Here is a 57,671-nt window from a genome sequence, read left to right on the forward strand (position 1 = left end):
GACCTCCCCCCAAATTACTAACCCAAAAAACCATCGTCGATTTAATTGAAGAATCTTCGGAGCAAGTAGACTGGCGTGCTTACATGGAAAGTTTTAACCCAGAAAACAATCCCTGGCACCCCAATTTACAGCCCAAAGATGAGTACCCTTATTTAGAAAAACATAATCCTTTTTCATCATTTACCCGAATTGTTCAAAACAAACAACATTGGCAAAAAATTGGCAATGAAACCGATTTTTGGAAAGCCATTTGTCATGGCACCTTACCAGAATATGCCTGGTTTACGCCGAACATGTGGAGTGATGGTCACTATCTCTTGGGTACTAAAAAAGCTCCACATGAACGCGCACCTATTCTCGTTAATCAATTGGCAACCTGGTTAGAAAGTTTTTTTAGTGACTTACGTTTTCCTGGACCCAATAGTTTATTACCGAAAAAAACCCTGGTTGTTATCACCTTTGATGAAGCCGATTTTGAGGCAGATTATGACCAACACCAAAAGTATACTTACGATGGACCCAACCAAATCTATACGGTACTACTTGGTGATATGATTCAACCAGGTCAACAGCACGAAGGGTATAATCACTATAGTTTGTTAAAAACCATCGAAAAAAACTTTAATCTTAATCATCTGGGTAAAAATGATCAGTACGCAAACTGGTTTCAATTTTTATGGGGAAAACAATTTTCCTGGGGTAAAAAGCAAAAAACACCTTTAATCAATGTTAAAACATTTACCGCAACATCATTTGCAAGTCGACTATTTTGTGTTTCTGTTAAAAACTACAATGTGATGTGTCATATTTATGATGGCACCTGTTGGAGTGAAGGCGACTTGATTACAGAAGCCCAGGTTACTTCAGTGCATCTACTGGCAATGCATCATCAATTATGTCTATTTATAGAAACTACTGATCATCATTTATTACACTTTAATTATCAGCTAAACACTGGCTGGCAAGAAGCTAAAACCACAAATACTGATCCAACTTTTGTCCAAGATTTAACGAGTCTGACGCACTCTATTATCATTGATAGCCAAGAGTTTGCAGCCTTGGCTTTTAAAGATGAACAGCATCACGTTCAATGGCAGTTGTATCAAAATGGCCAGTGGCATCCACCTCAAGCAATAGGGCATCAAGTCGAAAATTCAATACAACTTGGTAATCTGGGGGCTAGCCTCTACCTATTATATCCAACGTCAAAAAGCCAAACCCAAGTCTGCACAACATGCAATTTAGCCCCCTGGAATGTTGTTACTGTAGCAGAGAGTAAATATGCAGGTCCCTGTGATGATGCTGTTCAGTTTCAGTGGTCAAAAAATGCTTTTCCATTGTGTCATTATGCCCATACACCCAACCCAGTTACCCCAGGAGAAAACGAACCCTCGGCAATACATATCAAGGGCAAAACACCTTTAGCCTGTGCCGAGCTTGATGGCGTTCTTCATCTTGTTCATCCTGGCATTTCACAACAGCAGTTAATGACTGAGACTTTTTCGTTAGCCGGTATATTAACGGCACAGTATAGAGTGTCCTATAACCCAGCTCAGCAACAAACTACGTCAAATGGCTATGGCACTCAACTGGAAGTAGGTTGGAGTAATTCATCATTAATCACTAATGCTCAGCTAGGCGAAAATGGCACGCTCAAGCTCACTCGTTTTAATCACCAGCTGTGCCTGCTATTTCAAAGTACTACCAGTGACACGGTTGAATTGATAAAAGGGCAATACCGTGACTTATTAGCAAGCTAAAAGGTGATTAATTTTTAGCACATTGGCTACATCTTATGTAATGCTATTATTAGTAATGTGCCTCTTTTTGCTTTGAAGTAGGATTAGTAGAGAAGGATGTAGCAATGGACCTTTTTAATAAAATTCGTGGCGAATTTATCGACATCATTGAATGGACTGATGATAGCCGCGATACCATGGTTTACCGCTTTGAACGATATAATAACGAAATCAAAATGGGCGCCAGGCTCATTGTCCGAGAGTCTCAGATCGCAGTATTTATCAATAAGGGCAAAATTGCTGATATATTTGAACCGGGAGACTACAGCTTAGAAACAGATAATTTACCTATCTTATCAACCTTACAAGGCTGGAAGCATGGCTTTCACAGCCCCTTTAAAGCTGAAATTTATTTCATCAATACCCGCCGTTTTACGGATTTAAAATGGGGAACCAAAAACCCAATTACCCTCCGTGATCCTGAGTTTGGCCCTATGCGAATTCGTGCCTTTGGTACATATGCTATTCGCATAACAAATGTCACAAGCTTTATTAAAGAAATTGTAGGCACTGATGGACACTTCACCACCAATGAAATTACCAGCCAATTAAGAAACCTTATTGTTTCCCGTTTTGCTGATATTCTTGGCGAGACAAAAATCCCTATATTGGATATGGCCGCTAATTATGATGAATTAGGCGAGTTTATCTGCCAAAAAATTCATGATGACTTTTTGGCCTATGGTATGGAAATCACCAAAATGCTGGTAGAGAACATATCATTACCCACTGCTGTCGAAGAAATACTGGATAAACGTACAAGTATGGGCATTATGGGCAACTTGCAACAGTACACCCAGTTCCAAACAGCAACCGCTATCGAAAAAGCCGCCGAAAATGAAGGAGGCTTGGCTGGTGGAGGAATGGGCATGGGCTTCGCGATGGCAAATCAGATGGGGCAAAACATGCAGCACAATCAACAGTCTCAAACACATAGCCAGACTTCAGCTGCAGTGCCACCACCATTACCACAAGAGAAACCCTTTTATGTCGCCATTAACGGTCAACAGCAGGGTCCTATGCCAATAAGTCAGCTACAGCTATTAGTCAATAATGGCTCAGTCACCAGGGAAAGTTTAGTTTGGTGTGAAGGGATGAGTAATTGGGAAAAAGCATCAGACGTTGAGACATTAAGTCAACTATTTACTGCTACGCCACCACCCTTACCACCACAATAATACTTTTCATCCAGCATGGACGCTGGTTTCGATTATCAACACAAGTAACAGTGAGTCGTACCTATGGCCAGCAGTCCTCCACCCATTCCTCCCAAACAAGAAAATACAGATACAAATCAATCTGCACCTCAGATCAGTAGTAACTTTAAGTGCCAACAGTGTGGAGCCAAATTAACATTTAAACCTGGAACTCAAGCATTAGTGTGTCAGTACTGTAATTTTAAAAATGACATCAAAACCAGCAAGGAAACAATTGAAGAGCTTGATTATTATGAATATTTAAATAAAGCAGAAGCGGGGGATGCGACAGAAGAAAAGCTTTACATTAAATGTAATGCTTGTGGTGCTGAGTCTACTTCTGAAGCCAATGTTACATCACAGGAATGTGCGTTTTGTGGCAGTGAAATAGTATCAACCGCACACTCAAAAAAACTCATCAAGCCTCGCTCTTTATTGCCTTTTAACGTCAAACGAAATACTGCTAAAAAAAGCTATAAAGAGTGGTTGAATAGCTTATGGTTTGCCCCTAATGCGTTAAAAAAGAAAGCACGACTCAATGCAGCATTAAATGGTATTTTTGTACCACATTGGACGTTTGATACAAAAGCATCCAGTGATTACACAGGAGAACGAGGTAAATATTATTATGTTACAGTAACCAAAACTCGCACTAATGCTGAAGGAAAGCAAGAAACCTATACCGAACGAGAGCGACGTACTCGTTGGTATTCAACAACGGGTAGCGTTTTTAATTTATTTAATGATGTATTGGTTTTAGCCAGTCGTACTTTACCTAGAAAATACACTGAGGCACTTGAACCCTGGGATTTAAAAAATTTAGTGCCTTATAAGGATGATTATCTGAGTGGTTTCAAAGCTGAAAGCTATCAAGTCAATTTAAGACAGGGATTTACATTGGCTAAAGACATTATGGATGATGAAATACGCGAAACAATAAAAAGGGATATTGGTGGAGATGATCAACGCATTCATTCCGTCAACACACACTACAAGGATATATCCTTTAAGCACATTTTATTGCCCGTATGGATCAGTGCGTATCGTTATCATGAAAAAGTCTACCGCTTTTTAGTCAATGCCCGCACTGGTGAAGTACAAGGTGAACGCCCTTACAGCTGGGTTAAAATAATATTAGCCGTGTTAGCGGTTATTGCGGTGGGTGTGGGCATTTTCCTTTGGCATCAGTCGTTGTAGTAAACTAAAAAAGTGACTGTAGGTGAGTTAATAAATCATATAAAAACCCGAGCAGGGTTACAGCTTTATCAAATAAACCTTTATATGATTTATTTTTTGCCTAATGACTCACTTTAAAAAAGTATTTACAATTTCATAAAGAATGTTTTAAAAAAACAGAGACATTGCCAAAAACAAAACAACTTAATCAGTATCTTAGAAATACGAAAGAATAAGTAAAACTTTACTTTATCAAGCAAAGGAAGGGTAAAATCATTGAAATAAAACAAGTGGTGCCCGGGGCCGGACTTGAACCGGCACGGAGTTAACCTCCGAGGGATTTTAAGTCCCTTGCGTCTACCAATTTCGCCACCCGGGCATTATACTTAGAAATAATCTACTGAAAGGACGATTTTGTCAATCTTGTTAATCAGCTATAGCAAACCAGTTAAACCAAACCATCATCATGAATCAATTCCACCTAAACGATTTTCCTGTTTAGGCATTGTTCAGCAGTGATGTTTGCTGCTTTGCTGGGCCGTTTCCCCTCAGCGACGAGGCGTATTATACATATAAGTATTATATTGGCAAGACTTATGTCATACACTTATACAAATGCTTGATAGTGGTGCTGCAGTTGAAAGAAATAGACTGCAAGAGCAGCACATCCCGCTGGACAAACAATAAGCATCCAAACAAACTGATCATGCAACATAGATAAGCACACAATCGAAAAGTGCTGTGTAGCAGCATCAGGATATTTTGCCTGTGTATTCGGCATTTAGATCAATCTTCAAAGGATACAACAAAATCGGTATATAAGGTCATACCGACAACGTATTAATAGAGCCGAGCAATAAAGGAGTCATTGCTACGGCGTACTACCAAACACTAACACCACTAAGGACAGTAACTAATGCCAGAAACGAAACATAGCCTTTCCCAACCCTCAGTTGAAACCGCTAACCATAAAAAAATATCTCCATCATCACGTTATGATGTGGTTATTATTGGTGGTGGGGCTGCGGGAACAGCCTGCGCTAGCAGCTTACTAAAAAGGACAAAACAGCTGCGTATTGTCATTGTTGAACCCAGTGAGCATCATTATTACCAGCCTGGGTGGACATTAGTTGGAGCAGGGGTGTTTACTCAAGCGCAAACCATCCATAAAACTGCAGATTCATTACCTAAACAAGTAACCTGGATTAAAGCAGAAGCCACAACCATTGATCCTTACCAGCGTCTTGTCAGCCTCAGTAATAAAGAGCAGTTAAACTATCAAACACTTGTCGTCTGTCCTGGACTCAGTCTGAACTGGCAAGCCATCAAAGGCTTACCAGAAGCACTTGGACAACAGGGGATTACCTCCAATTATCACTTAGATTTTGCACCTTATACCTGGCAACAAGTGAAAAGTTTGAGTAAAGGCAAAGCGATTTTTACTCAACCCACGATGCCTATCAAATGTGCAGGCGCACCACAGAAGGCGGTTTATTTGTCATGTGATTACTGGCGACAACAACAGCACTTAGCACAAATCGACGTTGAGTTTCATATAGCAGGAGCTGCCTTATTTGGCGTATCCACATTTGTACCAGCACTACAACGCTATATTGAGCGCTACGGAGTAAATCTGCTCTATAATTCCAATCTAATAGAAGTGGATGTAAATACTCAAACAGCTTATTTTTCTCAAACCTCAGCAGATGGCCAAATGGAAACCATTGGTAAACCATTTGATTTCCTCCACGCTGTACCTCCCCAACAGGCACCTGCATTTATTCGTAGCAGCCCACTAAGCAATGCAGCTGGCTGGGTCGATGTTGATCCTTACACACTAAGACATAACCAGTTTGATGATATCTTCAGCTTAGGAGACGTTGCTTCAACCAGTAACGCAAAAACAGCCGCCGCAATCCGCAAACAAGCACCTGTGGTTGCAGAAAATTTACTGGCATTTTTAAAAGGTCACTCACTCACAGCCTGCTATGATGGCTATGGTGCCTGTCCACTCACTGTTGAGCACGGAAAAGTGATTCTTGCAGAGTTCGGTTATGATGGAAAACTGCTACCTACGCTACCACTCAACCCAACGATTGCAAGACGTAGCTACTGGCAGTTGAAAACCCATGGATTGCCCTTTATGTATTGGAAAATGCTGTTAAAAGGCCATGAATGGCTGGCAAAGCCTAAACAGCGACCAGCAGAGGCTACTCCCAAACATCAAACGCAACCCTCTGCTCCAAGCCACTCAAACAAACAACAGTCCTAACATTAAAGCTTTAAAATGCGCATACCCAGCTCTTAAGCCTGTTGAGCTGGGTCATAAGCCTAGGTAAGTTTTTATGTATTCACTTAAAATGTCAGCATGATTTCTTAAAATATACGTCAGTTTTTGTTATTTTTGATCCTCATTAAGAATTATAAGATTCATCCACCAATAGTAATCATCATTAAAGTGTTGCTTTCAGACTAAAGAAAAATGCCAAAATCAGTGTTATTTAAAAAAGAACGCACAAATCACCCTGTATACTCGATTCCGAAGTTTTTAATGCTTGCAAAACTAAAAGCTCCAAGGATCAGTGTATACATAGTTAGTAAACACTTGTTGCCATATGGCAGCCTATTTCTATAACTTATTGATTTGTTTTAATAATCAAAAAGTCAAGAAGAAAAAACTTCGGAATCGAGTGTATACTAGCCTCAAATTTAATGAAACTATGATGATCAATTTTTATTCATCAGACAGACCTGCAAGCAACTACGAGTAAGGAATATTCATGCTGATTCCCGTAATTTTATCTGGCGGAACAGGATCAAGACTTTGGCCGTTATCTCGGGAGCTTTACCCTAAGCAACTTTTAAACTTGGTTAATCAGGATACCAGTCTCCTGCAGGACACTGTCCTAAGACTACCCAGTACACCAGACTTACAAGCCCCTATTGTCGTATGCAATGAAGCTCATCGCTTTATGGTTGCTGAACAGTTGCATACCATCAATAAGCCAGCCACCCGTATTCTATTGGAACCCGTTGGCCGCAATACCGCGCCAGCTATTGCTATTGCTGCTTGGCAAGCTATGGCCATTGATGCGGAAGCCATCCTGCTGGTGCTACCTGCAGATCACACCATTGCCAACTTAACCAACTTCCATCAAGTAATAGCTCAAGGCAACAAACAAGCTCAAGCGGGTAAGCTGGTTACATTTGGTATTGTCCCAGATTACCCTGAAACAGGTTATGGCTATATCGATGCAGATGAAGAACTTAGTGCTGGGGTTCGTCATATCTCCCAGTTCGTAGAAAAACCAAATGCTGAGACTGCCAAGCAATATACCCAATCAGGCCACCACTTCTGGAACAGTGGTATGTTCATGTTTAGAGCAGATCGCTATTTACAAGAGCTAAAACAATTTGCCCCCCAAATTCACCAGGCAACCCAACAAGCCTTTGAGCAGGCTGTCGTAGATCTAGACTTTGTCCGTTTAGACCAAGCAGCCTTTGCGGCTAGCCCAGCAGACTCTATTGATTACGCGGTGATGGAGCATACCCAGTCAAGTGTCGTTATTCCCGCAGACTTAGGTTGGAGTGATGTAGGTTCCTGGACAGCCCTGGCCGATCTCACCCCCCCAGATACTAATGGCAATGTTCAACGTGGTGACGTGCTTGTGGAAAGTACTCATGACTGTTACATTCGCGCTGAGCATCGACTTGTCACCACCGTTGGCGTATCTAATCTAGTCATTGTGGAAACCAAAGATGCCGTACTTGTTGCCAATAAAGATCAGGTTCAATCCGTAAAACAATTGGTAAATCAGCTCGCAGCTCAAGAGCGCACTGAATATCAACTTCATAAACAAGTTTACCGCCCTTGGGGATGCTATGAAGGCATTGATGAGGAAGATCGTTTTCAAGTGAAGCGGATAACTGTTAAGCCAGGTGCTAGTCTGTCTTTACAAAAGCACTTTCATCGTGCTGAACACTGGATCGTCGTCAAAGGCACCGCTAAGGTAACCTGTGGTGAAAAAACGTTTCTTGTTTCAGAAAATGAGTCAACTTATATTCCACTTGGCGACAAACATCGTCTTGAAAACCCAGGCAAAATACCGCTAGAACTTATAGAAGTGCAGTCAGGCAGTTATTTAGGAGAGGATGATATTGTCAGGTTTGATGATGTTTATGGCCGCAGTAATCAGTAAAAAAACATGCATGCGCATAAAGCAAAGTGTTTATTCGTTAACTAACTGACAAAGTTAAGGTATTTTTTACGAATGATTAAAAAATGTTTATTTCCCGCGGCTGGGTATGGAACTCGGTTTTTGCCTGCAACCAAGTCAATGCCTAAGGAAATGATGCCCATCGTCAATAAGCCCCTTATTGAATATGGTGTTGAAGAAGCACTTGAGGCTGGACTCAATGAAATATGTATTGTGACAGGGCGGGGCAAACGCGCGCTGGCCGATCACTTCGACATCAACTACGAGCTTGAGCATCAAATAAAGGGCACCAGTAAAGAAGAAACCCTCAAAGACATCCGCCACCTCATTGAAAGCTGCACCTTTTCCTACACACGTCAACGTGAAATGAAAGGGCTAGGGCATGCTATTTTGACTGGCCGAGCCATTATTGGTGATGAAGCCTTTGCAGTGGTACTGGCAGATGACCTATGCATCCACCCCGATGATGGTGTCTTATCCCAAATGGTTAGACTGTATAACCAATTCCGTTGCAGCATAGTGGCTATACAAGAAGTACCAAAGGATCAGACCCATAAGTATGGTGTCATTGCTGGTGATATTATTCGTGAAGATCTGTTTCGTATCACCAACATGGTTGAAAAGCCAAAACCTGAGAGTGCTCCGAGTAATTTAGCCATTATTGGCCGTTATATATTAACGCCCGATATTTTTGAGATTATCCGTAACACACCCCCAGGTAAAAATGGTGAGGTACAAATTACGGATGCACTATTATCTCAAGCCAAGAATGGATGTGTGCTAGGTTACAAATTTAAGGGAAGAAGATTTGATTGCGGTAGTGTAGAAGGATACATCGAAGCGACAAATTACTGCTATGATAATTTATACTTGAAAAAATAATGCAATAATCGCCTATGCCAGGTCGAGTAAATAGACCTGGCATGAAGCAGGTAAACATCACGAGGTGCATAATGGATCTTCATTATATCAACCGCTTACTCAAGCTGATTCATGACCAGCCCGCACCCTTTGTTGAGTATGACTTTCTACGTAGTGAAATTGCCAATTCCGACCATTACAGCCTGGAAGAAGGTGAACAATTAACCAAATACTTATTTCTACTCGAAGATGACAACTTGGTTGAGCTTGATATGACAGATGATCGCATCATTACCCATGTTCGTCTGACTGCAGATGGCTGGCGGCGCCTGGAAAAAGTACCTCAAGTTCAAACCACCTGATATCCTGTAGGCGTCTGATGATATACATCTCATTGCTCTAGCACTTACGCTATCCCCCCAGGGACCAGAAACATGCATAGCGAAGCTGAAGCTGGTGTTCTGATTTTAATATTTGTCAGTCTTGCGCTAATAATCGGTGCAGGTGTTAGAAGCCTTGTAAAAAGTATCCAACTGCCTTATACCGTTTGTTTATTGACCATTGGTTTATGCCTTGGTTATTTACAGCGTAGTGGCATTATTGAGCAATATACACCACTCCTCGATAATACGCTGGCCCTGGTAGCAGGTGTTGATCCCCATCTTGTCTTATTTTTATTTTTGCCCACACTGATATTTGAAAGTGCATTTTCATTAGAAGTCCACTTATTTCGCCGTATATTTGCCCAAATTGCACTATTAGCTGTACCTGGACTAATTATTGCCACTACCCTGACCGCCAGTTTGGCAAAGTGGATGTTTCCCTGGGACTGGAGCTGGGCACTCTGTTTGATGTTTGGCGCACTGATCAGTGCTACAGACCCCGTTGCCGTCGTTGCTCTGTTAAAAGAAGTCAGTTCCCGTAAACGACTGGAAACCTTACTGGAAGGTGAGTCACTGTTAAATGATGGCACAGCGATTGTGCTATTTACACTGTTTTATGGCTGGGTCATCAGTACTCAAACCAGCCAGCCAATCAGTTTATTAAACCTGACAACAAATTTTACCTGGGTCGTTGTGGCTGGATTACTGGTAGGTGTGGTAGCAGGTGGCTTAGTGATGATCTGGATTGGCAAAGTCTTTAATGATCCGCTTATTGAGATTACATTATCAATTGCCACAGCCTATTTAGTGTATTATATCGCCGAAAGCCTTCATGTCTCTGGCATTGTGGCTGTTGTTGCCCTAGCACTCATGTTTGCCGGAATAGGGCGCACACGAATATCACCAGAAGTAGGGGAGTTCTTACATAACTTCTGGGGGATGATGGCTCATATGGCCAACACCCTGATTTTTTTACTTGTCGGAGTGCTCATTGCCAGCCGGGTCCAATGGGATAACCCAGAATCATGGGTCACACTGGGTATTCTATATTTTGGTATTCAGGTTATTCGAACCTTCTCAGTATTTATCCTCACCCCCTTACTAAAACAGTTCAGTGGTGGTATCACACGCGAAAAAGCTATCGTACTAACCTGGGGAGGCTTACGCGGTGCTGTATCATTAGCGCTAGCACTGATCGTTGCGCAGGAAAATCTATTACCAAAAGAAGTAGGGGACCAGGTACTGTTTTTATGTGCAGGTATTGTCGTCCTAAGTATTGTTATTAATGGCTCTACCATGAGCTGGGTACTCGCTCGTTTGCATCTCAACCAACTTCCTGCAGCTAAACAAGCCACTGTAGAGAAAGCTAAACGATTAATCACTGAAGACTTACTACAGTTACTGCCAAAGCTGATGGGCAATAGTTTTTTAAAGGGTGCTGACTGGGATGAGGTCAAACATAATACGGGGCTGCTCAGACCAATAGAAGTAAAAGACAATGAACCAAGCCAAATATCCTCGCCAGAACTTACAATTGCTTTCCGCCGTCGCTTACTGGAGACCGAACGCCAACATTACTGGTTGCAGTTTGAGCAGGGAACATTAGGTAAACAGTCTACAAACAAGCTGGTGGAAGCTGTTGAACACGCCCTGGATGGTGAGCCTAAAATTGCCCCTCGGGAAACCTTATACCGATACTGGCAAACCCCACACTTGTTACACCTCTTACGTAATATAAGAGGTATCAAAAAAATCGCTGTATCATTAAGCTTTTCAAGGATAACCCTTGGCTACGAAATAGCACGTGGTTTTATTCAGGCTCAAGATCACTTAGAAAGCTACATACCCTCATTAGCACCCAATGAAGAAGAAGCCGTCGCCGTTAAACAACTCATCGTCCAAAACAAACAAAAAACTCAAGAGTATATTGAGCAACTACGTAATACCTTCCCAGATCTAGTACACACCCTCGAAACCCATTCAGCAATTCGGACATTGCTTAATCGTGAACGCACAGTGGTCAAGCAATTACTCAATCAGGCAGTCTTAGATAAGCCTGAAGCCAAGCGCTTAGTGCAATCTATCGAGCAACGTATGGCACGACTCCAGCGCGTTGCCACATTCGCCAAACCTGCTTCACCAGAAGAGTTACTTGGCCAGCTAAGCTGGTGTAAAAACTTATCAGAAGAAACACAGCAGCAGCTCATCAAAATCATTGAAAACACGCTTTTCAGCAGTGGGGAATGGGTTATTCATCAAGGCAAACCATTTTACGGCTTAGGAATCATCGCCAAAGGTTCAATTGAAGCTTACGAATATCATTTAGGTAAAAAATTCAGAAAAACCCTTGGGCCTGGTGAACTAATTGGATCCTTGTCTTTACTTAGTGGCGTCAGTCCAGGTGATTATCAAGCGATGAGTTTAGTGAATATGCTCTGGTTACCTGGTGAAAAACTAAAACAGTTGATGGCAAAAGATAGTGCACTCGCTGAAGCCATTGGTGAACTATTACAACCAGAATACATCGCATGACGTTCTTCAAGTGTTCTATTCTTAGATGTTGTTTCAAAGGATTTTTATTTTTAGTAGGGAGGCAAACATCGTGCAAGAACCAAACTACGCTGTGATTGTATCATTGAAGAATCAGGACTTAGCGCATTTTTCCTGGGATGAACTAGAGAGCGAGCTATTAATACTTTCCTTTAAGCCTATTAAAGTCCTTTCTGATTTTGCTCGTATTTATGGCTGCGCCGAAGCAGCACATGGCAGCCATGATTTTCTTATTAAACTGGTTGATAACGCTTTAGCAAAGTACGGTGTTAACCGCCATTTATTTGAGTTGGACACAGTTCATCCGAAAGGCGCTCATTACTTAGCGAACCTAAGGTAATACTAACTTGTATATACCTCACCCAACACCTAACTTCGCATAATGTATATTATGTTAAATTAGGTGTTATTTTGAGTTAACACACTTCTCGACAACTCTACTTCATTGTTTTAATTAGATTATTTGTTGAAAACTGTTTCGTTACGATGTTTATAGTGCTTATCATTAAAGCAATGTTGGGATGGTCTAACTTTTCTATTAAGAAAAAAGCGCTCATTTTGAGCGCTTTTCAATGTCTTCACTTCTATTTTTCAATTACTGGCGAACAACCGCATCACCTGGCGCAAAGTCTGCCACATTAATAGGTGAACGGCTTTCCAAATAGGCCTTCAATACCTCAGCATCCACAAAGCCTGTGTTTACATAGTTTGGATGCCCATCCATTTTTGGATAACCATCACCACCAGCGGCTATGTAGCTGTTAATCGCTAAACGATAGGTTTTGCTGGCATCAATGGTTTTTCCTTTAACTGTTGCAGAAATCAATTTACCTTTCTTGATTAGTAGCTTAACACCATCAAACTGAGCAAAAGCACCAGAGTCTACTGGTTTACTAGCAATAACTCGCAAGTAATCCAATAACTCTTTACCTGTTAAGTCTACATAAGCCACCATGTTGCCAAAGGGTTGTACAATTAGCACATCTTTATAAGTGACTGTACCTCCTTCAATACTGTCACGCACCCCCCCAGAGTTCATTACAGCCAAATCAGCTTGTGTTTTTTCTTTCTGAGAACGCGCAATCAGCACACCAAGGTTAGTTGGCTTAAACCGAACCACATGGCGATCACCTTCCAGCTTACCATTGGTTTGCGCAATAGCCTGGCCTAACTGAGCCTGACCTTTTTCCTGGTACGGTGTTAAAAATGCTTTTAATTGTTCATTTGGCTTAATTTCTTGCTCGATGAACACGCGCTTGCCTTGCTCATCTTTTTGTTTCAAATTAATGGGAATCAAACGATATTTGACGAGTTTTAACTGGCCGTTTTTAAATTCAAGGTCAGCACGGCCCACATATTTACCCCATTCATAAGCCTGTAAGATCGCTGTGCCATTTTGCACATCTGGCTCAAATAAAGGATCTTGAGAGTGACCACCGACAATGATATCAATACCATTGACTTTTCTTGCCAACGTGACGTCACCAGGTGCATTAATACTGTGCTTAGCATTGGGATAATGCCCCATGTGCGTTGCGGCAATAACAATATCCGCTTGTTTTCTTAATGTGGGGACTAATTTTCCTGCTACCTCTACAGGGTTTCTAAAGTCAAAAGCAGAAATATATTCTGGGTTACCCAACTTAGCCGTATCTTCCGTTGTCAGCCCCATTACTGCCACTTTAACGCCATTGAGGTTAAACATATGGTAGGCATCGAACAGGCGATTGCCCTGTTTGTCATAAATATTGGCAGATAGCAATGGGAAGTTAGCCCATTCTTCTTGCTTACGAAGTACTGTTAATGGGTTATCAAACTCATGATTACCCAGCGCCATGGCATCATAACCAATATGATTCATACCTTTAAAATCAGGCTCAGCATCCTGCAAATCAGACTCTGGCACGCCTGTATTAATATCACCACCGGATAACAGTAAGACATGCCCTCCGTCAGCTTTTACTTCCTGACGAATTTGATCAATCAATGTTTTTCGTGCAGCCATACCATATTCACCATGGTTATTTGGCCAAAAACGACCATGATGATCATTGGTATGTAATAAGGTTATTTTATAGGTTTTATCTAGTGTGTACTGACTATTACCGTTCCAAGAAGCACAACCTGAAAGCAGTATGCTTAATACACTTAAACAAAAGATGGTAGACCAAGCAGATGGACTTTTTATTTTCATAGCACTCTCTTCTACTTATTTACTAAGCCTTTTTATTAAATGCATATGACTATTTTCCAGCATCATCAGCTGTTATGTAATCACACTCAACATGTAACATGTGTTGTACGCGCTATAATACGCTACTGCAAAATACTAGGATTTTCACCAAATTGAAATGTTGTGCATCATTATTATTGCCGCTATGATCGCACCCTAGCAGCTGTAGCGTATAAACATATATTATCTGCCGTATTTTTTTGTTGTTCCCCACACAGGGATGATGTCACCAGCTATACTAAACTCAAAGTAAAGTGCCGCGAGAAAGGGATCAATCGGTATGGAATTTAAGCTTTATAAATGCCATGACAGTATTGTCATTGCGCTCAATCGTGACTTCGATGCTAAAACCGCTGCTAAAATCCGCCCTATCTTTGACAAATTAATTGATCGTGCTGAAGGAGATATGTTAGTCGACCTAAGTGCGGTACTCTTCTTAGATTCAACCGGTATAGGAACACTGGTCCACTTCTATAAAAAATCAAAGGAAAAAGGTAAAAAGCTCATTCTAATTGGTGCAGATGGACAACCTATGGGCCTCATGGCGATGTTACGCCTTAACCGTATTATCAAACATTTCCCTTCTATGGAAGATTATCTTGTTAGCACTGGCAAGAGCCATCAAGCTGACTTGGAGGAATTGCTGAAATAACTCTTGGATCACAAAAGAGGCAACAAGTGCTTGGCTTTTATTATTAGTTTCAAGCACTTGAGTGACTTATTTTAAGTATAATCTACACTATTTATTCTGCTCTAAAACACTTTTAATAGTAACTCTATTGCTGTATCGCAATTCGTCTACACTAGTACTGACGCTTTGCCAAATAAATACATCACATATTATAAAAAGTAACTAATCTTTACGATTCCGTAAATTTATTGTTCTTATTGTTACTAAGAAGTAGCTCATACTCACACGGTTTTCTGTTATATTCCTACTCGCTTCCCCAATTTAATCCAAAACGATAATAATGATCGGCTTTCTGGCTTAACTGCTATCAATAAGAGGTGTTTTTAGCAGTGGATAATGCAAATAATATCGCGAAGCGAAAACAGGGTCGGCCCCCAAAGTCCCCTGAAGAGCAGGCTGCTATACGTAATCGGATTATTGATGTAGCAAAGGAATTGTTTTTGAACGACGGATTCGAGCAAGTCTCTGTCAGAAAAATTGCAGCTAAAGTGGGATGCACACCAAGAACGCTTTATTACTACTTTGAAAATAAGCGCTCTCTTCTTCACTTTATTTGGATAGATATTTTCGCACAGCTTGCAGATTATGCTGACGAACATATCCCATCCAACCTGTCTCCTAAGGAGATAATTAAGGCTTCCCTTCAAGCGTATGTCAGCTATTGGCTGGAGCACCCAGACCGTTTTCGGGTGATCTTTTCAATTGAAGACTTGAACTCCACACCTGACCAGGACCAAGATGCCAGTAGGATTGTCTTGGAATCACGGTTCTTTCAGCGACTGTTTAAAGCAGTAGAAGCTTGCTGTCAGCAAAATATGTTCACTGAAGATAACCATGAGTTGGTTGGACACATGTTAATGTGTAGTGTGCAAGGTATCGTCAATAATGTGCTGACGATCAAGCAAATCCCCTGGTCGCCGGTAGATCAACTGCTCAACTTGCAGTTGGAAGGATTACTTTCCGGTCTCGCCCAACATTAACTCAACCCCCTAACCAAACAGCCTACAGTTGACGTTAACTCACTGTCAGGCTGTTTTATGTGAGGAAATCGGTCGAAAAAACACATTTTCAATTATGTCACCAACATGAACAGAGCCAAGGCTCTGATAACCTATCCTTTCAAAAAATGCTATATACCTAGGGTTTCCAGTATCTAGCACAACACCCACAGAGTTTTTATCCTTAGCACAGTAGCTATGAATACTATTCATAAACTCCAAGCCATAACCTTGATGCTGTTGCTGTGGGTGTATCGCAATAAAGGCTAATCGATGCAATGGCTGTTTAGGGAGTATTGCTTCAACTTGCTGGCGATAGTCCAAAAAGCGCTCTGTGGCCGAAAAACCTGCGGTTAAGATCATTCGCCAACGCCACCGGAAATGGTTGTAAAGATCTGCCGTCATTGATGGTGTTAAGATAAAAGCAAAACCTATCACTCTATTCGCCTTATACAGTGCTAATACAGGCTGCTGTTCAGCAAAATGAAGATTGACCGTTTCGCGGATAACTGCCCTCACCCGCTGTTCATAGCCAGTTTTTTCTGCATTAAGTAAATACTGGTAAGCTGGTTCCTGACTATATGAATGAAATAATAAAGAACGAGCTTCACGCTCTGTCTCTGCTCCAACCTCTAAAATTACTAACTCATCAGCGTGTTGACTTGCTGTTAACATACTCACCTCACCAAACCCTACTTCCCTGATTATTATTGTTTACCAGCACGCTAATTATGAGCCTTCCTCTGTACTCACGAGGTATATAAGTGCTGGTGGTATTGTTGTTATTTATCTATTTAGTATAGGTTGAGGGTTAGACACTAACTTATTATCATTTCGCTAAAAAGCTACAACTGCATGATCAGCGTGTAGGATATATGCCTTATTCCCTACAAATCCTGCCTTTTAATAAAACAGCTGTCGATCTATTATATTATCCAACCAATGTTAGGATGGTCTAAAAGTGCGAATTATCTCATTTAACTGTAATGGCATACGTGCCCGACTGCATCAGATAAACTCACTGCTCGCCACTTATCAGCCAGATGTGCTTGCATTACAAGAAATTAAGGTGGCTGATGAATTATTTCCGGTTAGCGAAATTGAAGCGCAAGGTTATCAGGTCGTTTATTTTGGTCAAAAAGGCCATTATGGTGTTGCACTGATCAGCAAGTTAACTGCCCAAGATGTACAGTATGGCTTTAATGAGTCCCTGCTAACAAGCATGTCTAGTGATACACCTAATGATGAGCGACGACTTATTTCTGCCAGTTTCAACACCCCCGCAGGCCACTCTTTACGCTTAATTAACGGCTACTTTCCACAGGGGGAAAGTCGGGAACACCCCAGCAAATTCCCTAATAAGCGCGCCTTTTACCAAGCTTTACAGCATATGCTCCAGCAACAGCACCAACCTCAAGATTTTCTTGTAGTAGTGGGTGATATGAATGTAGCGCCACTGGATCTGGATATTGGAATTGGTGCAGATAACGCCAAACGATGGCTGCGCACTGGCAAGTGCTGCTTTCTTCCTGAAGAGCGTGAATGGTTACAACAGGTAATAAGCTGGGGACTCAATGATTGCTATCGCCATCTTCACCCTAACACAGACGATCGATTTAGCTGGTTTGATTATCGTAGCAAAGGCTTTGAGCGAGAACCTAAGCGAGGATTACGCATTGATTTAATATTGGCAACCTCACCATTGCTCTCACAACTCACTCAATGCCAGATTGACTATGATACACGGGCTATGTCAAAGCCTTCAGACCACTGCCCTGTTATCGCTGATTTTAACATTTAAACTTTTGACGTTTAAACAACAGCTGTTTTCATTTTTAATAAGTGATTACAGTTGTAGTATGTACACTTAATAAACAATATTTATAGACCCTTTATACAAGGAACATCATACGAAAGTTGGCAAAAATACCGCAACCATCTACTTTTTGTATAAGGAATGTTGCGGTTAGATGACGTCGTTTGTCTTACAGCATCGGGCTTGCACAGAAGTAAAGCAGTTGTTATGCAAGAGGCCGGTCATGAATTTAAGTAAAATCGATCTCAACCTATTTGTTGTCTTTGATGCGATATACACAGAAGCAAACCTAACCCGCGCTGGGCATATTATTGGTATCACTCAACCAGCCGTCAGTAATGCACTATCTCGGTTACGAGAAATTTTCAATGACCAGCTTTTCATTAGAACAGCGCATGGCATGGTTCCCACGCCTGTTGCTCAAAATGTTATAGGTGCTGTACGTCAGGCGCTTCAGCTTATCCGCCGCAGTGTACAGCAGACCGATCAATTTGTGGCTTTAGATTCAGAGCGTCAATACCGTGTCAGCATGGGCGATTTAGTTGAAGCAGTCATTCTTCCCCGCCTATTTGGCAAGCTAGATGATATGGCACCTCGTGTTAATATCACCAGCATGCCTGTACAACGTCGTGAAGCCACCAAAGAGCTTGCTTCTGGACGCCTCGACTTTGTTATTGATGCTCCTCTTAATACAGACCCTCAAGTTAAACATGTATCTTTATTTGAAGATAACTATGTCTGTGTAATGCGCCATGATCACCCCCTGGCTAAAGCCTCTATCACCAATGAAGAATATCTTTCTTTAAAACATGTACAAATATCCAGTCGTTTTGACAGCCGCGTAGATGAGGTTGATATCGCGCTGGGTCGTCAGGGTATTAACCGTCAAATTGCCTTAAGCGCCCAGCATTATTTAATGGCCCCCTTGGTAGTCAGACGAAGTAACTTAGCGATGACCGTGCCTGAGCGATTTGCCCGAGCTTATCCTGATCTACACTGCGTCAACTTACCCTTTAGTGATATTCCTACCATGGAAGCCCACCTTTATTGGCATGAAAGCACTGAACTCGATGCTGCGAGCCATTGGATGCGTGACTGTATCATTAAGATTTGTAAAGAACTCAGTGCTAATAACACAATGCTGTAGCCCTTATTCAACCTTTCTTACTACCCCTCACTCACTTAGCTGTCACAGATAGTTGACACTTTATGTTCTTGTCATAAATCCTGCTGAACTTGCCAATGCTCATATCTAAGGTTTACGTTTACGTAAAGGTTATACGTAGTTACCGAAGGTTTCGATTCTCGCTCAATCAGCGTCAACTGAACAAACTGTTGCAAACGCCCATAAATCACAACCATAAAAACAATGAATCATTTAGAGTCAGAGACTTACAGTATTTCTGAGTTAGCCAAGGCGTACTGTGTTACCCCACGGACCATTCGATTTTATGAAGATAAAGGGCTACTTAACCCTCAGCGAGATGGAAATCGACGCATTTACAGCAATAAGGATAGAGTCACGTTAAAGCTTATCCTTCGAGGTAAGCGATTAGGATTCTCCCTCGATGAATGCTTGGAGCTCATCAATATGTATGACCCAGCAACAGACAACCGTAAACAGCTTCAGCATTTTCTAGTGGCAATCGACCAACGTCAGATACAACTCGCCCACCAGCTTGACGATATCAAAGTCATGCAGGAGGAGCTCTCTGCAGCTAAAGCACGTTGTCTGGCAGCTCTAGCCAAACAGCAAGGCATCATCACCCCTTCATCTACGCATCATAATAAATAAGATAAAGGACCTTACTATGCATACCTGTTATCCCACCCTGAACTTTGCACTTGGTGAAACGATGGATCTGCTTCGCTCTCAGGTGTATCAATTTACCCAAAAAGAAATCACCCCCTTAGCGGATAGTATTGACCGCGACAATGCCTTTCCTAAAGGGTTATGGACCAAGTTAGGTGATCTCGGTTTACTGGGTATTACTGTTGAGGAAAGTTTAGGGGGAAGCGGTATGGGCTATCTGGCCCATGCTATTGCGATGGAGGAAATTAGCCGTGGCTCAGCATCAGTAGGCTTAAGTTATGGTGCACACTCCAATCTTTGTGTTAACCAAATTCGTCGTAACGGCACACCAGAGCAGCGACAGCGCTACCTCCCCAAACTGATCAGTGGTGATTATGTCGGGGCTCTAGCTATGAGCGAACCGAATGCAGGTTCAGATGTTGTCAGCATGAAGTTGACCGCTAAGCGCGAAGGTGATCATTTCCGACTCAATGGTAACAAAATGTGGATTACCAATGGCCCTGATGCCCAAACCTATGTGGTCTATGCCAAAACCGCTAAGGATAAAGGCCCTCGAGGCATTACTGCATTTATCGTCGAACGAGGTTTTGCAGGCTTTAGTCAGGCACAGAAGCTGGATAAGTTAGGTATGCGTGGCTCCAACACCTGTGAGCTGGTTTTTCAGGATTGTATGGTGCCTGCCACCAATATCCTTGGCAAAGAAAATGAAGGCGTCAAAGTCCTTATGAGTGGCCTGGACTATGAGCGTGTGGTTCTGGCCGCAGGCCCAGTGGGTATCATGCAAGCTTGCCTTGATGTGGTGATACCTTACACTCACCAACGTCATCAGTTTGGGCAAGCTATTGGCGAGTTTCAGCTCATCCAAGGCAAAGTAGCTGATATGTATACCACGCTAAATGCCTGCCGTGCCTACCTTTATACCGTGGCCCAAGCCTGTGACCGTGGCGAAACAACCCGAACTGATGCGGCAGGCGTCATTCTTTATTGCGCAGAAAAAGCAACTCAAATGGCGCTTGATGCCATACAAATCCTGGGTGGTAATGGTTATATCAATGATTACCCCACTGGCCGACTGCTTAGAGATGCCAAACTTTATGAGATTGGCGCTGGTACCTCTGAAATTCGTCGCATGTTGATTGGCCGTGAGCTGTTTGAACATTCTAAGTAAGTGCTTGAAGTAAGACACCACTTCATTCAGCAAAAGAAGAATAAGAAAAGAAGTACATACCTGACTGATTGGCTGACGACTAATTTGGTCAGGTGATATGGAATTTCACAGTAAGGATATCCAAAGTTATGTCTGTTATTACCAGCCAGCTTGATACCCAAAGTGATACGTACCGACGCTATAGTGACTACCATCAACAACTCACGCTGACCTTAAAAACCCGTCTGGCGTCCATCACTGAAGGTGGTGGGCCAAAGGCTATGGCCCGCCACCAAGCACGAGGCAAACTACCTGCTCGTGAGCGCATCAATCACTTACTGGATAGCCGTAGCCCCTTCTTAGAAATTGGCCAGTTTGCAGCTTGGGAAGTCTACGACGAGGCAGTGCCTGCAGCGGGAATTATTGCTGGTATCGGTCAGGTAGCCGGTATTGAGTGTATGATTATTGCCAACGATGCAACTGTTAAAGGGGGAAGCTACTACCCCTTAACCGTCAAAAAGCATCTACGCGCTCAAGAGATTGCCGCACAAAACCACCTACCTTGTATTTACTTAGTTGACTCTGGTGGTGCCAACCTGCCACGCCAAGCTGAAGTATTTCCTGACCGAGACCACTTTGGTCGTATTTTCTTTAACCAAGCGCGAATGTCAGCCCAGGGTATTCCACAAATCGCTGTGGTGATGGGGTCCTGTACAGCAGGTGGTGCGTATGTGCCTGCAATGGCTGACGAAAGCATTATAGTGAAACAACAGGGTACTATTTTCTTGGCTGGACCACCTTTGGTTAAAGCCGCCACGGGTGAAACCGTCACGGCTGAGGCGCTAGGTGGCGCAGATACCCACTGTAAACTTTCAGGGGTAACAGACTACTACGCCGAAAATGACGAGCATGCATTACAACTGGCTCGCCAGTGTGTTGCTCAACTCAATCGGCCTACCAAGGCAACGCTGGATATTATGCCTGTTGAGCCTCCCTTGTATCCTGCTGAAGAGCTATACGGCATCATTCCTGATGACAGCCGTAAACCCTTTGATGTCCGAGAAATCATTACCCGCTTAGTCGATGGCTCAGTTTTTGATGAATTCAAGCGCTTATTCGGAACAACATTAGTCTGTGGCTTTGCTCGGCTATGGGGATATCCCATTGGCATTCTGGCCAACAATGGCGTGCTGTTTTCTGAGTCAGCTCAGAAGGGTGCCCATTTTATTCAACTTTGCTGCCAACGCGGCATTCCACTGCTGTTTTTACAGAACATTACGGGCTTTATGGTTGGCCGCCAGTATGAAAGCGAAGGTATCGCCAAACATGGGGCTAAGCTAGTTAATGCTGTGGCCTGCGCAAACGTACCCAAGCTTACTGTGATCATTGGTGGTAGTTATGGTGCAGGCAACTATGGCATGTGTGGCCGTGCTTATGATCCTCGCTTTCTGTGGTTATGGCCCAATGCCCGCATCTCAGTGATGGGGGGAGAACAAGCGGCTGACGTCTTAGTTCAAATAAAAGAGGCTGCCCTTAGTAAACGTCAGCAGAGCTGGCCTCAAGCTGAGCGTGATAGCTACCGAACTGAACTAGTCGCCGAGTATGAACACCAGGCCTGCGCCTATTACGCCAGTGCCCGCCTATGGGATGATGGCATCATCGACCCAGCCCAAACCAGGACAGTACTCGGACTGAGTTTATCTACCTGTCTTAATGCCCCTATTTCTAACAGCCAGTTTGGCATCTTTCGAATGTAAGGAGTTGTCATGGAAGCGCTCTATTCATCTGCCTATTTACAAGTCACTTGCCGTAAAGATGGCGTTGCCACCCTTACTTTAAGCCGGTCTCAAGTCCACAACGCCTTTGATGACACCATGATTGCTGAGCTCATTACGCAACTACAGGCGCTGGCTGCACACCCCCAAATCAGATTATTAATCATTAATGGTGAAGGAAAACACTTTAGTGCAGGTGCAGACCTGACCTGGATGCAACGTATGGCCTCTGCTACCCATCAAGATAATATGGCAGATGCGGGCCAACTTGCTACCCTGCTACAAACCGTTAATGACTTCCCTCACCCAGTTATCGGCCAGGTTCATGGCGCTGCCTATGGTGGTGCTGTTGGTTTAGTGGCCTGCTGTGATATTGCTGTGGCAACGCCCAAGGCTTCTTTTTGCCTAAGTGAAGTTAAGCTGGGGCTAGTGCCCGCAGTTATAAGTCCTTATGTGATTCAGGCGATTGGCCCTCGAGCAGCACGACGCTATTTTCTCACCGCAGAAAGCTTTGATGCTGTTATCGCAGAACAACTAGGACTCGTTCACTTAGTCTGTGAAGCTGATGAGCTTGCCACCACCACTGAGCGTTTTATTCAACGCTTACTGAATAACGGACCTCATGCTTTACAGGCAGCGAAACAGTTAATTGCCAATGTGGCTTACCACCCCATTTCACCTGAATTGGTGCGCTATACCCAACAGTTAATCGCAGACATTCGCACCTCTGCTGAAGGGCAAGAAGGTATGCAAGCCTTTCTCACCAAACGACCTCCTGAGTGGCACCTCAACGAACATGCAAAAGTAGCTCAAGGCCAACCTGAAAACGACTCAAACACGGCGAGGTCTGAATAATGCGTACACTCTTGATAGCCAACCGCGGTGAAATAGCCTGTCGCATTATCCATACAGCCCAAGCAATGGGTATACGCTGCGTTGCAGTTTACTCATCAGCAGACCAACATGCCCTTCATGTTCAATTAGCGGATGAAGCTTATGCTCTGGGTCCTGCTCCTGCTTCAGAAAGCTACCTGAACAGTAAGAAAATTATAGCAATTGCCAAACAGGCTGAAGCTGAAGCTATTCACCCAGGTTATGGCTTTTTATCCGAAAATGCTGATTTTGCTGCAGCTTGCCAACAAGCAGGCATCACTTTTGTCGGTCCCCCTGCGCAAGCCATCAGTATCATGGGCAGCAAGCAGGCTGCTAAACAACACTTACAAAAGGCCGACGTGCCTTTGCTACCAGGCTATCATGGGCAGGATCAATCACTCGCGGCCTTTCAGCAAAGTGCTCAAGAAATTGGCTATCCGGTACTACTTAAAGCTGCTGCTGGTGGTGGTGGTAAAGGCATGCGTATCGTTCATCAATCCAGTGAACTCGCCACTGAAATGGCCGCAGCACAACGCGAAGCCCAAAAGAGCTTTGGCGACGATACCTTACTCCTGGAAAAATACCTTGCCCAACCACGACACATTGAAGTCCAGATTTTCATGGATCAACAAGGGCATGGCGTGTCTCTGTTCGAGCGAGACTGTTCCCTGCAACGTCGTCACCAAAAAATCGTTGAAGAAGCCCCCGCTCCAGGCTTATCCGCAAAATTACGTGAGCGAATGGGTGAAGCAGCACTTCGCGCCGCCAAAGCCATTGGCTATATCGGCGCAGGAACTGTTGAGTTCTTAGTCTGTAAAGATGAGCAGTTCTACTTCATGGAGATGAATACTCGCCTACAGGTTGAGCATCCTGTGACGGAAATGATAACAAAGCAAGATTTGGTGGAATGGCAACTACTCATCGCTCAGGGTGAGCATCTCCCCTGTCGTCAACAGCAATTGGCTATTAACGGTCATGCCATAGAACTGCGCTTATATGCGGAAAACCCTCAACAAGGCTTCTTGCCCGCAACAGGAACCATTACCCACTTAGCCTGGCCCGAAATAAGCCATTTGCGCATTGATACTGGTATTCAGCAAGGTGATGAAATTAGCATTCATTATGACCCACTCTTAGCCAAAATTATTAGTTGGGGAGCCACACGTCCAGCCGCAATACAACGCCTGCAACAGGCACTCAGTAAACTGCAGTTATGGGGTATAACCACCAACCAAGGGTTCTTATATCGTCTATTACAGCAACCTGAAGTATGTCATGGCCAAACAGATACCCAGTATGTTGAGCGTGTAGTTTCAAGCATTCAACAGCCGTCTGACCAGCACCGGAATATCGCCCTTATAGGAGCTGCTATCGCCTGGCTCGATGCGCCACGCTCCCCTGTTCACTACCAAACAACAGACCCTTATTCTCCATGGCGTAGTAACCATGCCTGGCGCTTAAATCAACCAAACTTGCTGACGTTAACCCTGCATCACGGGCAGCAGGCTTTTACCATAGCGATGCGTGAAATTGATGCTCAAACGCTGGAAGTTGCCTTAGCCGAAGAATCTCAGGCATACCACTTCTGGCGAAAAGGTAATGTCATTACATTACAGACTACTGACCAACATCGACATTCTCTCATTACTCACTATCAGCTGGGGACATTAGGTGATGCCTCGATTAAGGTGCAATGTGCTGGCGAATGGTTTCACTTTCAACAACAGCGTCATCACCAATCAGCAGAAGATGAAACTGGCTCGGAGCTAACAGCTCCTATGCCTGGCAGCGTTGTTGCACTATTGGTAAAAACGGGGGATGCAGTAACCAAAAACACCCCCTTACTGATCTTAGAAGCCATGAAAATGGAACACACCATCAGAGCGCCCGCTGCTGGGAAAGTCACACGCTTTCACTGCCAACCTGGCGCATTAGTGACTGCCGGCTTTGAGCTACTGGATTTTGAAAGGGAAGATGTTGAGTCTTCAGACAGTGAGGTAACAGCATGAGCTTACCTAGTCATGTTCGTATTGTGGAAGTTGGTCCTCGGGATGGCTTACAAAACGAGCCAAACTCATTACCCATATCACTAAAATGCCAGCTTATTGAGCAGCTTGTTTCAACAGGTATCAGACATATTGAAACGGGTAGTTTTGTTTCGCCCAAATGGGTTCCTCAAATGGCTGATACTGAACAGGTCATGCAGCAACTGCAACGCTCACCCGAGGTGATCTACAGTGTGTTAACACCGAATCTTCGCGGATTTGAGCGAGCACTGAACTGTCAACCCAATGAAATCGCTGTATTTGCAGCCGCCAGTGAAGCATTTAGCAAGCATAATATTAACTGCTCAATTGCCGAAAGCCTGGAACGTTTTATCCCACTGATTGATAAAGCAAAAGCCCAAAAGCTGCGGGTCAGAGGTTATATCTCCTGTACTGTGGGATGTCCTTACACTGGTGATATTACGCCCCAACAAGTCGCCTGGGTTGCCCAACAGTTAAACGAAATGGGGTGTGATGAAATCTCACTGGGTGATACGATTGGCGCGGGCAACCCATTAGCCTGTAAACGGATGTTAGCTGCTGTCGCACACTATGTGCCTCTTTCTCAGCTCGCTGTGCATTTTCATGATACTTATGGGCAAGCACTGGCCAACATCTACGCCATGCTTGAGGAAGGGATTGCCATTGTAGATAGTGCTATCGCCGGGCTGGGAGGGTGTCCCTATGCCCAGGGAGCCAGCGGCAATGTAGCCACTGAGGATGTAGTGTATCTGCTAAATGGATTAGGGATTCAATCCAATATTGACCTTTCATCACTCATAACGGTCAGTCACTGGATTTGCCAACAACTTAATCGCCCCAATCAGAGCAAGGTTGCACGTGCACTCTATTCTCAGCTAAAAAAATCATGATATGACCCGCTAGCGTAACAATAAAAATCAAATGTACGACATTGGGATGATTATGAGTAAACTGCTGTGGAAACCAAGCCAGGCCCGTGTAGCGGCCAGTAATATGACCGCTTTTATGACCAGGGTAAACCATCACTATACGACAACATTAGTGGACTATCCCCATCTCCATGAGTGGTCAATAAAACACCGCCCAAAGTTTTGGTCATTGCTCAGTAAGTTTTATGACATACGCTGGCATCAACCACCTAAGGCCATATTGGAAAATGACCATAACATGCCAGGGGCTGAGTGGTTTAAAGGCGCCACATTAAACTATGCAGAACACTTACTCTCACGTCGTGATCATAAACCTGCGATTATTTTTCGTGGTGAACAGGGCCAGCGTTCGGTGATCAGCTATCACGAGCTCTACCAACAGGTAGCAAAGGTGGCCACAAAGCTTAAGCAGCATGGCATTACTCAGGGAGACAGAATTGTAGGCTACTTACCAAACTGTCCTGAAGCCATTATTGCCATGCTAGCAACAGCCAGTTTAGGTGCAGTCTGGAGCAGTTGCTCACCCGATTTTGGTTGGCAAGGTGCTTTAGACCGGTTTGATCAAATTACACCCAAGGTACTGTTTACCGCGGATGGCTATTTCTATAATGGCAAACACATTGATATTCAGGACAAAGTCTCTCACCTTGTCCAAAACCTGGATTGCTTAGTGCAAACTGTTGTTATCAACTTCGCCAACCCAGGAGCCAAGCCTCCTACTTTGCCTAATATCAGCCATTGGCAAGACTGGCTGGATACCGCTTTACCCACGCCTACACTTACCTTCACCCCCGTCCCCTTTAATGCCCCGCTTTACATTCTTTACTCTTCAGGCACCACAGGCAAACCTAAATGCATTATTCATAGCATAGGGGGCACACTACTCCAACACTTGAAAGAGCTAGGCCTGCATACTGACCTAAAAGATGATGATGTCTTTTTATATTTCACCACCTGTGGTTGGATGATGTGGAACTGGCAAGTGAGTGCACTCGCCTTAGGATTAACCCTGGTTCTTTACGATGGTTCCCCATTTCATCCAACCCCCTCTATTCTTTTTGATATTGTTGAAACTGAAGATGTCAGTGTGTTTGGCACCAGTGCCAAGTATTTATCTGCATTGCAAAAACAGGAAGTAATTCCTGCACAGCGTCACCGTCTCTCAGCCCTGCGTACCTTATTGTCCACTGGCTCCCCCCTGGCTGATGACAGCTTTGATTATGTCTATCGCGATATTAAGAAGGACATCTGTCTATCCTCAATCTCAGGAGGTACGGATATCATTTCTTGCTTCGCCCTCAGCTGCCCAATCCTTCCTGTCTATCGTGGTGAATTACAGTGTATTGGGCTTGGCATGGACGTAGTCTTCATGCGAAACGGTGACCAAGCCAAGGTGAATGAAAAAGGTGAGTTGGTCTGCCGTAAGAGCTTTCCTTCCATGCCAATAGGTTTTTGGAATGATCCTGACCAGCAAAAGTATCATGTGGCTTATTTTAGCCAGCATCCTGGATACTGGAGCCATGGTGACTTTGGTGAAATTACAGCACATGGAGGGGTTATTATTCATGGCCGGGCTGACGCCGTTCTGAACCCTGGAGGTGTTCGAATCGGCACAGCGGAAATTTACCGGCAAGTTGAGACTATTCCAGAGGTCTTAGAATGTATTGCAGTCTGCCAAAGCTGGCAAGGAGATAGTCGTATTGTACTGTTTGTGAAACTAAAGCCGGAGCTGTCGCTGAGTGATGACCTGGTGAATGCCATTAAGCTAACAATTCGTCAGAATACAACGCCACGCCATGTCCCAGCGAAAATCTTGCAAGTTAGCGATATTCCCCGAACCCGTAGCGGCAAAATCGTCGAAATAGCCGTTCGGGAAACCATTCATGATCGGCCAGTAAAAAACACTGATGCACTGGCTAACCCTGAAGCACTTCAATATTTCAAACAAAGGGAAGAGCTACTTTGTGACTAACCCCAAGTCGGCTTGCTTCATTTAAGCTTTTGCCTCTTTAAATAAGCGGAAAAAATTGGCACTGGTTTGCTCAGCCAGTGTCGTTAATGACTCCCCTCTTAATTCAGCCAAAAAGGAGGCAACCGCTGAAACATATTTCGGTTCGTTGGTCTTGCCACGAAATGGAGCAGGAGCTAAATAAGGTGCATCTGTTTCCACCAGTAAACGATCCAATGGAATTTTCTTGGCAACGTCACGGACATTGTCTGCTTGCCGGAAGGTGACAATCCCAGAAATTGAAATATACATACCTAAGTCCAGCGCTTGGCGTGCCATATCCCAGTCTTCGGTAAAGCAATGTAAAACCCCACCAAACTTTTCAATAGTATGGCTGCGAAGTAATGCCAAGGTATCCGCTTTCGCTTCCCGAGTATGAATGACTACTGGTTTATTCACCTGCTGTGCAACCTGTAACTGAGTTGCAAACCGCTGCTGTTGTTGCTGAATGTTCTCCTTGGCATAGTAGTAATCCAACCCCATCTCCCCAATAGCTACCACCTTAGGATGATCCGCCAGCACAACTAACGCATCCATATCAGGTTCTTTGCCATCTTGCTCTAAAGGATGTACTCCTACAGTGGCAAACACATTGGGATACTGCTCTGCAATTGAAACTACCTGAGGGCTGTTTTCCATACTAATGGCAATCGCCAGAAAATGACTGACTCCCTCCTCTTCTGCTGCTTGCATTGCAGCAGATAGGTTATTGTCATAAGCATCCAGTTTTAAACGATCAAGGTGACAATGAGAATCCACTAACATTATAAAAACATCGCTCCCAAGGCTGAGCGTAATAGACACCCAGCCAGAATGATCTGAAGAAAAAAGTGAAACTGCGAGGTATTGGTATGAACTAGAGGGTATGAGTAGGTCGATCAGATTGCAGCGCACCTGCTAGATAGGTTTCAATTTTACTGCGCGCCATATCATCCTGACCATTAAACTGTACACCAATTCCCGCAGCACGATTACCTTGAGCACGTCGTGGTGTAATCCAGATTACTTTGCCAGCTACTGGGATTTTTTCTGGTTCATCCATCAGGTTGAGCAGCATAAAGACTTCATCACCCAATTTATATTGCTTATTGGTAGGAATAAAAAGTCCACCATTAGCAACAAAAGGCATGTAAGCTGCGTATAAAACAGCCTTATCCTTAATGGTAAGTGACAAAATACCGTTACGAGGGCCAAGTCGAGGAGGTTTATTCATGTTACTGCCTTGCTTTTCAGCGTTGAGTCAGACCGCGCCAACGTATGAGAACTCCTTCTATCAATAACGGAAGATTTAAATTGCCTTGGCTTAACAGGTGCTGGTGCTGGATCAGCAGCCAGTCATAATATTGATAGAGTGCTTGAATACCTGCCTTATTAGCAATATAGGTCAACATTGGCGTTACGTCTTTATTTTTGCAACAACTATCACAACCAAGTTGCGAGATTTTTATCATATCGCTTAACCAGTCTAATAGCCAAGTTAAAACGAGTGATAATTCAATGGGTTGCCACTGTTTAGCCAGAGTGACAGGAGAGACCTGTCGCTTCGTAATTGCTTTCACTCCCTCCAAAACCTGCTGGCGAATAGCCAAAGCATCCTTATGATAATAATCACAGGCCAGCAATGGTGCTTGGCTGGCTAGATTTAGCAGTAAAGTTGCAGATTCCTGCGAAAGAGATGTCTCTTGCGCCATTAGCCAGCTCATACCCGTTTGTAGATCAGGAAGGGTAAATTGTAATCGTTGGCACCGACTTTTTATCGTTGGGAGTAATCCACTACTGGTATCAGTAATAAGTAATATTACCGTATTATTACCTGGCTCTTCTAAACACTTCAGAAGTGCATTTGATGCATTGATATTCATTGCATCTGCAGGACGAATAATAATAACCCGATAACCACCCTGCTGTGCCGTTTTACTGGCAAACCCAAGCAAGTCTCTAACTTGATCAACCCTAATGGGCTTGCCTTCCTGTTCTGGAGAAACCACCAAAAGATCCGGATGCGTATTCGCTTTCAGTAATTGACAGATTTTGCAAACTCCACAAGCTGTGCCATTGACGGCATTTGAGCAAAGCAATACAGAAGCAATACGTTGTGCAAACTGAAACTTACCTAGCCCTTTGTGACCTTCCAGTAAATAGGCATGCGCCATTCGCCCCTGTTGATGCTGTTGGTACCAGTGCTTCCATAATGGTCCCTGCCAGGGTAGAGATAGTTCATTACTTACCGAAAAACTCATCAAGCACCTGTCTGATTTGTTGCTGAACATCAGCTAAAGGCTGTCCAGCATCAATAATACGAAACCGCTCTGGATATGCTTTTGCACGAGCTAAATAGCCCACTCGCACACGCTCAAAAAAATCGTGCTGCTGCTGCTCAAAACGATCACTTTGTCCTCTTTTAGCCACTCTCGTCATGCCTACCTCAACAGGTAAATCTAATAGCAGTGTCAAATCTGGCTGAAGTGCCTGCTGAACAAGCGCTTCTAAAGTCTCAAGTACCGTCGTTGACAAACCTCTACCTGCTCCCTGGTACGCAAAGCTGGCATCCGTAAAGCGGTCGCTAACGACAACCTTGCCTGCATTTAGCGAGGGTTTTATCACCTGAGCCAGGTGTTGTGCTCTGGCCGCAAACACTAACAATAACTCTGCATTTGGATCCAATGCTTCATCAGCATGGTGAAGCAGTAACTCTCTAACTTGCTCTGCAATTGGAGTCCCACCAGGCTCACGAGTTTTAACCACAGAAAGACCACGCTTTTTTATATCGTCAATAATAAAAGCCAAGTTAGTCGATTTTCCTACACCTTCACCACCTTCTAGAGTGATAAACGAACCTATTTGCTTGTGCTGCTCAGTCATAAAATTTTTCTAGTTTGAGTTACTTTCAACGTTGATGGCATTTGCGATTCAAATAACATCAAAAAAATATGCTGTGGTATCACTAATTAGCTTGAGGGTTTGAACGGTAATCCTGCCGGCGACGAAGCTGATACTTACGCACGGCACGATTATGCTCTCTTAACGATGATGAAAAGTGATGACTGCCATCCCCTTTCGCCACAAAGTACAAGCTATTTCCTGGTGCTGGATGCAGTGCAGCCTGGATAGCTAATTTTCCAGGAAGAGCAATAGGTGTTGGGGGAAGCCCCAATATACGATACGTGTTATACAATGTATCTTGCTGTAAGTGCTTGCGTGTTAAATTGCCTTCGTAGTGCTCACCTAAACCATAAATAACTGTTGGGTCTGTCTGTAAGCGCATATTTTTTTGTAGTCGCCGAACAAAAACACCTGCAATTGCTGGTCGCTCTTCTGGTACACCCGTTTCCTTCTCAACGATAGAAGCCATAATTAATGCTTCATAAACATTTTGGTAAGGTAAGTTCTGAGCACGTTTTGGCCACTCATCTGCCAATGTGCGCTCCATCTTTTCATAGGCTCGTTTTAGCAATGCAATATCTTTTGTTCCTGCGGTATAAGCATACGTATCAGGAAAAATTAGCCCCTCTGGATGACTGTATGTACTTTTAAACCCCAACAACTCAGGTAAATCTTGCCATTGGTCCGGGGTAATGGTGTGCTCAACTTTTGGTGCTTGAGCAAGCACCTCAAGTACTTGGCGAACTGTCCATCCTTCGACAAAGGTAATCGCATACTGGCGTGTTTTACCACGTACCAATAAGGCTATCAGCTCATCTACTGTACTATGAGCAGGCACTTCGTATTCACCCGCCTTAAGTTGTAAAGCTTTACCACGATACCGAACGTACACTTCAAAAGACCAAGGCTCTTTCACAACCCCTTGGCTAACAAGTTGCTGACCCAGCTGCCTGACAGAAGTCCCAGAGTTAATAGTAACATTAAGAGACTGTTCATTATTAAGTAGCTTTTTTTGGCCATAGCCTTGCAAATACAAATAACCGCCAACTGCTACACACACTACTACCAATGTGACTAATAAAGTTGACCACAAAAAAAATCTTTTCATCCCAGTACTTCTATTAAGGTCTGTTGCCAATATTGAGTCATGTGCCCGATAGGCCAGCATTTTTGTTCTGGCCAACAATGAGCTTGATAAGCTCGAACAGGCCAGATCCCCAGCACACTATTACACACAAACACTTCAGTTGCCGTGAATAACATCGCTAATGTGACGTTTAGCACTTCAACAGGCATCCCTCGTTTTTCAGCCTGCTCAATAATAAAAGCGCGACAGGTTCCCTCAACCCCACAAAGACTCAGATCTGGAGTTATCAATTGATTATCACACACCAGAAACACATTGCTCATGGTTGCTTCAACCACATGACCAGACTGATCCAGCACAAGTCCTTCCCCATACTCTGCAGTCTGCCACTCCTGTCGAGCAAGCACCTGCTCCAGCCGGTTTAAGTGTTTAATACCTGCCAATAACGGCTGATGAGCAAGACGAGTTGTACAGGGGAAAAGATGTATACCTGCTGAACAATTAGCGGCAGGATAATCAGGATAGGGGTAAAGCTCAATAAGTACTGTAGCTGGGCCACTCCCCAGTGGACTATAACCACGCCCACCTCCTCCACGGGTAACAATTAACTTAGCTACCCCTAATTCAGCAGGGTGTTGTTGGCAGGCTTCAAAAATCCAGCACTCAATGTCGGCCAGGTTACAAGAGATATCCAACCGTGCCAAACCATTGGCCAGACGGGTTTTATGCAAGTGCCAAAGCGAAGGCTGTTGATTAACAACCTTCATCGTTTCAAAAAGTCCATCACCGTAACTAAGGCCACGATCACCAACAGCTATATATTGACAAGGCTCACCATTCAACCAACACCCCAGCTGCTTTGCCATGACTCCCTCTTACACTAGCGTTACCAACTAACCCTGCTCATAGCAAGAAAAAATCAACGTACCATTTGTACCGCCAAACCCAAAGGAGTTTGACATCGCATGACGAATGAGTAAGAGCTTAGCATGATGAGGCACATAATCTAAATCGCACTCATCATCAGGATTATCCAAGTTTATTGTTGGTGGTGCTATCTGCTGATTTAGAGACAATACGGTAAACAAAGCCTCAACAGCACCCGCTGCACCCAATAAATGGCCTGTCATTGATTTTGTTGAACTAATGGCAAGTTTATAGGCATGATCAGCAAAAACACTTTTAACAGCACGGGTCTCTGCTACATCCCCCACGGGAGTTGATGTTCCATGAGCATTAATGTAGTTAATGTCAGCTGGATTAAGTTTCGCATCCTGAAGAGCATTCTTCATAGAATAGGCGGCACCTTCACCTTCCTCTGTTGGGGCTGTAACATGGTACGCGTCTCCACTCATGCCAAAGCCAGTCAACTCTGCATAAATTTTTGCCCCTCTACGCTTTGCATGCTCCAGTTCTTCCAAGACTAAAACACCTGCACCATCACTTAACACAAAACCATCACGGTCTTTATCCCAAGGACGGCTGGCCTGTTGAGGGCAATCATTTTGGGTAGAAAGTGCACGTGCAGCACCAAAAGCAGCCATCCCTAACCCACAAGACGCCTTCTCTGCACCACCGGCAACCATAATATCGGCTTCACCATACATTATATTCCGGGCTGCCATGCCCAAACAGTGGGTTCCTGTGGTACACGCCGTTGCCAAAGCATAGTTTGGTCCTTTTAAACCAAAACGCATTGAAACCTGGCCACTCACCATATTTACAATTGAGCCAGGGACAAAGAAAGGGGATATTCGTCGTGCACCAGACTCAACTAGAACTTGTGCATTTCGCTCAATTGTGGACAAACCACCAATGCCTGAACCTATTGCAACCCCTATACGGTGTGCATTTTCAGGTAACACAGAAAACTTAGCGTCATAAATCGCTTGTGAGGCTGCTGCGATACCATACTGAATAAAAACATCGACTTTTCGAGCCTCTTTTGCTGACATGTAAGCTTCAATATCTAAGTTTTTAACTATGCCAGCAAAGCGGGTATTCAAGGATGGAACATCAAGATGTTCAATTGGAGAAATGCCGCTTTTACCTGCTAATATATTTTGCCAGCAACTTTCGACATCATTGCCGAGTGGACTGATTAAACCAAGACCGGTGACCACCACTCTTCTACGAGACACCTAAGCTCTCCTCTCTATAATATAACAATGCCTTTAGAACAGCTGTATACTTCTAGTATCGTATGTATATGGCAAATGTCGTATTCTTAAGTAGAATAAAACAGATCATTATTTATACGCGCAAGCATTACTAAATAATATAAAAGCCGCTCTACACAATGCAGAAGCGGCTTTTATTTGATCGAAAACTAGAAAAAATTACTGATTAGCGATAATGTAATCAATCGCTTCTTGTACAGTAGTAATTTTTTCTGCTTCCTCATCAGGAATTTCAGTTTCAAACTCTTCCTCAAGGGCCATTACCAACTCAACAGTGTCCAGTGAGTCTGCGCCAAGATCTTCAACGAATGAAGCATTGTTAGTTACTTCTTCTTCTTTAACACTAAGCTGTTCACAAACAATTTTTTTTACGCGCTCTTCAATGGTACTCATACCTAGTTTTGCTCCTATGTAAACAGATGCAGCCTTGCTGCTGTGTAAGTTTATAAAACCGACTGTAAAAAGTGCAAGTTTAACAATCAACCTGCAACCTTAAATAACCGCAAAAGTCCAAATATGTTAGCTTTATTTGGTATCTACAACTAAAGCCAACACAGGGTTAACCCATGTACATACCACCATTGACATGCACTGTCTCACCCGTAATGTATGCCGCTGCATCCCCAGCCAGAAAAGCGACCACTGAGGCAATCTCATTAGGATTACCCAAGCGATTTAAGGGGATTTGCTCAAGCAATTTTGCACGGTGAGCTTCTGGTAATTCTCGCGTCATGTCGGTATCAATGAAACCTGGGGCGACAGCATTAACTGTAATTCCACGAGCGCCAATTTCACGGGCTAATGCACGGGTGAAGCCTTCAATACCTGCTTTAGATGCAGCATAGTTGCTTTGTCCTGCATTGCCCATTGAGCCTACGACAGAACTAACATTAATAATTCGTCCCCAACGTGCTTTGGTCATTGCCTTTAAACACGCCTTAGAAATTCGAAACGCAGCAGTTAAATTGGTATCCAAAACTTGCTGCCAATCTTCAAGCTTCAAACGAAGCATTAAATTATCACGAGTAATCCCCGCATTATTGACAACAATCAGCGGTGCACCAAATTCATCTGTTATTTGCTTAATAACAGCATCAACTTGTTCCGCATCAGTCACATCCATTGCATAGCCACGGCCAGTAATATTTTTTTCAGCTAATGCAGCAGAAATTTGATCAGCACTATCACTTGATGTTCCAGTACCAATAACAGTTGCACCTGCAAGCCCTAACTGTTCCGCAATGGCTTTACCTATACCCCGCGTAGCTCCAGTAACTAGGGCGACTTTACCTTGCATGTGTTTTTCACCTTTTTTTAAACACTTATACAGCGACGCTTGTTGACGAGAGAACTTTACTCATCAAGTCAGGTGTTTCTAAAGACGACACCTGTAATTTACGTTGAATTCGCTTATTTAAACCTGATAATACTTTGCCAGGTCCACACTCGATTATCGTGTCAACTTCAGCAACAAGCATCGTATTGACTGTAGCCACCCACTGAACTGGGCTGTAAAGCTGCTCAATCAACTGAGTTCTGATAATATCTGCTGTTTCTGCAACTTGTCCTGAAACATTCTGTACAACTGCAATTTCAGGTAAAGCAATCTCTATAGTTGATAATATTTCTGCCAATTGCTCTGCTGCAGGTTTCATTAATGCGCAATGAGAAGGAACACTGACAGATAATTTAACCACCTTCTTGGCGCCTAAGGCTTCAGCCTCACTAATTGCTTTATCCACTGCTGCAGCTTGTCCTGCAATAACAACCTGGCCAGGTGAATTGAAATTAACAGGAGAAACAAGACCGGCATCTGCAACCTGATCACACGCCTGCTGCACCACATCATCATCAAGGCCTAAAACAGCGGCCATCGCGCCCTGCCCTTCAGAGACAGCAGCTTGCATCAATTGGCCACGACGTTTAACTAAGCAAACAGCATCCACTAAACTGATACTATTAGCACATACAAGTGCTGAGTACTCTCCCAAGCTATGACCCGCCATAAATATAGGCTTAGCACCACCTAACGCTTGCCATACACGCCAGATAGCCACACTGGAAGCTAATAAGGCTGGCTGTGTGTTTTCTGTCTGATTCAACACATCAGCAGGCCCTTCAAAAATGAGTCTGCGCAAATCTAAACTAATCGCATCAGAAGCTTCTGTCAGGGTTTCATTGATCTCAGGGTATTGATCAGCCAACTGTTGAAGCATACCAACTTGTTGTGAACCTTGCCCCGGAAAAACAAACGCAATTTTACTCATAACAATGAAATTCTTCTCAGTTTATAAGTGCGCGCCAATTATAGGCGATGGTAAATGAGACTCATAGTAAAAATATGTTGCTGGAAAATTACAAGGCTATTATCTTGCAATATTTAGCCTTAAATAGTACACCGAATAATTACCAAAAAAATGTAAACTGATAGCCTTTTTAATTCAATCTTTCTGCACTAAAACCCAATATTATCCACATTGCGATTAAAAAAACTGGATTACATATTTCATGAGACTAATAGTTTTTCCAGTTCTTTAGACAAAAGGTCAGGAATATTTTTTTCTACCTCATTAACAGCCAAACCAATAGCCTGTTGTAATGCCAGAGCATCCGCAGCACCGTGACTTTTCACAACCACATCCTGTAGTCCCAACAAACTCGCACCATTATAATAACGAGGATCTAATTTCTGTTGTATTGTTTTCAATACCGGCTGTGCTAGCAAAGCAAGCAGCCTGCCCCACCAGACCTGTTGAAAGGCATTTATCACTGTATTTTTTATATAAGCCGCTAAACCTTCACTTACTTTCAATGCAACATTGCCAACAAAGCCATCACAAACAACAATATTTACTTTATTTTTGTAAATATCATCGCCTTCAACAAAACCACAGTAATTAATGTCATCATTACTCTGTAGTAACTGTGCTGCTAACCTAACTGGCTCATTACCTTTTGTTTCTTCAACACCAACGTTTAATAAACTTACGGTTGGCTCAGATATATCATGCAATAAGCGGACTAAACAACTACCCATAACGGCAAACTGGTAGAGCTGATCCGCACTACATCCAACATTGGCGCCAATATCGAGCAAATATGTCATACTCTGCTCTATAGGCAAACGAGTAATAATCGCTGGCCGATCAATACCTGGTAACGTACGCACGATGACTTTACCCAGTGCCATTAAAGCACCAGTATTACCCGCACTTACGCAGGCTTGAGCCTGCCCTTCTGCCACTAGCTCTAAAGCAACACGCATAGATGCTTTTTTCTTCATACGTATCGCTTGGACAGGCTTATCTGTCATTGTGATCACTTCAGGCGCATGAACCACCTGCAATCGATGTTGCACCTGAGTAGACTGACCTCTCAACAGCTCGCCAATAACTGCAGCATCACCCACCAGCAGTAATTTAAGATGAGGATGAATTAAAAGACATTGGAGAGCTGCTGTCAGTGAGGCATGGGGACCATAATCCCCACCCATCACATCAAAGGCAATTGTTGCCAAGAATTACTCATCGTCGTTGTTAGATACAACTTTACGACCACGGTAGAAACCATCTGGAGAAACGTGGTGGCGGCGATGTGTCTCACCAGTAGCAGCATCAAGACTTAATGCCGCAGTAGAAAGCCCATCATGCGCACGACGCATACCACGCTTAGAACGAGTTTTACGGTTCTGTTGAACAGCCATGCTTTAGCTCCTGATTAATTAAGTTAGGTATCAGTTTTTAACGATGCCAACACCTGAAAAGGGTTTTCTCTAGATGGTGTATTTGCTTCAGCGTTATCATCACCATCTTGATCAGATGCTTCAACGTTGCCCTCAAAGTGACATTCTGTTAGCTCATGTCTTGCAACTATTGGTAGTGCCAATATGAGTTCGTCTTCTACCAAGTCTGTTAGCGCTACATTAGCTTCTGCAACAATAACAGGGTCATAATGTGCAGGAACCGCTTTTGCCGCTTCCTCATGCCAAACAATAGCTAAATTACACGTCACTGATAAAGGTAATCGCATAACTTGCAAGCAACGTTGACACGTCAACTTTACCTCTACAGACAATGTGCCCTGAACGACATAGAAGCCCTCTTCATCCACCAAAAACTGCAGATCAAGTGCTACCTCACCGCTCGGATCTAATATCGCCTCAGCAAACCTAGGCAGGTCAGTGACTAAAATACTGCCTGCAATGCGTGTTTCAGCATGCGCCAGTTTGCGAGGATTAATACTTAATGGTAATTGCCCAGTTAACATAAGCGCGCAATGATAGGGATATGGATGGTATCTGTCAAAAGATTTTAATGGGATAAATTCTTATATGCTTTAACCTATATACTGAAATAAACTACTCTCCTTTAATCTAACTTTAAAAATACTGTTATTATGCAGCATAAACGAAACCAACATGCACAGAGTAATTTTTTTAGTTAAATTGCTCATGACTATTTTTCTATTAATAGCCCCCATTAACCTATGAATGCTACTCCAATTTCACCTCCTATTATTCTTGCGTCATCCTCCCGCTATCGACAGCAACTCCTACAACGTTTAAATATTCCCTTTACGGCATGCTCTCCTGAGGTTGATGAGCACCCAGAAAAAGGGGAAAGTGCTAGTCAACTCGCCTACCGATTAGCAACCGCTAAAGCCTATGCACTCTCTACGCAATACACTGAGGCTTTGATTATCGGTTCAGACCAAGTCGCAGCGCTTGATGATCTGATTCTTACAAAACCGCTCAACAAAGCAACGGCTTTCAATCAACTCAAACAGTGCCAATATCGTCAAGTGACTTTTTTCACTGGCTTATGCGTTCTTGATAGTAGCCAACAACGACATAAAACGATTGTAGAACCTGTGATTGTGAAGTTTCGTGAGCTGACAGATCAAGAAATACACGACTATATTGAAAGGGAGCAGCCATTAGACTGTGCAGGAAGTTTCAAGTGTGAAGGGCTTGGCATTGCATTATTTGAGTACATCAACAGTCAAGATCCAAATACCTTGGTTGGACTGCCGTTGATTCAGTTAGTTAGACTTCTTAAGGAATTTGGAATTAATCCATTATTGCAACAAACTAAAACTTAAGCAGTTCTTATATATGGGAAAGACTTACAAGCCATAGAACACAGGAACATGCTTGCAAAACCAGTATCTATCAACGGGCATTGCAAGCAAAAAGCAGTAAATTTTAGCGTAATGTCATTTCTTGAGATAAGCCAAGTTTATTACTAATGGCATTTCCCATACTTGTTCCTAGGCCTTCAACAAATCGCTCCAAGGGATTTTCTTGTGGCGTAAAATCAACAATATTTTCTTCTTTGACTATTTCTCTGGCAACATAACTAGTACTACCAAGCCCATCAACCAACCCCAAAGAAAGCGCTTGCTCACCAGACCAAACCAACCCACTAAAAAGTTTAGGATCATCCTTAAGCCTATCACCCCGTCCCTTCTTAACACTGTCAATAAACTGCTGATGTGTTGTATTGAGTACAGTCTGCCAGAACTTTGTTTCTGAATCATTTTGAGGCAAGAAAGGATCCAAGAAACCTTTATGCTCGCCAGCCGTATATACCCGACGACTGACACCGACTTTATCCATTGCCTCAACAAAACCAAAACCAGAAGCGACAACACCAATGGAGCCAACCAAGCTGGCTTTATCTGCATATATTTCATCTGCCGCAGCAGCAATGTAATAAGCGCCTGAAGCCCCTAAATCCATAATGACAGCATAGACTTTAATATCAGGGTGTAAGCCACGCTGACGTTTAATTTCATCATAAACATAACCAGCCTGCACAGGGGAACCACCAGGACTATTAATACGCAAGATAACCGCTTTCGTATGTTTATCTTTAAATGCAGCTCGAAGTCCTGTCACAATAGAGTCTGCATTAGCAGCTTCATCAGTGGCAATGACCCCACTAATTTCAACCAGGGCTGTATGATCACCCGACTTAACCATCGCATCTTTACCAATACCGCCCAGGGTAAACAAATAAAGTAATACAAAAAGATAGATAAACGTCAGCAACTTAAAGAAGATACCCCAACGTCGAGTACGACGTTTTTCGACTAAAATACCGCCTACTAAGCCTTCAATTAGTTGCCACTCTTTATTGCCAGCCCCAGAGTTACTAGCATTATTGCTACTTTGTCCCAATTCTGTCTCTTTCATAGTCGATGTTTTGTGTCCAGATTCAGCTACAGCAGAAGTGTCATCAGACCCAGGCAAATCCTCTTCTTCTCGCCACGGCTTATTTTCGGACGCTGGCCTGTTAGTACTGTCTGTCATTTCAAAACCCTATATTGCATCGTTAAACCGTTAGGCTTTTATGTAACCACTTAACCAGCTCATTAAAATGGTCGACACACAGGACGGGTTGGTACTTTTGTAGACGGTCTAGGTGATGAGCACCATAACTGACTGCTACACAATCCATACCTATGTCTGATGCCATCGCCATATCAAATTCAGTATCACCAACCATAAGCGCCTGATGAGGCTGGAGCTGAAGTACTTCAAGAATTTCCAACAGCATTTGAGGATGTGGTTTAGAAAGGGTTTCATCTGCACATCGTGTCACAGCAAACAGCTCATTCCAGTTTTTTGCTGCCAGAGCACGATTCAACCCTTGACGGCTTTTCCCAGTGGCAACCGCCAAATCGAAGCCTGCTTGCTTCAACTGTGGCAACCCTTGAGTCACCCCCTCAAAACACGCAAGCTGTTTCTGCTCCCACTGACGAAAGTGATAGGTATACTGCTCTCGCATATCAACCTGCCACTGCCCACCAGAAAGACTAGGATATAAGGTCTGTAACGCCTCAGATAAACCTAATCCAATGATATCCTGATACTCCTTTCTGGAGAGTACTGGCAGCTGCAAATCTGTGGCAGCCGCTTTCAGGCTTTCAGCAATGGCCAACGTTGAATCCAACAACGTGCCATCCCAGTCAAAAATAATAGCTTGATACGAGGACTTCATTGCAACTGGCTTAAACCTTTCTGTAAATCATCAGGTAATGGGGCAGATATGGTAAAGGGCTTACCTGTTTCGGGCAAGACAAAGGTGATAGCCGCCGCATGAAGGAAAAGGCGTTTTATCCCCAAAGATCGCATATCACCATTAGTTTCAGCCAAACCATACTTTTCATCCCCAATGATTGGATGTCCAGCATATTGTGAGTGAACCCGAATTTGGTGAGTACGCCCAGTAATTGGTTTTGCCTCCACCAACGTTGTATTTTTATACCTCGTTAACACCCTAAATTCTGTAGTAGATGGTTTACCTGAACTATCCACTTTCACCATTCGCTCCCCAGATTGCAGGGTATTTTTCTGTAAAGGCACATTGATGATTTTCTTACGTGAAGGCCAGCGACCAGCAACCAAAGCATGGTACACCTTATGTACCTGATCATCTCTAAGTTGTTGGTGCAAATGCCGCAATACACTCTTCTTTTTCGCAACCAGTAAGCAGCCTGAAGTATCTCTATCCAACCGGTGCACAAGCTCAAGCACTTTACACTGTGGTCGCAATTGCCTTAATACTTCAATAACTCCAAGTTTAATACCACTCCCTCCATGCACAGCAAGGCCAGAAGGTTTATTGATAACAAGCAACCCACTATCCTCATAAATAATGGCATCTGCAACTTGCTGTAATTGCTGTGGCCTTGCCTTGGGTTGCTTATCCTTTGCATCAGAAACACGGATGGGTGGAAGACGAAGCTTATCACCTGAGGCTAATTTATAGTGCGCTTTAATGCGCGATTTGTTTACACGAATTTCACCTTTACGTAATAGTCGATAGATGTGCGTTAAAGGAACTCCTTTCAAGAGGACTTTTAACATATTATCAATTCGCTGACCGGCGTACTCATCCGTGACGACCAGGTGCTGAACTTGACTAAAGTCTGCAGCAGTTACTGCATGGAGAGTTGAATCATTACTCATAATAATAGTGTAATAGTTTTTAAGCAGATTGAAGCACTTACAAATTACTGATATAGTTCGCGACCTGCTATAATCGGAATAATGCGCCAAAAGTCAAACATTTAACGGCGCTAAGCAGCAATTTTTTTTGTCTTGACCGTATTTATGGCAATACACAGAGTTTGTTCATGCCATTTGAACTAGTCATCAAGACATACAATTAATGGCGTATCTTTGAATACAGTTGATACGTTAAGTTTAACACTGGGCCTTGAGTTTACATGTGCCCACATATCAGCCTTTATATGTGAAAGGTGGCGACGTCCAATCATCCTAACGCAAACACATATGTAATCATATAAATCACATACCAACGTGGGAGATTGGCCTTTTGCCAGGTAATTGCAGCGGTTTTCAACATACAACAAAGCCGCACAGAGCATCTGCAAAATGGGACGTTAGACCGAACAAATTTGCTAACCTCGCTTCAGCATTGAGAAAGATTAATTTTCTGAGCGCGGCCTAAAATAGCACCTTCACAATAAAACAATGATAGGTGGTGCCAATGTAGTGCTCATGGCGTTGCAACTAATTGGTACTACAAACCATATGAAGAGAATGTTAATTAATGCAACTCAACGAGAAGAGTTGCGTGTTGCGCTGGTTGATGGACAGCGTTTATACGATTTAGATATTGAGTCAGGTGCAAGGGAGCAAAAAAAAGCCAATATTTACAAAGGACGTATTACCCGTATTGAGCCAAGCCTGGAAGCAGCATTTGTAGACTTTGGAGCTGAGCGCCATGGTTTTCTACCTCTAAAAGAAATCTCTCGAGAGTACTTTGCTAAGCAGCCTCATGAAATTCAGGGACGCATCAATATTCGTGATGTCGTATCTGAAGGTCAGGAAGTCATTATCCAAGTCGATAAGGAAGAACGCGGCAATAAAGGTGCAGCCCTTACAACACTTGTCAGCTTAGCAGGGCGTTACCTCGTTCTAATGCCAAATAACCCACGTGCTGGTGGAATATCTCGTCGTATTGAAGGCGAGGAGCGAGCTGAGTTACGTGAAGCAATGAGCCAGCTTAATATTCCTTCGGAAATGGGCGTTATTGTTCGCACGGCAGGTTTAGGTCGTACCCGCGATGAATTACAGTGGGACTTAGACTACCTTCTCCACCTCTGGAACTCTATTAAAGACGCAGCACAGAAAAAACCAGCGCCATTTCTTATCTATCAAGAAAGTAATGTCATTATCCGCGCCATTCGTGACTACTTGCGCCATGATATTGGCGAGGTTTTAGTAGATGATGAAGCCGTTTATAGCGATGCATTACGCTTCGTTGAGCAGGTCATCCCTCAATACCGTAATCGCATCAAACTTTATCAGGACTCTATTCCACTGTTTAATCGTTTTCAGATTGAAAGCCAAATAGAAACAGCCTTTCAGCGTGAGGTCAAACTACCCTCTGGTGGTTCTATTGTAATCGATCCTACTGAAGCGTTGGTTTCTATTGATATTAACTCTGCTCGCGCAACGCGCGGTGGCGATATAGAAGAAACCGCTTTACAGACAAACCTTGAAGCAGCAGATGAAATTGCCCGCCAACTTCGACTACGTGATATTGGTGGCTTAGTCGTTATTGACTTCATTGATATGGGGCCACTTCGTAATCAACGTGAAGTTGAGTCTCGGATGCGAGACTCCCTACAAATGGACCGAGCCCGTGTTCAGGTAGGTCGTATTTCACGCTTTGGCTTAATGGAAATGTCCCGTCAGCGATTACGCCCTTCCCTAGGGGAAACCAGTGGTGTTGTTTGTCCCCGCTGTAATGGGCAAGGGATTATTCGTGATGTGGGCTCTTTATCTCTGGCAATCCTTCGCGTTTTGGAAGAAGAAGCCTTAAAAGAGCGAACTGCAGAAATACGAGCCCAAGTACCAGTGGTTGTAGCAACCTTCTTGTTAAATGAAAAGCGGGCAGCTATTGCTGATATTGAGTCTCGCAATTCTATTCAGGTTATCATCATACCTAACCCAAACCTTGAAACACCTCACTTTGAAGTTCAGCGCTTACGAGAAGATCAAGTCGGTCAAAGTGAAAACGAACTCAATTATGAGCAAGAACCCCAGATTGAAACAGAGAGCATTGAACTCAGCGCAGGGCGAGCCACTCGTCAACAGGCTGCCGTCAAGAATATTGCGCCTGTTCAGCCAGCCCCTGTGCCTAGTAAACCAGGTCTTTTCAAGTCGCTAATGAGCTCTATCAGTGGTTTATTTGCTGGAGAGTCTGCTCCTGCAGAAAAACCTGTGGCGAGTCGTCAAAAAGAAGATGGACGGACACGTAGTCCTCAAGGAAAACGTAGCGAGTCTCGCACAAGCAGCCGTCGCCCCCCTCGTCAACAGCAAGAAAATCAAGATCGTTCAAAGTCAGGCAACAAAGACTTTTCTGGTGATACTCGTGGTGAGAGATCTCGAGGTAAATCACAACAGCGGGGCCCTAAGCGTCGAGATCGGCCTGAAACACAGGTGACTGAAACATCTACTCATAATGAGCCAAGAGAGGCCGCAGCCGAGCCTTATACTGAAAGTGCAAACCCTAAGCGTCGGCCTAGAAGTAATGGCAGTAGCCAGCCTCAAAGGCGTAAAAGTAATCGCCCTTCTCAACGGCAGAGAGACGAAAGCCAAAGAGAGCAGGAAAGTACTACTCAACCGTCATATTCAGAGGCAGCGCAGCGAAATACTTATGCGGAAAAAACAGCTACCCCTGCTTATGAACCAGCGCCAAGTCAGGAAGCAAAGCAGGACTCATATCCTAAAGTAACTCAACAAAGTGCTAATCAGGAAGCCTCCTCTTCCTATAATAAGCCATCTACTGAGTCAGCTCAGAAAGAACTGCAGCAACAGCAAGCTTCTCCTGATATGACTCAGTCTTCACAGGCTATTGAGCAAAAAACCGAAGTAGCGGCAAATAAAGAAGAGGCTAAAACGCCTATTAGTTCTTCTGTAGAAAGCGGCAAAGAGGAAGCTCCACAACCAACCAAGCCTGTAGCTGCAGAGGAGCCTGTCATATCTGTCTTTGATACAAAAACAGCAGAGACAAAAGCTAGTACAGCAGAAGAACCCAGCGCAAAATCAGCTACTACTCAGCCAGAGGAACCAGCAGCTCAAGCCAGTAAGCCAAAGCGTCGTCGTGGCAGAGCTCTAAACGACCCTCGTCTCAAGCGTAAACAGCAGCGAGCTAATACTGAAGTTGCAGCAAGCGCACAAGAGAAAGAAGCCCCTGCTCAGTCGAAAAACGAATCGACTACACCAAGAGCAAAACCTACACATTTAGCTGCAGATTTAGCTGAAGTTTTGCATACACCAACAGAGCCACCCAAAAGCGCTTCTGCGGTAATGAACTTGGAACCAGTAGTTGATTATCAAACGGATAAGCAGCAGCCTAAGCAACCTTCTGAAGGTAAGGCCTCAGAACCTGTTGAAGAAGCATCTCGTGATACTTAATAACTCTTAGTAAACCACCAACAGCAGAGCATTTAGCTCTGCTGTTGACTTTCAAGCTTATTATTTAAAAACTAGCCGTTTTAAAATTTAATGGCCTTTTGGCAGGTTATTGTGGGTATATCCTAGGTTCTATTTCCATTCTTACTGAAAAACGCAGCCATACTTGTTGCTGAATATCCCATGCTAAAGACAGCAAATCTTCAACATAGCCTTCCCCAAAATGAACTAAAACCAAGGCTTGCTGTTTATACACACCCACATTACCTTTGCGTATTCCTTTAAAACCACACTGGTCAATTAGCCAGCCTGCTGCAAGCTTCCAATCCCCTTCCCCTACCGAATAAGCAACTAAGTTGGGAAAATTTTCCTTTAACGCCTGATAGTGATCTTCAGAAATAATTGGATTTTTAAAAAAACTACCCACATTACCTAAATTCTGAGGATCTGGCAGTTTAGCTTCTCGGACTTTGACAATATAGTCACTTAACTGCAACGCTGTCTCTGCTTGACTATCATGTAGCCCCATATAAGACAGATTCGGCTTAAAATGCGATGACAAACAAAAAGCAACTTCGGTAATCACTATTTGATCTCTTAGCTGCTGCTTAAAAATACTATCGCGATAACCAAACACACAATCACTCGCCTTTAACTGGACGACTTTGCCCGAAGCAATATCAATGTAACGCACCCAGTCAATCAGATCTTTAACTTCTACCCCATAAGCTCCAATATTTTGAATAGGGCTAGCACCAACAGTGCCAGGAATTAAAGATAGATTTTCTAAACCATAAGCTCCTTGGTCTAATGCCCAACGCACAAAACCATGCCAATTTTCACCTGCAGCCCCATAAACCATCAACTGTCCATCAGCACCATACTCCATGCGCCGCCCTTGCAAACAAACACGCATGACAATTCCAGCAAAATCTTTAGCAAAAATAGTATTACTACCCTCCCCCAAAGGAAGAACAGGTAAGTCATGCTGTCTGGCAAAAGAGAGAACTTGATGAATATCCTCTTCACTAAAAACATCAATGATACCTTGGGCTTTGACTTCAAAACCCAGGGTATGCCATGGCTTAAGGGAAGCAGGTTGTAATGTTAGCTGACCTATCACAATGGAATCCTGTACTGCTGACAAATATGCTGAAGCAGTCCTCTTGCCCCTTGCTCAACAAGGTCAAGTACGTCACTGAAGCCATCTGGACCACCATAGTAAGGGTCAGGTACTTCCAGCTGATTCACACCAGAATAATTTAAAAATAACTGTAAGTTTTGCTCATATCCCTGAGGACACAACTCACGTAAGCAGGCTAAATTACTCTTATCCATAGCAAGAACAAAGTCTGTTGAAAAAAAATCTTCCAGGTTAAACTGCTGGGCCCGAATCATTGATAAGTCATAGCCTCTGGCAGCAGCAACCTGCTGACTGCGCGCATCCGGCTGTTCTCCAATATGGTAAGCAGAGGTCCCCGCCGAAGCGACCTCTATTGTATCTGCCAAGCTATTACTCTCTACCATAGACTGAAAAACACCATGAGCTGTTGGTGATCGACAGATATTACCCAGGCACACAAACATTACCTTAATCAATTCTATTCCCCTAACAGCTGACAAACTCGCTGTAAATCATCTTGCGTATCAACACCTCGAGGAGGTGTTACCAACGCTTGTGCAACATGAATTTTCTTTCCATGCCACAGCACACGTAATTGCTCCAATGCCTCAGTACGCTCTAACAGGCAGCTTCCCCAGGAAACAAAGTCATTTAGCAAGCTGACTCGATAAGCATATATACCAATATGATGTGATACAGGTAAACCAGGAGGCAGTGCTTGTTGCTGAGCTGAAAACTCATCTCTTGGCCAGGGTATGGGCGCTCTTGAAAAATACATTGCATGCTGCTTCGCATCTGTCACAACTTTTACCACATTCGGGTTTTGCATCATTTCCAGCTCATTAATTGGCTGGCAAAGTGTCGCCATCACCGCATCACGATCATTGCGTAAGTTATGTGCTACCTGATCAATCAGTGCTGGAGGAATAAGTGGCTCATCACCCTGAACGTTCACCACAACAGCATCATCATCCAGACCTAGTGCACTTGCAGCCTGCTGCAGTCGATCAGTACCTGAAGGGTGGTCAGCATCTGTTAAACAGACTTCAGCATCAAACTTTTGGGCAGCAGTGACAATATCAGGATGATCTGTTGCAATAACCACCCGCTGAGCATTACTAGCACAAGCTTGCTCATAAACACGCTGAATCATTGGTTTTCCCGCAATATCAGCCAATGGCTTTGCTGGCAAACGGCTTGACGCATAACGTGCGGGAATAATAACGGTGTAGTCCGTTGAGTTCATATGTGTCATCAAATCTAGTGGAGTTAATTAAACCAATTTTCTATTATTTTTTTTGAAGCCGCTCTTCAGTTGAGAGTGTTCTGGCTTCAGACTCAAGCATTACAGGAATATCGTCACGGATGGGAAATGCAAGTCCATCCTGTCTACATACCAGTTCCTGTTGCTCACGGGCATAATATAATGCCCCCTTACAAAGTGGACAGGCCAATATTTCAAACAGTTTTTTATCCATTCTGCTCACTCCTTATCAGTTCGCTATTTTCTTGCTAACCCAAAAAGTTACATTTGTTTATATGTTCTTGCTGTAACCCATACTAAGAGCAAGACAACCGATTAAACAACAGCTGCAGTTTTCGCTAACAATGATGCCCAAAATACCTCAGGTAGTTCAGCTTCAACTGCAAGACACCAAAAACGCTCACTGGCAAATGTATGGCATTTTACGGCATCTTTTGTGGTCATTATAATAGGATGATCACTATCAAATATTAAATCCTCTACTTTATACTGATGATGATCAGCAAACACATGCTCTTTAGGCTTAATTCCAAGGTCAGCTAAGGTGTTAAAAAATCGATGTGGATTACCAATTCCTGCAACAGCTTCAACGGTTTTCCCCCACCACTGACTGACATTACAGACCTCACCTGTCTTCAAATTATAAAGCCTGACAGGATGCAGCTGCATTTCATGGACAGGAACAGGTAATTTTTTTTCAGGTAGATAAGAACCATTACAAATCACAAAATCGACTGAGCGTAACCTTTCAACAGGTTCTCTAAGAGGCCCCATAGGTAAACAATGCCCATTACCCATACCACGCTGTCCATCAATGACCACCACCTCAATATCTCGTGGTAGACGATAGTGCTGTAAACCATCATCAGCAATGATCATATCAACTGCATATTGTTCTATCAGGTACTGTGCCGCTTGATACCGATGGGGATCAACAATCACAGGCACCTTTGTCATTTGCCTTAACATAAGTGGTTCATCACCACATATCAAAGCACTGGTTTGCTCATTAACATCTAAGGGATACTGAGCAGCATGACCACCATATCCCCGACTAATAATACCTACCTGTAATCCCTGCTGCTGTAATTTCTGAACAATAGCAGCAACCACAGGGGTTTTCCCTGTACCACCCACAGTAATATTACCAACAATAATAACTGGTTTAGACAAAGCGGGAGGGGGTAAGGATAAAAAGCGTTTTCGACGTTGATGGGCAATACACTTAAATAGATAACTCAATGGGTATAAAGGATAGAGCCACTTACTTCCCTGATACCAGGCTTGAGTTATATACTGTTTTATTGACATTAAAAAACTCGGCGCAAAATTAAAAGGGCTTTTATAAAGCCCTTTTAATTATGGAGATGACTCTTCTACTTTTTGCTTTGTGGTTACGCGTAAATGAACAAAACCCATTTGCCCTGCTGCATCCATTGCGGTTACTACAGCTTGATAAGGGGTATTAGCATCAGCAGTAATGACTAGTGGTAAACTGGTGTCACCATTAGATACCTTTTGCAAAGCATTTTTAATTGTGGCTATAGAATTATTGACAAGCGCCTGGGAGTTAACAGCATAATTCCCCTGCTTGCTGATCAATATTTCAATTTGCTTAGGTTGCTCAGCCACTTGATTGCCTGAGGCTTCAGGTAGATCGATTTCCAGGTGAGACTCTTTAGTAAACGTAGTCGTGACCATAAAGAAAATCAGCAATAAAAAAACCACGTCTATCAAAGGCGTCAAGTTGACGGTAACATCTTCCCTGGACTGACGCTGGAATTTCACTGCTTGCCTACCTCGCTATAGTCCACTTCACGATCACCATGAACCACTTCAACTAACTTTGTTGCCTCTTGTTCCATTGTCACCACTAACTCATCTACGCGGCGAACAAAAAACCGATGGAACATCAGCGAAGGAATTGCAACGGTTAAGCCTGCTGCAGTAGTAATCAGCGCTTTGGAAATACCACCTGCTAAACTATCAACATTACCTATTGCACTGGCTGCCCCAATTTGGTTAAAAACTTCAATCATACCTAACACTGTACCTAATAACCCTAGCAACGGTGCAATTGCAGCAATCGTTCCCAGCGTATTAAGGTAACGTTCTAATTCATGGATAACTCGAGCAGCCGCTTCAGAAATACTTTCTTTCATGATCTCTCGACCATGCTTGGAATTGGCTAAACCTGCGGCCAAAATTTCTCCAAGAGGAGAGTTACTTTTTAACTCTTTAAGCTTCTTAGAATCTAACTGCTTATTTTTGATCCACTTCCAGACTAAGGCTAGAGTATGCTTAGGGGCAATTTTGGTAGCACGTAACGTCCAAATACGCTCAATACTAATTGCCAATGCCATCACCGAACAAATCAGGATTGGCCACATTAGCCATCCACCGGCTTTGATGATCTCGAACACGACTTCTCCCCTTCATTTACATTGCGCACACTCTAACACAAAGTATCCCTTGACCGAATACCTACCAGTTCACTTTTTCAGACCAATAATGCCGTACATCACGTCGATAAAGTGAAGTAGAAATTAAATCCGATTGAGGGTCATAACTTATCTCTATAGTGCCATCCCGACTGGTTTGAAGCTCCTTACTGGATAGCAGGTTAATTCTTTTCAATACTGCAGGTGCAGGATGTTTGAATGGATTAAGATAACCCGCAGAAAATACGACAAAAGTCGGTTGTATATGTTTAAGAAATAGCATAGAAGATGAATATTTACTGCCATGATGTGGTGCGATCAGCACATCAGCCTGTAATTGACTGGCATACTGCTCAACCAAGTGCTGCTCCTCAACATAGCCGATATCACCAGGGAGTAGCACACTTAACCCTTCAGCGGACACATGCAGAACACATGAAGCCTTATTATTATTGTTCTTATGTGCGTCTCCACCCGCTAACATACGGAACTTGACGTTATCCCATTGCCAGTTTTGCCCTGGCAAGCAAGTTGTTACCTTTGGAGAATTAATTCGAAGCTGTTCTGGGGTTCCCGATATAATGTGTGCAACGGAAAACTGTGAAAGGATATCTTGCACGCCACCACTGTGGTCCTGGTCACCATGACTAATGAGTAAGGTATCAACCACTAACCAACCTTTGTGCTGTAAGTATGGAGTTAAAACAGCATTTGCTGCGGAAAAACTAGGTGAAAATGCCTTTCCAGTATCATAAATCAGTAAATGACGCTCTGTTTTTATTACAACCGCTAACCCTTGTCCAACATCTAAAACAGCAATATGAAGCCTACCATTTGGAATATGAGCAGGTTGTACCCAAAAAATAGGCAGCCACCAACACCAACCTAACCAGCGACCCGGAAAGCCTGAGGGTAATAACAACCATAACCCACTAACGCAAGCCATAAACAAGGGCAACCCTTGCAACTGCATTGTTAACTTTGGCGTTATCAGTGAAGCACTCCCGTGGATTCCTGCCAACAAACCTTGTGTAGCTATTGATACAGGCATAACAGCCCATTCAGGAGGAAACGATAAAAGGGCTAACAAACTACTCAGCAAGGCCATAGGCAACAAAATAAAACCAAGGTAGGGAATGGCGAGCATATTGATTATAGGACTTAACCAACTCACACTCTGCCCTTGGCTATACAGTAAAGGCCATACAGCCAATATCACAACACATTGCGGCCAAATATGCTTAAACATCCACGAAGGTTTACCTGGTCTATTAGCAAAACGCCAAAGCAAAATCCCTGTAGCTATAAACGAGAACCAAAAACCACTGCTTATCCAAGCTAAAGGATCCCAGGCAATGACACCAGCCAGTGCTGATAACCAAAGCGTGACTGGTTTAAACCTTACCCCCGCTAATACACCAGATAATGCAACTGTGACCATGATTAACGCGCGCTGGGTTGGCAGTGAAAAGCCTGCTAACAACGCATAACTGCAAGCAAAGCTCAGAGCAACGATCGCAGCACAACGTGGACGTGAGATAAATGCCCATGGCCAACTCACTAGACGTCCAACAGCATGAACTAACAGCCACCCCAATGTAGCCATCAGGCCAATATGTAACCCAGATACAACTAATAAATGAGCAGTTCCTGTCGTACGAAATGCTTGCCAGGTATTCGCCTTTAAGTACTGTTTATCACCCAGGAGTAAAGCACTGAGCACATCATGAACGTCAGGTGGCATATAATCACGCCATGATTGAGGCCAGAACCAGCGAAACCAGTTTACACTATGCTTGGCAGGCTCCAATTGTTGTTGCACCTGACGAATATACCCTACTGCACCAACCTGTTTTTTAAATAAATAACCCTCATAGTCCCACGCACCGGGGCTTGCAAAACCATGTGGACGTTTTAGCTTTACTATCCAATGCCATATTTCAGTAGGCTGATAGTCCGCTGAACCTTGATAATCACTCAGTAAAATAAACTCAGGAGCAGGTGTAATTTTCTGTTGAGGCGTGGTTAATAAACGTACTTTAACCAATAGCTGCTGGCGGTGATGATCACGCTGTCGAACTTCAACAATTTCACCTTCAAGTTGCAGCGCTTTTTGTTCAGCACTTTTTGGTAATTGCTGTGCCAAACCGGCATAACCAAAACTATAGCCGCGTAGTATTCCAAACAACCCTGCCAGAATGATTAGACATAGTATTAATTGGTGACGCAAAAATATACACAATAGGCCGACCACAACAGCAAAAATGCCTATGCTTAGAGTACTCGGTAGTATTGGGACACACCCAATACCAACGCAACCAGCGATAAAAGCCACTAGAACTTTATGTAACATATTGGTATAGCGCAAACTTTACAGGCATAATACCCCAGCTTTTGACAGTATTTGGTTAGTTGAGCCCTTTCATGCCAAAGAAATTTATCCGTCGATTTTTACCTAGCCCCGACAAAATTAAAGACAATCGTTCTCTTCGTTATCTTGGAGATCGAATTCATGATCCAAACCTATGGCATTTAAATCGACGATCTGTTGCTGGCGCTTTTTTTGTGGGTATTTTCTGTGCGCTGTTACCCATTCCGATGCAAATGCTGATCGCTGGCGTCTTAGCAATGCTAGTGCGTTGTAACCTGCCAATTTCTGTTGTATTGGTCTGGATTACCAACCCTATCACTATGCCTGCCATTTTTTACTTCACCTATAAAATTGGCTGTTACCTTTTGGGCACACCAGTAAGTGATATAGAATTCACCATGACTGTAGAATGGTTTGAGCATGAACTTGGGCGTATTTGGCAACCACTTTATTTTGGCTCTATTATTACAGGACTATTTTTAGGTGCTGTGAGCTACTTAACTATTCGCCTCTACTGGCGTTGGCATGTTACCCGTAGTTGGCACAGTCGAAAGCTACGCAAAACGCGACAGCAAAACCATTAGCGTCTTTAAACCAACAATTTGATGTAGTTGAGTGTTATGAGAAAAGGTTACCAAGGTTTCCGTAAAGGTAAGAAGAAAAGTCAGGGTAAAGGCATTTTGGAAGCCATTAACACTGACGGCCCTCATAAAGAGTGGTTGGGTATGCCTGAATACTATATCCACACCCTGACTGTTGACGGGGAAAACTACAACTATTTATCTGCTGAACAATCCCTTGAGGTTCAGATTGGCGATATGGTGGTATTTCGTTATGAAGTGGTAGGCAGCAACCGCCGCATCGACAAACGATCCCTGGGAAAAGCCATTGACCCCAGCCAATACCAAGCTCCTTCAGATAACGACTAACTGCAACGAGTGCAAGAAGCAACCTCAATGAAAGGTTTGCTTCTTTACTTACTCAGTGCCAATTGCCGCTCAAAAGCTGGCATTATGCAGGTTTCAGTTCACCTTCAACCAGCCTCAAAACTCTATCCATTTGATTCGCTAAAGCCAAATCATGCGTCACCACCAAAAAGGCTGTCTTTGTGGTTTGACTTAGTTCCTGCATTAGCTCATGAATAGTATGTGCCGTATGCTGATCTAAATTTCCTGTAGGTTCATCCAGCATGACACAACAGGGTTTTGTCACCAGTGCCCTAGCAATCGCCACTCGCTGACGTTCTCCGCCTGACAGTTCTCCTGGTTTATGATCAAGTCTGTGGCTCAACCCAACTCGGGCAAGCAGCTCTGTTGCCTCCTTTTTGACGGTGTTAAGTTTAACCGTAGAGCGCATTAACAAGGGCATAGCAACATTTTCAAGCGCAGTGAACTCTGATAACAAATGGTGGAATTGATAGACAAAACCCAGCTTGCTGTTACGCAATTGTCCACGCTCATTTTCACCCATTGCACTGATCTGCTGGCCATCTAACAGCACCTCACCTTCTGTTGGCGTATCTAACCCACCCAACAAGTTCAATAAAGTGGTTTTACCCGAACCAGAACTCCCTACAATTGCGATTCGCTCACCTGCACTAAGCTGCAAATCCACACTCTTTAGTACTTCAACCTCAGCAGGACCTTCCTGATATCGTTTGACCAACTTTTGACACACTAATACATGCTGATTATTCATAACGCAGTGCCTCGGCAGGTTGAGTACGGGATGCTCGATAAGCAGGATAGAGTGTAGCTAAAAAGCTTAATGACAAGGCAGCGGCTGTAATAATGCCAACATCACCCCACTGTAACTGGGATGGGAGGTAGTCTATAAAGTACACATCGCCACTTAAGAATTGTATCTCAAAGGTTTTCTCTATCCAGTCCACAATTTCTGGCACATTAGCACCCACAAGCACTCCCAGGATGACCCCAAGTAGCGTACCTGAAACGCCTATAACAGACCCCTGTACAATAAAAATCCCCATGATGGTTTTAGTACTGGCACCAAACGTACGCAAAATCGCAATGTCAGACTGTTTATCTGTCACCACCATGACCAGCGTTGAGACAATATTAAACGCTGCTACGGCCACAATAAGGGTAAGCAATAAGCCAATCATGGTTTTTTCCATTTGAATCGCTTGAAATAAACTGCCATGGGTACGCGTCCAATCACTATAGTAATAACGGTCATGTAGCGTGTTTGCGAGCTTGCCGACATCCTCTCGGGCAGTAAATAAGTCCACCATTTTCAAGCGAATCCCCTGCACACCATCCTTGATACGTAATAGCTTTGCGGCATCCTGATAATGAATAATCGACAGAGAACTATCCAGCTCCGCTCCAACCTCAAAAACACCCACGACATTAAATCGTTTCATGCGAGGAAAAACCCCGGCAGGATTGACGGAAGCATCAGGTAATACCAATGTAACCTTATCCCCGACTTGTGCTCCCAATCTGCGAGCCACAATATCCCCCAGCACAATATCAAAATCGCCGGGCTTTAAATCTGCCAGTTTACCCGCTCGCATATGCTCATTAACGATTGATACCCGACGCTCAAACTCTGGAGCGACACCATAGATAGCAACCGGTTGTACACGTCCATTAGAGGTCAGCATACCCTGTGTATTATTGAAAGGAGCTGCACTAATAACCCGAGGTGAACGTTCCATTTGCTTAATTAAGCTTTCCCAGTCTGTAATCGTGCCATACACCTTGGTAATTTTGGCGTGAGGAACCATTCCTAAAATGCGCTGCTTTAACTCCTGATCAAAGCCATTCATAACTGATAACACAATGATCAGGACCATCACCCCTAATACCAAGCCAACAAGTGAAATTAACGAGGTAAATGAAATGAAGTGATTGCGCCGCTTTGCTGCGGTATATCGCAGCCCAATAAACAGTGGTAATGGTTTAAACATGCAGTTTTGCCTTAGCCCTCAATAAATGGCTGCTACACTCTAAAACAGATATTCTTGAATGCAAAAAACGAAAAATAACGGTTTGGTTAGTTATGGCTGATGATGTACAAGACCACCGCAATTATTTCCGCATCGATGACGTTGTTGCCATCGAATACCAGCTCATGTCTGAACTCATTGCGCCAGATACAACAGCCTATCCCTTCAGTAATACCTCTGAGCAGTTTCAGCTCATTACTGAAATGCAGACTATTGAAGCAGAGTCACAACATATCTTACGCTCCATTCATGAGCAGGATCGTCAAGTAGCCAATTACTTAAAGAATATTGACCGCCGAATTCAATTGCTCAGTCGCATCCTTGCGGCCTGTAGCGAAGATATTGCGTCACTACCACGTCAATCAGTCAACTTAAGTGAAGGTGGTATTGCCTTCAGCTCATCAGCACCTTTACCAAAGGGAGGGTATATTGCCATAAAACTTGTTTTATTTCCTTCTTATGCAGGAATGCTATTATCTGGCCGCATTGTATCTTGTGAAGAAGAAAATAAAGCTTATACAAACCACATCACATTTGAATGCATCAGTGACAGTGATAGACAACTGTTAGCGAAACATGTTATTCAATTTCAGGCCCAGCAACGCCGGGCGAGGCTTGATCAATCTGACTAGGAGTACTCATCATGAAGTCGTTAGTTATTACCAGTCTTACACTCTTTTTGAGCCTTAGCTGCTGGGGTGAAACCGTTAATATCGCGGACCAGAAGCAACAGACTCAGGTAGGCGATCTGCCCCGTCATGGTTTATCCGAACAGCAGGTTCGTAGCCAATACGGTGAACCTAAAGCAACACAATCAGTAGGCCAGCCTGTTATTACCCGCTGGGATTATGACAGCTTTACGGTGTACTTTGATCGTCGACAGGTGTTACATAGTGTCGTCCATCGTAAGCCATAACCTCTATTTGTAATGTTGATCATAGGACATCGTGGTGCTCGAAATGAAGCACCCGAAAATACCCTTGCCGGTTTCCAGCATGCAATTGCCCATGGCGTTCGACACTTTGAACTTGATTTGAGGTTAAGTCAGGATCATCAATTAATGGTGATCCACGATAGCACCGTAAACCGAACGACAAATGGACAAGGAAAAGTAGCTACTCAGACGTATAACCAATTGAGAATGCTTGATGCGCGTTATGCGCTTAGTGAATGGAATCAACCAGCACGTATTCCATCATTAAATACATTGATTGAAGCTTGTCCCGAAATTGAACATTTACAGCTGGAACTGAAAGCCGATAATCGAGCGGAGGCTTATGCTGTCGCGGAGGCAGCCCATCAATGGCTGATACATCATGCGCCCCGAAGCGATGTTGTCATTACTTCGGGGGTTTGGCACTGCTTAGATTATTTACAGAATACTAAGCGATCCTATCGTCT

Annotated in this window: 56 protein-coding genes and 1 tRNA gene (1 of these 57 running past the window's edge); 27 read left to right on the plus strand and 30 right to left on the minus strand. The window is 43.5% G+C overall.

The annotated features are described in order from the left end of the window. The 3 genes from KCG35_RS10595 to KCG35_RS10605 form a co-directional block, all read left to right on the plus strand. Positions 1-1,760: alkaline phosphatase family protein (locus tag KCG35_RS10595; protein ID WP_215819670.1), on the plus strand; the 1,760-nt coding region annotated here is incomplete at its 5' end. A gap of 104 nt (positions 1,761-1,864) precedes the next feature. Further along, the gene (locus tag KCG35_RS10600; RefSeq protein WP_215819671.1) at positions 1,865-2,977 is read left to right on the plus strand and encodes an SPFH domain-containing protein; all 1,113 of its coding nucleotides are present in this window, start codon (positions 1,865-1,867) and stop codon (positions 2,975-2,977) included. Positions 2,978-3,040: 63 nt separating this feature from the next. Beyond that, positions 3,041-4,192, plus strand: a complete 1,152-nt coding sequence (locus KCG35_RS10605; protein WP_215819672.1) for a TFIIB-type zinc ribbon-containing protein — start codon at positions 3,041-3,043, stop codon at positions 4,190-4,192. Between the two features lie 270 nt (positions 4,193-4,462). Here KCG35_RS10605 and KCG35_RS10610 read toward each other — a convergent pair. Continuing rightward, a tRNA-Leu gene (locus KCG35_RS10610) sits at positions 4,463-4,550 on the minus strand. 228 nt (positions 4,551-4,778) lie between these two features. After that, on the minus strand, positions 4,779-4,952 hold the full coding sequence (locus tag KCG35_RS10615) for a hypothetical protein (protein ID WP_215819673.1): 174 nt from the start codon (positions 4,950-4,952) through the stop codon (positions 4,779-4,781). Positions 4,953-5,087: 135 nt separating this feature from the next. On the opposite strand from KCG35_RS10615, the gene KCG35_RS10620 reads away from it, so the two are divergent. From KCG35_RS10620 to KCG35_RS10645, 6 genes are all read left to right on the plus strand, one after another. Next, entirely contained in the window at positions 5,088-6,443 is a 1,356-nt protein-coding gene (locus KCG35_RS10620) for an NAD(P)/FAD-dependent oxidoreductase (protein WP_215819674.1), read from the plus strand. Between the two features lie 508 nt (positions 6,444-6,951). After that, on the plus strand, positions 6,952-8,370 hold the full coding sequence (locus KCG35_RS10625; protein ID WP_215819675.1) for a mannose-1-phosphate guanylyltransferase/mannose-6-phosphate isomerase: 1,419 nt from the start codon (positions 6,952-6,954) through the stop codon (positions 8,368-8,370). A 72-nt stretch (positions 8,371-8,442) separates the two neighbouring features. Further along, the gene (gene galU / locus KCG35_RS10630; protein ID WP_215819676.1) at positions 8,443-9,270 is read left to right on the plus strand and encodes a UTP--glucose-1-phosphate uridylyltransferase GalU; all 828 of its coding nucleotides are present in this window, start codon (positions 8,443-8,445) and stop codon (positions 9,268-9,270) included. A gap of 71 nt (positions 9,271-9,341) precedes the next feature. Next, a complete protein-coding gene (locus KCG35_RS10635; protein ID WP_215819677.1) occupies positions 9,342-9,611 on the plus strand; it encodes a hypothetical protein in 270 nt (89 codons plus the stop codon). 72 nt (positions 9,612-9,683) lie between these two features. Beyond that, positions 9,684-12,164, plus strand: a complete 2,481-nt coding sequence (locus KCG35_RS10640; protein ID WP_215819678.1) for a cation:proton antiporter domain-containing protein — start codon at positions 9,684-9,686, stop codon at positions 12,162-12,164. A gap of 70 nt (positions 12,165-12,234) precedes the next feature. Next, entirely contained in the window at positions 12,235-12,522 is a 288-nt protein-coding gene (locus tag KCG35_RS10645) for a hypothetical protein (protein WP_215819679.1), read from the plus strand. Positions 12,523-12,777: 255 nt separating this feature from the next. Here KCG35_RS10645 and ushA read toward each other — a convergent pair whose 3' ends face one another. Further along, positions 12,778-14,376, minus strand: coding sequence for a bifunctional UDP-sugar hydrolase/5'-nucleotidase UshA (ushA, locus tag KCG35_RS10650; RefSeq protein WP_215819680.1), 1,599 nt, complete (start codon positions 14,374-14,376; stop codon positions 12,778-12,780). A 319-nt stretch (positions 14,377-14,695) separates the two neighbouring features. Here ushA and KCG35_RS10655 point away from each other — a divergent pair, with 319 nt between their 5' ends. Together KCG35_RS10655 and KCG35_RS26940 are read left to right on the plus strand one after the other, a co-directional pair. After that, positions 14,696-15,067: an STAS domain-containing protein gene (locus KCG35_RS10655; protein ID WP_215819681.1), complete on the plus strand. Its 372-nt coding sequence runs from the start codon at positions 14,696-14,698 to the stop codon at positions 15,065-15,067. A 368-nt stretch (positions 15,068-15,435) separates the two neighbouring features. Further along, the gene (locus tag KCG35_RS26940) at positions 15,436-16,086 is read left to right on the plus strand and encodes a TetR/AcrR family transcriptional regulator (protein WP_215819682.1); all 651 of its coding nucleotides are present in this window, start codon (positions 15,436-15,438) and stop codon (positions 16,084-16,086) included. Between the two features lie 45 nt (positions 16,087-16,131). Here the strand turns inward: KCG35_RS26940 and KCG35_RS10665 are convergent, their stop codons facing one another. After that, complete coding sequence (locus KCG35_RS10665; protein WP_215819683.1) at positions 16,132-16,779, minus strand: GNAT family N-acetyltransferase; 648 nt, start codon at positions 16,777-16,779, stop codon at positions 16,132-16,134. A 286-nt stretch (positions 16,780-17,065) separates the two neighbouring features. Here KCG35_RS10665 and xthA point away from each other — a divergent pair, with 286 nt between their 5' ends. The 9 genes from xthA (at position 17,066) to KCG35_RS10710 (ending at position 28,456) form a co-directional block, all read left to right on the plus strand. After that, positions 17,066-17,905 (plus strand): exodeoxyribonuclease III, encoded by an 840-nt coding sequence (xthA, locus tag KCG35_RS10670; protein ID WP_215819684.1) that lies wholly within the window; start codon positions 17,066-17,068, stop codon positions 17,903-17,905. Positions 17,906-18,143: 238 nt separating this feature from the next. Beyond that, positions 18,144-19,067 carry a LysR family transcriptional regulator gene (locus KCG35_RS10675; protein ID WP_215819685.1) on the plus strand — a complete coding sequence of 308 codons (924 nt, stop codon included), beginning with the start codon at positions 18,144-18,146 and terminating at the stop codon, positions 19,065-19,067. Positions 19,068-19,289: 222 nt separating this feature from the next. Continuing rightward, a complete protein-coding gene (locus KCG35_RS10680; protein ID WP_215819686.1) occupies positions 19,290-19,715 on the plus strand; it encodes a MerR family transcriptional regulator in 426 nt (141 codons plus the stop codon). A gap of 16 nt (positions 19,716-19,731) precedes the next feature. Next, positions 19,732-20,901 (plus strand): isovaleryl-CoA dehydrogenase, encoded by a 1,170-nt coding sequence (locus KCG35_RS10685; RefSeq protein WP_215819687.1) that lies wholly within the window; start codon positions 19,732-19,734, stop codon positions 20,899-20,901. A 128-nt stretch (positions 20,902-21,029) separates the two neighbouring features. After that, the gene (locus tag KCG35_RS10690; RefSeq protein WP_215819688.1) at positions 21,030-22,637 is read left to right on the plus strand and encodes a carboxyl transferase domain-containing protein; all 1,608 of its coding nucleotides are present in this window, start codon (positions 21,030-21,032) and stop codon (positions 22,635-22,637) included. 9 nt (positions 22,638-22,646) lie between these two features. Then, on the plus strand, positions 22,647-23,510 hold the full coding sequence (locus tag KCG35_RS10695; protein WP_215819689.1) for an enoyl-CoA hydratase/isomerase family protein: 864 nt from the start codon (positions 22,647-22,649) through the stop codon (positions 23,508-23,510). Further along, positions 23,510-25,537 carry an acetyl/propionyl/methylcrotonyl-CoA carboxylase subunit alpha gene (locus tag KCG35_RS10700; protein ID WP_230409129.1) on the plus strand — a complete coding sequence of 676 codons (2,028 nt, stop codon included), beginning with the start codon at positions 23,510-23,512 and terminating at the stop codon, positions 25,535-25,537. The genes KCG35_RS10695 and KCG35_RS10700 overlap by 1 nt, the downstream gene beginning before the upstream one ends. Beyond that, positions 25,534-26,445, plus strand: coding sequence for a hydroxymethylglutaryl-CoA lyase (locus tag KCG35_RS10705; RefSeq protein ID WP_215819690.1), 912 nt, complete (start codon positions 25,534-25,536; stop codon positions 26,443-26,445). Before KCG35_RS10700 ends, KCG35_RS10705 begins: the two co-directional genes overlap by 4 nt. 52 nt (positions 26,446-26,497) lie before the next feature. Next, complete coding sequence (locus tag KCG35_RS10710) at positions 26,498-28,456, plus strand: acetoacetate--CoA ligase (RefSeq protein WP_215819691.1); 1,959 nt, start codon at positions 26,498-26,500, stop codon at positions 28,454-28,456. A gap of 21 nt (positions 28,457-28,477) precedes the next feature. On the opposite strand, the gene KCG35_RS10715 is transcribed toward KCG35_RS10710, so the two are convergent. The 13 genes from KCG35_RS10715 to KCG35_RS10775 all read right to left on the minus strand — a co-directional run bounded on the left by KCG35_RS10715 (position 28,478) and on the right by KCG35_RS10775 (position 38,908). After that, a complete protein-coding gene (locus KCG35_RS10715) occupies positions 28,478-29,257 on the minus strand; it encodes a TatD family hydrolase (RefSeq protein WP_215819692.1) in 780 nt (259 codons plus the stop codon). Positions 29,258-29,348: 91 nt separating this feature from the next. Then, entirely contained in the window at positions 29,349-29,705 is a 357-nt protein-coding gene (locus tag KCG35_RS10720) for a PilZ domain-containing protein (RefSeq protein ID WP_215819693.1), read from the minus strand. A gap of 16 nt (positions 29,706-29,721) precedes the next feature. Next, on the minus strand, positions 29,722-30,732 hold the full coding sequence (locus KCG35_RS10725; protein ID WP_215819694.1) for a DNA polymerase III subunit delta': 1,011 nt from the start codon (positions 30,730-30,732) through the stop codon (positions 29,722-29,724). Further along, complete coding sequence (gene tmk / locus KCG35_RS10730; protein WP_215819695.1) at positions 30,713-31,354, minus strand: dTMP kinase; 642 nt, start codon at positions 31,352-31,354, stop codon at positions 30,713-30,715. Before tmk ends, KCG35_RS10725 begins: the two co-directional genes overlap by 20 nt. An 82-nt stretch (positions 31,355-31,436) precedes the next feature. Then, positions 31,437-32,483 (minus strand): endolytic transglycosylase MltG, encoded by a 1,047-nt coding sequence (gene mltG, locus KCG35_RS10735; protein WP_215819696.1) that lies wholly within the window; start codon positions 32,481-32,483, stop codon positions 31,437-31,439. Beyond that, complete coding sequence (gene pabC, locus KCG35_RS10740) at positions 32,480-33,328, minus strand: aminodeoxychorismate lyase (RefSeq protein WP_215819697.1); 849 nt, start codon at positions 33,326-33,328, stop codon at positions 32,480-32,482. The genes mltG and pabC overlap by 4 nt, the downstream gene beginning before the upstream one ends. Before the next feature lie 27 nt (positions 33,329-33,355). Further along, complete coding sequence (gene fabF / locus KCG35_RS10745; protein ID WP_215819698.1) at positions 33,356-34,603, minus strand: beta-ketoacyl-ACP synthase II; 1,248 nt, start codon at positions 34,601-34,603, stop codon at positions 33,356-33,358. Between the two features lie 198 nt (positions 34,604-34,801). After that, positions 34,802-35,035: an acyl carrier protein gene (gene acpP, locus KCG35_RS10750; RefSeq protein WP_027708677.1), complete on the minus strand. Its 234-nt coding sequence runs from the start codon at positions 35,033-35,035 to the stop codon at positions 34,802-34,804. 166 nt (positions 35,036-35,201) lie between these two features. Then, the gene (gene fabG / locus KCG35_RS10755) at positions 35,202-35,939 is read right to left on the minus strand and encodes a 3-oxoacyl-ACP reductase FabG (RefSeq protein WP_215819699.1); all 738 of its coding nucleotides are present in this window, start codon (positions 35,937-35,939) and stop codon (positions 35,202-35,204) included. A 25-nt stretch (positions 35,940-35,964) separates the two neighbouring features. Next, positions 35,965-36,909 carry an ACP S-malonyltransferase gene (gene fabD, locus KCG35_RS10760; protein ID WP_215819700.1) on the minus strand — a complete coding sequence of 315 codons (945 nt, stop codon included), beginning with the start codon at positions 36,907-36,909 and terminating at the stop codon, positions 35,965-35,967. A gap of 239 nt (positions 36,910-37,148) precedes the next feature. Then, the gene (gene plsX, locus KCG35_RS10765) at positions 37,149-38,159 is read right to left on the minus strand and encodes a phosphate acyltransferase PlsX (RefSeq protein ID WP_230409130.1); all 1,011 of its coding nucleotides are present in this window, start codon (positions 38,157-38,159) and stop codon (positions 37,149-37,151) included. A gap of 3 nt (positions 38,160-38,162) precedes the next feature. Continuing rightward, positions 38,163-38,345, minus strand: a complete 183-nt coding sequence (rpmF, locus tag KCG35_RS10770) for a 50S ribosomal protein L32 (protein WP_215819701.1) — start codon at positions 38,343-38,345, stop codon at positions 38,163-38,165. Between the two features lie 23 nt (positions 38,346-38,368). Further along, entirely contained in the window at positions 38,369-38,908 is a 540-nt protein-coding gene (locus KCG35_RS10775; RefSeq protein WP_215819702.1) for a YceD family protein, read from the minus strand. Positions 38,909-39,127: 219 nt separating this feature from the next. Here KCG35_RS10775 and KCG35_RS10780 point away from each other — a divergent pair, with 219 nt between their 5' ends. Next, positions 39,128-39,742, plus strand: coding sequence for a Maf family protein (locus tag KCG35_RS10780; protein ID WP_215819703.1), 615 nt, complete (start codon positions 39,128-39,130; stop codon positions 39,740-39,742). Between the two features lie 103 nt (positions 39,743-39,845). On the opposite strand, the gene KCG35_RS10785 is transcribed toward KCG35_RS10780, so the two are convergent. The 3 genes from KCG35_RS10785 to rluC form a co-directional block, all read right to left on the minus strand. Further along, on the minus strand, positions 39,846-40,838 hold the full coding sequence (locus KCG35_RS10785; protein ID WP_215819736.1) for a S49 family peptidase: 993 nt from the start codon (positions 40,836-40,838) through the stop codon (positions 39,846-39,848). Between the two features lie 139 nt (positions 40,839-40,977). Beyond that, positions 40,978-41,646: an HAD family hydrolase gene (locus KCG35_RS10790; protein WP_215819704.1), complete on the minus strand. Its 669-nt coding sequence runs from the start codon at positions 41,644-41,646 to the stop codon at positions 40,978-40,980. Next, entirely contained in the window at positions 41,643-42,617 is a 975-nt protein-coding gene (rluC, locus tag KCG35_RS10795) for a 23S rRNA pseudouridine(955/2504/2580) synthase RluC (RefSeq protein WP_215819705.1), read from the minus strand. Before rluC ends, KCG35_RS10790 begins: the two co-directional genes overlap by 4 nt. Positions 42,618-43,205: 588 nt before the next feature. On the opposite strand from rluC, the gene rne reads away from it, so the two are divergent. Then, complete coding sequence (gene rne, locus KCG35_RS10800; RefSeq protein WP_215819737.1) at positions 43,206-46,100, plus strand: ribonuclease E; 2,895 nt, start codon at positions 43,206-43,208, stop codon at positions 46,098-46,100. A gap of 106 nt (positions 46,101-46,206) precedes the next feature. Here the strand turns inward: rne and murB are convergent, their stop codons facing one another. The 8 genes from murB to KCG35_RS10840 form a co-directional block, all read right to left on the minus strand. Further along, positions 46,207-47,220: a UDP-N-acetylmuramate dehydrogenase gene (gene murB, locus KCG35_RS10805; RefSeq protein WP_309227350.1), complete on the minus strand. Its 1,014-nt coding sequence runs from the start codon at positions 47,218-47,220 to the stop codon at positions 46,207-46,209. Next, positions 47,217-47,696, minus strand: coding sequence for a low molecular weight protein-tyrosine-phosphatase (locus tag KCG35_RS10810; protein WP_230409132.1), 480 nt, complete (start codon positions 47,694-47,696; stop codon positions 47,217-47,219). The genes murB and KCG35_RS10810 overlap by 4 nt, the downstream gene beginning before the upstream one ends. 2 nt (positions 47,697-47,698) lie before the next feature. Then, entirely contained in the window at positions 47,699-48,466 is a 768-nt protein-coding gene (kdsB, locus tag KCG35_RS10815) for a 3-deoxy-manno-octulosonate cytidylyltransferase (protein ID WP_215819706.1), read from the minus strand. A gap of 43 nt (positions 48,467-48,509) precedes the next feature. After that, positions 48,510-48,698 carry a Trm112 family protein gene (locus KCG35_RS10820; protein ID WP_215819707.1) on the minus strand — a complete coding sequence of 63 codons (189 nt, stop codon included), beginning with the start codon at positions 48,696-48,698 and terminating at the stop codon, positions 48,510-48,512. Between the two features lie 101 nt (positions 48,699-48,799). After that, a complete protein-coding gene (gene lpxK, locus KCG35_RS10825) occupies positions 48,800-49,795 on the minus strand; it encodes a tetraacyldisaccharide 4'-kinase (protein WP_215819708.1) in 996 nt (331 codons plus the stop codon). Between the two features lie 48 nt (positions 49,796-49,843). Continuing rightward, on the minus strand, positions 49,844-50,272 hold the full coding sequence (gene pocB / locus KCG35_RS10830) for a flagellar polar localization protein PocB (protein WP_215819709.1): 429 nt from the start codon (positions 50,270-50,272) through the stop codon (positions 49,844-49,846). Beyond that, complete coding sequence (gene pocA / locus KCG35_RS10835) at positions 50,269-50,907, minus strand: flagellar polar localization protein PocA (protein ID WP_215819710.1); 639 nt, start codon at positions 50,905-50,907, stop codon at positions 50,269-50,271. The genes pocB and pocA overlap by 4 nt, the downstream gene beginning before the upstream one ends. Positions 50,908-50,968: 61 nt before the next feature. Next, positions 50,969-53,278: a DNA internalization-related competence protein ComEC/Rec2 gene (locus KCG35_RS10840; RefSeq protein ID WP_255561963.1), complete on the minus strand. Its 2,310-nt coding sequence runs from the start codon at positions 53,276-53,278 to the stop codon at positions 50,969-50,971. Positions 53,279-53,349: 71 nt separating this feature from the next. On the opposite strand from KCG35_RS10840, the gene KCG35_RS10845 reads away from it, so the two are divergent. Next, on the plus strand, positions 53,350-53,880 hold the full coding sequence (locus tag KCG35_RS10845) for a DUF2062 domain-containing protein (RefSeq protein ID WP_215819712.1): 531 nt from the start codon (positions 53,350-53,352) through the stop codon (positions 53,878-53,880). Between the two features lie 36 nt (positions 53,881-53,916). Then, positions 53,917-54,225 carry a hypothetical protein gene (locus KCG35_RS10850; RefSeq protein ID WP_215819713.1) on the plus strand — a complete coding sequence of 103 codons (309 nt, stop codon included), beginning with the start codon at positions 53,917-53,919 and terminating at the stop codon, positions 54,223-54,225. Between the two features lie 82 nt (positions 54,226-54,307). Here KCG35_RS10850 and lolD read toward each other — a convergent pair whose 3' ends face one another. Together lolD and KCG35_RS10860 are read right to left on the minus strand one after the other, a co-directional pair. Then, entirely contained in the window at positions 54,308-54,994 is a 687-nt protein-coding gene (gene lolD, locus KCG35_RS10855; protein WP_215819714.1) for a lipoprotein-releasing ABC transporter ATP-binding protein LolD, read from the minus strand. Continuing rightward, positions 54,987-56,231 carry a lipoprotein-releasing ABC transporter permease subunit gene (locus KCG35_RS10860; protein WP_215819715.1) on the minus strand — a complete coding sequence of 415 codons (1,245 nt, stop codon included), beginning with the start codon at positions 56,229-56,231 and terminating at the stop codon, positions 54,987-54,989. The genes lolD and KCG35_RS10860 overlap by 8 nt, the downstream gene beginning before the upstream one ends. A 92-nt stretch (positions 56,232-56,323) precedes the next feature. Here KCG35_RS10860 and KCG35_RS10865 point away from each other — a divergent pair, with 92 nt between their 5' ends. The 3 genes in view from KCG35_RS10865 to KCG35_RS10875 are tightly spaced (at most 12 nt apart) and all read left to right on the plus strand, a layout consistent with a single transcriptional unit that may run on beyond the window. After that, entirely contained in the window at positions 56,324-56,902 is a 579-nt protein-coding gene (locus KCG35_RS10865; protein WP_215819716.1) for a PilZ domain-containing protein, read from the plus strand. A gap of 11 nt (positions 56,903-56,913) precedes the next feature. Next, positions 56,914-57,186, plus strand: coding sequence for a hypothetical protein (locus tag KCG35_RS10870; protein WP_215819717.1), 273 nt, complete (start codon positions 56,914-56,916; stop codon positions 57,184-57,186). 12 nt (positions 57,187-57,198) lie between these two features. After that, positions 57,199-57,671, plus strand: partial view of a glycerophosphodiester phosphodiesterase gene (locus tag KCG35_RS10875; RefSeq protein ID WP_215819718.1) — the 5' portion only. The gene runs 262 nt beyond the window's last position; 473 of the gene's 735 nt are visible here — the first part of the coding sequence; the start codon lies at positions 57,199-57,201; the stop codon falls past the right edge of the window.

The sequence above is a fragment of the Zooshikella harenae genome, assembly GCF_018837975.1.
GTDB classification, from domain to species: Bacteria; Pseudomonadota; Gammaproteobacteria; order Pseudomonadales; family Zooshikellaceae; genus Zooshikella; species Zooshikella harenae.

What these genes read in the sequence shown, in the direction of transcription:
- KCG35_RS10780 (WP_215819703.1), top strand. Translation starts at nt 39,128, where the DNA reads ATGAATGCTACTCCAATTTCACCTCCTATTATTCTTGCGTCATCCTCC.
- KCG35_RS10655 (WP_215819681.1), top strand. Translation starts at nt 14,696, where the DNA reads ATGGAATTTAAGCTTTATAAATGCCATGACAGTATTGTCATTGCGCTC.
- rne (WP_215819737.1), top strand. Translation starts at nt 43,206, where the DNA reads ATGAAGAGAATGTTAATTAATGCAACTCAACGAGAAGAGTTGCGTGTT.
- KCG35_RS10605 (WP_215819672.1), top strand. Translation starts at nt 3,041, where the DNA reads ATGGCCAGCAGTCCTCCACCCATTCCTCCCAAACAAGAAAATACAGAT.
- acpP (WP_027708677.1), bottom strand. Translation starts at nt 35,035, where the DNA reads ATGAGTACCATTGAAGAGCGCGTAAAAAAAATTGTTTGTGAACAGCTT.
- KCG35_RS10785 (WP_215819736.1), bottom strand. Translation starts at nt 40,838, where the DNA reads ATGAAAGAGACAGAATTGGGACAAAGTAGCAATAATGCTAGTAACTCT.
- pabC (WP_215819697.1), bottom strand. Translation starts at nt 33,328, where the DNA reads ATGGCAAAGCAGCTGGGGTGTTGGTTGAATGGTGAGCCTTGTCAATAT.
- KCG35_RS10700 (WP_230409129.1), top strand. Translation starts at nt 23,510, where the DNA reads ATGCGTACACTCTTGATAGCCAACCGCGGTGAAATAGCCTGTCGCATT.
- KCG35_RS10635 (WP_215819677.1), top strand. Translation starts at nt 9,342, where the DNA reads ATGGATCTTCATTATATCAACCGCTTACTCAAGCTGATTCATGACCAG.
- KCG35_RS10625 (WP_215819675.1), top strand. Translation starts at nt 6,952, where the DNA reads ATGCTGATTCCCGTAATTTTATCTGGCGGAACAGGATCAAGACTTTGG.
- tmk (WP_215819695.1), bottom strand. Translation starts at nt 31,354, where the DNA reads ATGACTGAGCAGCACAAGCAAATAGGTTCGTTTATCACTCTAGAAGGT.
- KCG35_RS10845 (WP_215819712.1), top strand. Translation starts at nt 53,350, where the DNA reads ATGCCAAAGAAATTTATCCGTCGATTTTTACCTAGCCCCGACAAAATT.
- KCG35_RS10820 (WP_215819707.1), bottom strand. Translation starts at nt 48,698, where the DNA reads ATGGATAAAAAACTGTTTGAAATATTGGCCTGTCCACTTTGTAAGGGG.
- KCG35_RS10865 (WP_215819716.1), top strand. Translation starts at nt 56,324, where the DNA reads ATGGCTGATGATGTACAAGACCACCGCAATTATTTCCGCATCGATGAC.
- KCG35_RS10685 (WP_215819687.1), top strand. Translation starts at nt 19,732, where the DNA reads ATGCATACCTGTTATCCCACCCTGAACTTTGCACTTGGTGAAACGATG.
- rluC (WP_215819705.1), bottom strand. Translation starts at nt 42,617, where the DNA reads ATGAGTAATGATTCAACTCTCCATGCAGTAACTGCTGCAGACTTTAGT.
- lpxK (WP_215819708.1), bottom strand. Translation starts at nt 49,795, where the DNA reads ATGTCAATAAAACAGTATATAACTCAAGCCTGGTATCAGGGAAGTAAG.
- kdsB (WP_215819706.1), bottom strand. Translation starts at nt 48,466, where the DNA reads ATGAACTCAACGGACTACACCGTTATTATTCCCGCACGTTATGCGTCA.
- KCG35_RS10690 (WP_215819688.1), top strand. Translation starts at nt 21,030, where the DNA reads ATGTCTGTTATTACCAGCCAGCTTGATACCCAAAGTGATACGTACCGA.
- KCG35_RS10870 (WP_215819717.1), top strand. Translation starts at nt 56,914, where the DNA reads ATGAAGTCGTTAGTTATTACCAGTCTTACACTCTTTTTGAGCCTTAGC.
- KCG35_RS10675 (WP_215819685.1), top strand. Translation starts at nt 18,144, where the DNA reads ATGAATTTAAGTAAAATCGATCTCAACCTATTTGTTGTCTTTGATGCG.
- KCG35_RS10715 (WP_215819692.1), bottom strand. Translation starts at nt 29,257, where the DNA reads ATGTTAGTGGATTCTCATTGTCACCTTGATCGTTTAAAACTGGATGCT.
- KCG35_RS10665 (WP_215819683.1), bottom strand. Translation starts at nt 16,779, where the DNA reads ATGTTAACAGCAAGTCAACACGCTGATGAGTTAGTAATTTTAGAGGTT.
- KCG35_RS10775 (WP_215819702.1), bottom strand. Translation starts at nt 38,908, where the DNA reads ATGTTAACTGGGCAATTACCATTAAGTATTAATCCTCGCAAACTGGCG.
- ushA (WP_215819680.1), bottom strand. Translation starts at nt 14,376, where the DNA reads ATGAAAATAAAAAGTCCATCTGCTTGGTCTACCATCTTTTGTTTAAGT.
- KCG35_RS10725 (WP_215819694.1), bottom strand. Translation starts at nt 30,732, where the DNA reads ATGAGTTTTTCGGTAAGTAATGAACTATCTCTACCCTGGCAGGGACCA.
- KCG35_RS10680 (WP_215819686.1), top strand. Translation starts at nt 19,290, where the DNA reads ATGAATCATTTAGAGTCAGAGACTTACAGTATTTCTGAGTTAGCCAAG.
- KCG35_RS10615 (WP_215819673.1), bottom strand. Translation starts at nt 4,952, where the DNA reads ATGCCGAATACACAGGCAAAATATCCTGATGCTGCTACACAGCACTTT.
- KCG35_RS10720 (WP_215819693.1), bottom strand. Translation starts at nt 29,705, where the DNA reads ATGAATAAACCTCCTCGACTTGGCCCTCGTAACGGTATTTTGTCACTT.
- KCG35_RS10600 (WP_215819671.1), top strand. Translation starts at nt 1,865, where the DNA reads ATGGACCTTTTTAATAAAATTCGTGGCGAATTTATCGACATCATTGAA.
- KCG35_RS10710 (WP_215819691.1), top strand. Translation starts at nt 26,498, where the DNA reads ATGAGTAAACTGCTGTGGAAACCAAGCCAGGCCCGTGTAGCGGCCAGT.
- galU (WP_215819676.1), top strand. Translation starts at nt 8,443, where the DNA reads ATGATTAAAAAATGTTTATTTCCCGCGGCTGGGTATGGAACTCGGTTT.
- mltG (WP_215819696.1), bottom strand. Translation starts at nt 32,483, where the DNA reads ATGAAAAGATTTTTTTTGTGGTCAACTTTATTAGTCACATTGGTAGTA.
- KCG35_RS10790 (WP_215819704.1), bottom strand. Translation starts at nt 41,646, where the DNA reads ATGAAGTCCTCGTATCAAGCTATTATTTTTGACTGGGATGGCACGTTG.
- KCG35_RS10640 (WP_215819678.1), top strand. Translation starts at nt 9,684, where the DNA reads ATGCATAGCGAAGCTGAAGCTGGTGTTCTGATTTTAATATTTGTCAGT.
- fabG (WP_215819699.1), bottom strand. Translation starts at nt 35,939, where the DNA reads ATGCAAGGTAAAGTCGCCCTAGTTACTGGAGCTACGCGGGGTATAGGT.
- KCG35_RS10705 (WP_215819690.1), top strand. Translation starts at nt 25,534, where the DNA reads ATGAGCTTACCTAGTCATGTTCGTATTGTGGAAGTTGGTCCTCGGGAT.
- KCG35_RS10860 (WP_215819715.1), bottom strand. Translation starts at nt 56,231, where the DNA reads ATGTTTAAACCATTACCACTGTTTATTGGGCTGCGATATACCGCAGCA.
- lolD (WP_215819714.1), bottom strand. Translation starts at nt 54,994, where the DNA reads ATGAATAATCAGCATGTATTAGTGTGTCAAAAGTTGGTCAAACGATAT.
- fabD (WP_215819700.1), bottom strand. Translation starts at nt 36,909, where the DNA reads ATGAGTAAAATTGCGTTTGTTTTTCCGGGGCAAGGTTCACAACAAGTT.
- KCG35_RS10850 (WP_215819713.1), top strand. Translation starts at nt 53,917, where the DNA reads ATGAGAAAAGGTTACCAAGGTTTCCGTAAAGGTAAGAAGAAAAGTCAG.
- KCG35_RS10695 (WP_215819689.1), top strand. Translation starts at nt 22,647, where the DNA reads ATGGAAGCGCTCTATTCATCTGCCTATTTACAAGTCACTTGCCGTAAA.
- KCG35_RS10840 (WP_255561963.1), bottom strand. Translation starts at nt 53,278, where the DNA reads ATGTTACATAAAGTTCTAGTGGCTTTTATCGCTGGTTGCGTTGGTATT.
- rpmF (WP_215819701.1), bottom strand. Translation starts at nt 38,345, where the DNA reads ATGGCTGTTCAACAGAACCGTAAAACTCGTTCTAAGCGTGGTATGCGT.
- KCG35_RS10620 (WP_215819674.1), top strand. Translation starts at nt 5,088, where the DNA reads ATGCCAGAAACGAAACATAGCCTTTCCCAACCCTCAGTTGAAACCGCT.